The 47,794-nt window shown below is 63.8% G+C and carries 39 protein-coding genes, 1 tRNA gene, 1 pseudogene and 1 riboswitch; of the genes and pseudogenes, 25 read left to right on the forward strand and 16 right to left on the reverse strand.

Features of this window, described 5'->3' with window-relative positions:
• Nucleotides 1-565, forward strand: a pseudogene (locus ACX80A_RS13730) (IS982 family transposase); the annotation flags it as partial.
• A gap of 278 nt (nt 566-843) precedes the next feature.
• Here ACX80A_RS13730 and ACX80A_RS13735 read toward each other — a convergent pair.
• A tRNA-Leu gene (locus ACX80A_RS13735) sits at nt 844-926 on the reverse strand.
• Between the two features lie 152 nt (nt 927-1,078).
• On the opposite strand from ACX80A_RS13735, the gene ACX80A_RS13740 reads away from it, so the two are divergent.
• On the forward strand, nt 1,079-2,380 hold the full coding sequence (locus tag ACX80A_RS13740; RefSeq protein ID WP_459260317.1) for a M20/M25/M40 family metallo-hydrolase: 1,302 nt from the start codon (nt 1,079-1,081) through the stop codon (nt 2,378-2,380).
• Between the two features lie 14 nt (nt 2,381-2,394).
• On the opposite strand, the gene ACX80A_RS13745 is transcribed toward ACX80A_RS13740, so the two are convergent.
• Entirely contained in the window at nt 2,395-2,625 is a 231-nt protein-coding gene (locus ACX80A_RS13745; RefSeq protein WP_459260318.1) for a DUF5703 family protein, read from the reverse strand.
• Nucleotides 2,626-2,665: 40 nt separating this feature from the next.
• Here ACX80A_RS13745 and ACX80A_RS13750 point away from each other — a divergent pair, with 40 nt between their 5' ends.
• Nucleotides 2,666-2,890, forward strand: a complete 225-nt coding sequence (locus ACX80A_RS13750) for a hypothetical protein (RefSeq protein ID WP_459260319.1) — start codon at nt 2,666-2,668, stop codon at nt 2,888-2,890.
• Here ACX80A_RS13750 and ACX80A_RS13755 read toward each other — a convergent pair.
• Entirely contained in the window at nt 2,887-3,825 is a 939-nt protein-coding gene (locus ACX80A_RS13755; RefSeq protein ID WP_459260320.1) for an aldo/keto reductase, read from the reverse strand. The two genes, ACX80A_RS13750 and ACX80A_RS13755, sit on opposite strands and share 4 nt — an antisense overlap.
• Before the next feature lie 74 nt (nt 3,826-3,899).
• On the opposite strand from ACX80A_RS13755, the gene ACX80A_RS13760 reads away from it, so the two are divergent.
• Both ACX80A_RS13760 and mshC read left to right on the forward strand, forming a co-directional pair.
• On the forward strand, nt 3,900-4,724 hold the full coding sequence (locus tag ACX80A_RS13760; RefSeq protein ID WP_459260321.1) for an undecaprenyl-diphosphate phosphatase: 825 nt from the start codon (nt 3,900-3,902) through the stop codon (nt 4,722-4,724).
• 73 nt (nt 4,725-4,797) lie between these two features.
• The gene (gene mshC / locus ACX80A_RS13765) at nt 4,798-6,075 is read left to right on the forward strand and encodes a cysteine--1-D-myo-inosityl 2-amino-2-deoxy-alpha-D-glucopyranoside ligase (protein WP_459260353.1); all 1,278 of its coding nucleotides are present in this window, start codon (nt 4,798-4,800) and stop codon (nt 6,073-6,075) included.
• A gap of 16 nt (nt 6,076-6,091) precedes the next feature.
• Here mshC and ACX80A_RS13770 read toward each other — a convergent pair whose 3' ends face one another.
• On the reverse strand, nt 6,092-6,946 hold the full coding sequence (locus ACX80A_RS13770; RefSeq protein WP_459260354.1) for a PAC2 family protein: 855 nt from the start codon (nt 6,944-6,946) through the stop codon (nt 6,092-6,094).
• Between the two features lie 139 nt (nt 6,947-7,085).
• On the opposite strand from ACX80A_RS13770, the gene ACX80A_RS13775 reads away from it, so the two are divergent.
• From ACX80A_RS13775 to ACX80A_RS13860, 18 genes are all read left to right on the forward strand, one after another.
• On the forward strand, nt 7,086-7,844 hold the full coding sequence (locus ACX80A_RS13775; RefSeq protein WP_459260322.1) for an HAD family hydrolase: 759 nt from the start codon (nt 7,086-7,088) through the stop codon (nt 7,842-7,844).
• A complete protein-coding gene (locus tag ACX80A_RS13780) occupies nt 7,841-8,992 on the forward strand; it encodes a site-2 protease family protein (RefSeq protein ID WP_459260323.1) in 1,152 nt (383 codons plus the stop codon). Before ACX80A_RS13775 ends, ACX80A_RS13780 begins: the two co-directional genes overlap by 4 nt.
• Nucleotides 8,993-9,042: 50 nt before the next feature.
• Complete coding sequence (locus ACX80A_RS13785) at nt 9,043-10,134, forward strand: tRNA (adenine-N1)-methyltransferase (protein WP_459260324.1); 1,092 nt, start codon at nt 9,043-9,045, stop codon at nt 10,132-10,134.
• A gap of 123 nt (nt 10,135-10,257) precedes the next feature.
• On the forward strand, nt 10,258-12,027 hold the full coding sequence (arc, locus tag ACX80A_RS13790; protein WP_459260325.1) for a proteasome ATPase: 1,770 nt from the start codon (nt 10,258-10,260) through the stop codon (nt 12,025-12,027).
• Between the two features lie 65 nt (nt 12,028-12,092).
• The gene (gene dop, locus ACX80A_RS13795; protein WP_459260355.1) at nt 12,093-13,679 is read left to right on the forward strand and encodes a depupylase/deamidase Dop; all 1,587 of its coding nucleotides are present in this window, start codon (nt 12,093-12,095) and stop codon (nt 13,677-13,679) included.
• 50 nt (nt 13,680-13,729) lie between these two features.
• Nucleotides 13,730-13,945 carry a ubiquitin-like protein Pup gene (locus ACX80A_RS13800; protein WP_459260326.1) on the forward strand — a complete coding sequence of 72 codons (216 nt, stop codon included), beginning with the start codon at nt 13,730-13,732 and terminating at the stop codon, nt 13,943-13,945.
• Nucleotides 13,946-13,956: 11 nt separating this feature from the next.
• The gene (gene prcB, locus ACX80A_RS13805; RefSeq protein ID WP_459260356.1) at nt 13,957-14,775 is read left to right on the forward strand and encodes a proteasome subunit beta; all 819 of its coding nucleotides are present in this window, start codon (nt 13,957-13,959) and stop codon (nt 14,773-14,775) included.
• A 2-nt stretch (nt 14,776-14,777) separates the two neighbouring features.
• On the forward strand, nt 14,778-15,509 hold the full coding sequence (prcA, locus tag ACX80A_RS13810) for a proteasome subunit alpha (protein WP_459260327.1): 732 nt from the start codon (nt 14,778-14,780) through the stop codon (nt 15,507-15,509).
• Nucleotides 15,509-16,870: a Pup--protein ligase gene (gene pafA, locus ACX80A_RS13815; RefSeq protein ID WP_459260328.1), complete on the forward strand. Its 1,362-nt coding sequence runs from the start codon at nt 15,509-15,511 to the stop codon at nt 16,868-16,870. The genes prcA and pafA overlap by 1 nt, the downstream gene beginning before the upstream one ends.
• A 143-nt stretch (nt 16,871-17,013) precedes the next feature.
• A complete protein-coding gene (locus ACX80A_RS13820) occupies nt 17,014-17,943 on the forward strand; it encodes an FKBP-type peptidyl-prolyl cis-trans isomerase (RefSeq protein ID WP_459260329.1) in 930 nt (309 codons plus the stop codon).
• A 42-nt stretch (nt 17,944-17,985) separates the two neighbouring features.
• Nucleotides 17,986-18,372, forward strand: a complete 387-nt coding sequence (locus ACX80A_RS13825) for an FKBP-type peptidyl-prolyl cis-trans isomerase (protein WP_459260330.1) — start codon at nt 17,986-17,988, stop codon at nt 18,370-18,372.
• 77 nt (nt 18,373-18,449) lie between these two features.
• Entirely contained in the window at nt 18,450-20,417 is a 1,968-nt protein-coding gene (locus ACX80A_RS13830; RefSeq protein ID WP_459260331.1) for a helix-turn-helix transcriptional regulator, read from the forward strand.
• Nucleotides 20,418-20,470: 53 nt separating this feature from the next.
• Nucleotides 20,471-20,809 (forward strand): hypothetical protein, encoded by a 339-nt coding sequence (locus ACX80A_RS13835; protein ID WP_459260332.1) that lies wholly within the window; start codon nt 20,471-20,473, stop codon nt 20,807-20,809.
• Nucleotides 20,810-20,869: 60 nt separating this feature from the next.
• On the forward strand, nt 20,870-21,169 hold the full coding sequence (tatA, locus tag ACX80A_RS13840) for a Sec-independent protein translocase subunit TatA (RefSeq protein WP_459260333.1): 300 nt from the start codon (nt 20,870-20,872) through the stop codon (nt 21,167-21,169).
• 60 nt (nt 21,170-21,229) lie between these two features.
• The gene (tatC, locus tag ACX80A_RS13845; RefSeq protein ID WP_459260357.1) at nt 21,230-22,015 is read left to right on the forward strand and encodes a twin-arginine translocase subunit TatC; all 786 of its coding nucleotides are present in this window, start codon (nt 21,230-21,232) and stop codon (nt 22,013-22,015) included.
• Nucleotides 22,016-22,067: 52 nt separating this feature from the next.
• Nucleotides 22,068-24,890 carry a DEAD/DEAH box helicase gene (locus ACX80A_RS13850; protein ID WP_459260335.1) on the forward strand — a complete coding sequence of 941 codons (2,823 nt, stop codon included), beginning with the start codon at nt 22,068-22,070 and terminating at the stop codon, nt 24,888-24,890.
• A gap of 55 nt (nt 24,891-24,945) precedes the next feature.
• Complete coding sequence (locus tag ACX80A_RS13855; RefSeq protein ID WP_459260336.1) at nt 24,946-26,607, forward strand: amidohydrolase; 1,662 nt, start codon at nt 24,946-24,948, stop codon at nt 26,605-26,607.
• A 413-nt stretch (nt 26,608-27,020) separates the two neighbouring features.
• Nucleotides 27,021-27,764, forward strand: coding sequence for a polyprenol monophosphomannose synthase (locus ACX80A_RS13860; protein ID WP_459260337.1), 744 nt, complete (start codon nt 27,021-27,023; stop codon nt 27,762-27,764).
• A 103-nt stretch (nt 27,765-27,867) separates the two neighbouring features.
• Here the strand turns inward: ACX80A_RS13860 and ACX80A_RS13865 are convergent, their stop codons facing one another.
• The 4 genes from ACX80A_RS13865 to ACX80A_RS13880 form a co-directional block, all read right to left on the reverse strand.
• Complete coding sequence (locus ACX80A_RS13865) at nt 27,868-28,215, reverse strand: RNA polymerase-binding protein RbpA (RefSeq protein WP_196840475.1); 348 nt, start codon at nt 28,213-28,215, stop codon at nt 27,868-27,870.
• A gap of 178 nt (nt 28,216-28,393) precedes the next feature.
• Nucleotides 28,394-29,314, reverse strand: coding sequence for an SPFH domain-containing protein (locus ACX80A_RS13870; protein WP_459260338.1), 921 nt, complete (start codon nt 29,312-29,314; stop codon nt 28,394-28,396).
• A 26-nt stretch (nt 29,315-29,340) separates the two neighbouring features.
• Nucleotides 29,341-29,817, reverse strand: coding sequence for an NfeD family protein (locus ACX80A_RS13875; RefSeq protein WP_459260339.1), 477 nt, complete (start codon nt 29,815-29,817; stop codon nt 29,341-29,343).
• A gap of 106 nt (nt 29,818-29,923) precedes the next feature.
• A complete protein-coding gene (locus ACX80A_RS13880; protein WP_459260340.1) occupies nt 29,924-30,793 on the reverse strand; it encodes a putative RNA methyltransferase in 870 nt (289 codons plus the stop codon).
• A gap of 57 nt (nt 30,794-30,850) precedes the next feature.
• Between ACX80A_RS13880 and ACX80A_RS13885 the strand changes: the two genes are divergently transcribed.
• Nucleotides 30,851-32,908: a S9 family peptidase gene (locus ACX80A_RS13885; RefSeq protein ID WP_459260341.1), complete on the forward strand. Its 2,058-nt coding sequence runs from the start codon at nt 30,851-30,853 to the stop codon at nt 32,906-32,908.
• A 4-nt stretch (nt 32,909-32,912) separates the two neighbouring features.
• On the opposite strand, the gene ACX80A_RS13890 is transcribed toward ACX80A_RS13885, so the two are convergent.
• A complete protein-coding gene (locus ACX80A_RS13890; RefSeq protein ID WP_459260342.1) occupies nt 32,913-34,355 on the reverse strand; it encodes a sensor histidine kinase in 1,443 nt (480 codons plus the stop codon).
• A 233-nt stretch (nt 34,356-34,588) separates the two neighbouring features.
• Here ACX80A_RS13890 and ACX80A_RS13895 point away from each other — a divergent pair, with 233 nt between their 5' ends.
• Complete coding sequence (locus ACX80A_RS13895; protein ID WP_459260343.1) at nt 34,589-36,979, forward strand: ATP-binding cassette domain-containing protein; 2,391 nt, start codon at nt 34,589-34,591, stop codon at nt 36,977-36,979.
• 3 nt (nt 36,980-36,982) lie between these two features.
• On the opposite strand, the gene ACX80A_RS13900 is transcribed toward ACX80A_RS13895, so the two are convergent.
• The 7 genes from ACX80A_RS13900 to ACX80A_RS13930 form a co-directional block, all read right to left on the reverse strand.
• Nucleotides 36,983-38,380 (reverse strand): NtaA/DmoA family FMN-dependent monooxygenase, encoded by a 1,398-nt coding sequence (locus tag ACX80A_RS13900; RefSeq protein ID WP_459260345.1) that lies wholly within the window; start codon nt 38,378-38,380, stop codon nt 36,983-36,985.
• Nucleotides 38,380-39,666 carry an acyl-CoA dehydrogenase family protein gene (locus ACX80A_RS13905; RefSeq protein ID WP_459260347.1) on the reverse strand — a complete coding sequence of 429 codons (1,287 nt, stop codon included), beginning with the start codon at nt 39,664-39,666 and terminating at the stop codon, nt 38,380-38,382. The genes ACX80A_RS13900 and ACX80A_RS13905 overlap by 1 nt, the downstream gene beginning before the upstream one ends.
• 12 nt (nt 39,667-39,678) lie before the next feature.
• On the reverse strand, nt 39,679-41,397 hold the full coding sequence (locus tag ACX80A_RS13910) for a dipeptide ABC transporter ATP-binding protein (protein WP_459260348.1): 1,719 nt from the start codon (nt 41,395-41,397) through the stop codon (nt 39,679-39,681).
• Nucleotides 41,398-41,410: 13 nt separating this feature from the next.
• Entirely contained in the window at nt 41,411-42,343 is a 933-nt protein-coding gene (locus tag ACX80A_RS13915; protein ID WP_459260349.1) for an ABC transporter permease, read from the reverse strand.
• A gap of 27 nt (nt 42,344-42,370) precedes the next feature.
• Complete coding sequence (locus ACX80A_RS13920) at nt 42,371-43,354, reverse strand: ABC transporter permease (protein ID WP_459260350.1); 984 nt, start codon at nt 43,352-43,354, stop codon at nt 42,371-42,373.
• Nucleotides 43,336-45,072 (reverse strand): ABC transporter substrate-binding protein, encoded by a 1,737-nt coding sequence (locus ACX80A_RS13925; protein WP_459260351.1) that lies wholly within the window; start codon nt 45,070-45,072, stop codon nt 43,336-43,338. The genes ACX80A_RS13920 and ACX80A_RS13925 overlap by 19 nt, the downstream gene beginning before the upstream one ends.
• Nucleotides 45,073-45,168: 96 nt before the next feature.
• A riboswitch (SAM riboswitch) is annotated at nt 45,169-45,259 on the reverse strand.
• 637 nt (nt 45,260-45,896) lie between these two features.
• Nucleotides 45,897-47,390: a hypothetical protein gene (locus tag ACX80A_RS13930; RefSeq protein ID WP_459260352.1), complete on the reverse strand. Its 1,494-nt coding sequence runs from the start codon at nt 47,388-47,390 to the stop codon at nt 45,897-45,899.
• Nucleotides 47,391-47,794: the final 404 nt, after the last annotated feature.

The following is a 47,794-nucleotide window of genomic DNA, read 5'->3' on the forward strand; positions in this document are numbered from 1 at the left end:
CTTGTCGATTCCACGCCGCTGCCCTGCGCCATGTCGCGGGATACCGTGAAACGCAGCGATCTCAGCGGGCATGCCGGCTACGGCTATTGCGCTTCGCATTCGCGCTACTTCTGGGGCTTCCGGCTTTACCTGATCAGCACACCGGAAGGAATGCCCGTCATCTGGGCCTGGCGAACCCGAAAATTGGGGAACGCGAAGTCACCCAAGCGCTGCTGGAAAAGGACCACCATCTCGTCCAGGCCAGCCAGGTCATCCTGGGCGACAAAGGCTTCGCCGGTAAGGACTTCGAACGCTTCATTACCAAGGACCTCGGCGCCCACCTCATCAGGCCCGACCGTAAGGACGAAAAGCCACGCTTCGGCAAATTCGGTGGCATCCGGCAGTGGATCGAATCAGTCTTCGACACCCTCAAAGGCCAACTCACCCTCGAAGACCACGGCGGACGAACCTCGAAGGCGTCTACGCCCGGGTCGCCGCCAGACTACTGGCCCTCGCGGCCGGAATCTGGCACAACTGGCTGACCGGCACGCCCCGCAAGCGCTCCCTAATCGCCTACGACCACTAAATCCAATCGGAATTAATCATCTAGGACCCCAAGCATGAGCTGCGCGTCCTTCGCGTCGTCAAAGCATTGAGTCTTGCGTTTCCTGGTTTTTTTGTCGACCCAGCGAACCAGATAGGCGGTTGAGCCATCTTTCCGGGGCCGTTCTTCGATGTTCGGCATGCTGTTTACTATGCGACTCGACGACGGACAGGCAGCGGAAATCGGAGGCCGCGTGGTCGAAGAAAGGCTCCACGTGGTCGAGGGCATAAAAAAACCCCGGAGATCCGGGGTTTTTCTAGTGCGCGGAGGGGGACTTGAACCCCCACCCTCGTTAAAGGACTAGCACCTCAAGCTAGCGCGTCTGCCATTCCGCCACCCGCGCAGGTGATGTTTTCCGTAGCTCTAAACCTCGGAAGCAGCGAAAAAAACTCTAACACGATGGAGGCCCAAGAGTTTAATCCGCTCCCTCGCGGGGGCCCGAGACAAAGTGGTTAGGCTGGTGGAACAGACCATTTGGCTCAGGAGGCCCACACGATGACTATCAAGCCCGAAGACGAAGTTGTCCGCATCTGCCAGGAGCTCATCCGCATTGACACGTCCAACTATGGGGACAATGTGGGTCCGGGCGAACGAGCGGCGGCCGAGTACACGGCGGGCCTGATGGAGGAAGTTGGCCTGGGGTCACAAATTTTCGAGTCGGAGCCGGGACGCGCCTCCGTGATCGCCAGGATGCCGGGCTCCGATCCGTCGCTACCAGCCCTGGTGGTCCACGGCCATCTCGACGTCGTCCCCGCCCAGAAGGAGGACTGGACGGTTGACCCGTTTAGCGGCGAGGAAAAGGACGGCCTCATCTGGGGCCGCGGCGCAGTGGATATGAAGGACATGGACGCCATGATCCTCTCGGTGCTTCGCAGCATGCAACGCGACAAGCTCCAGCCCAAGCGGGACCTGATCTTCGGCTTTTTCGCCGATGAAGAGGCCGGCGGCAAGTACGGCGCATCTTGGCTGGTCGACACCCAGCCCGGCCTGTTCGAGGGTGCTACCGAAGCAATCTCCGAGGTCGGCGGGTTCTCCGCCACCATTGGCGGCCAGCGCACCTACCTGTTGCAGACCGCGGAGAAGGGCATTTCCTGGTTGCGCCTGGTGGCCCACGGCCGCGCAGGCCACGGGTCGCAGATCAACACCGACAACGCCGTCACCCGTCTCGCACGCGCCGTCACCAGGGTGGGGGAGTACCGGTGGCCGATCGAGCTCACCCCCACCACCCGTCAATTCCTCGACGGCGTGACCGAACTCACCGGTGTTGAGTTCGACGCCGACAACCCTGACGCCCTCCTCGCCGAGCTCGGCACGGTAGCCCGCTTCGTGGGTGCCACCCTGCAGAACACGTCCAACCCGACTGTGCTCAAGAGCGGTTACAAGCACAACGTCATCCCCGGCACCGCCGAGGCCCTGATCGATGTGCGCACCCTCCCCGGCCAGGAGGAGCAGGTGCTCGCCACCATCAAGGAGCTCGCGGGCGACGGCGTCGACGTCACCTACGACCACAAGGACGTCTCTCTCGAGGTGCCGTTCGCCGGCAACCTGGTCGATTCCATGATCGATGCCCTCCACAGCCAGGACCCCGGTGCGAAGGTCCTGCCGTACACGCTTTCGGGCGGCACGGACAACAAGTCACTCAGCCGCCTCGGTATCACCGGGTACGGCTTCGCCCCCCTCCAGCTGCCCGACGAACTGGACTTCACCGGTATGTTCCACGGCGTGGACGAGCGGGTCCCCACCGAGTCGCTGAAGTTCGGTTCGAAAGTCCTCCACCGCTTGCTCACCACCTACTAGAGGCACCGGCCGGTTCAGGCCGTCCGCTCGACCCGAAGGACCTTGCGGCGCATCCAGTACCGCCGGCCGCCGCCGAGGTAAATGCAGCTGCGCTCCAGTTCCCACTTACCGTATTCGGCGTGTTCCGTCAGTGCCTGACGGGCTGCACTGACCGGTTCGCCAGCGTTGACGGTCAGTACCAGATACTCGTATCGGCGTTCGACGTCACGCTTCGGAGCCGTCGCGCTCATAAATTGTTCTCGCATTTCCCTCCAATTTTGATCACTTTACCGATAACGTCTACCCATGAGTATTGATCCGCGTGTCGCGCTCCAATCCCTGGTCTCGGCGCTTGAGGAGCACCTGAATGCGGCCGCCTCCCGGCGGGGCGACGAGGATCCGGCGGTCGAGGCCGCCTATGTGGCTGTTGCTGACGCCTTCGATACCTATGAGGAAGTCCTCTACGACGCCCACGGCGAAGTGACGCCCCTGGTGATCTACGAGGACGGCGACGACGAGGACGAGTCCTAGGACTGAGCTGACACCTCGTCCAGTACCTCGGAAATCTGGGTAGGTAACGGATCCTGCGCTGCGGACAGCACATCCTTTAGTTGGTGGCTCGTCCGGGCTCCGGTCATGGCTGCTGCTACCGTAGGGCGATGCAGCACCCAGCGCAGCGCTACCTCCAGCGGGGCGAGATCCAGGCCCTTGGCCGCGGTGACCAGCGCCTCGGTAACCCGGTGTGGGCGACCCATCAGATACGGCTCGACGTACGGTGCCCACACATCGGAGGCGGCCCGGGAATCCGACGGGGTCTGTCCCCGGTACTTGCCGGTCAGCACTCCGCGTCCTAGTGGGGCCCAAGCCACCAATCCCACGCCGAGAGCCGCGGCAGCGGGGGTCGCCTCACGTTCAACGGTACGGTTCAATAACGAGTATTCGGCCTCGTGGGCAGTGATGGGGAACCCTGCTGTGGCTGACGCGAGTGCCAGTTCCCAGCCCGCATGATTGGACACGCCCACATAGCGGGCCCGGCCGGTCCGGTAGGCGAGTTCCAGCGCTCCAAGGGTCTCCTCCAGGGGCACAGCGGGGTGCCGGGCCGGTGCCAGCCACAGATCAACGTAGTCGGTGCCCAGCCGGGCCAGGGACGCATCGAGTGAGTCGAGGAGGCCCTTCCGGGACCCGTCAGCACGACGCACCCCCGCGTGTTGCCGTGCTGACCCGCCCTGGACGGCGAGAACCAGCTCGGAGCGGGCGACGCTGTCCCCGATGAGGTCCCCGAGCATCGCCTCGGCCTGCCCATCCGAGTAGCGCGCGGCAGTGCCCACCAGGGTGCCTCCCGCCTCGGTGAACAGCCGAAGCTGTTCCCGCGCGGTTTCTTCGTCCGCCTCCTGACCCCACGTCATTGTGCCCAATCCCACACGGGATACTGTCAGACCGCTGCTACCCACGTTTCGCCACTGCATACGGTAAGCCTAAAGCCTGGGACAGGACTGCTGCCTCCCGGTGCCGGGCGGGTACGTGCTCTAGGGTCTTAGATGTGAATTGGATCGAAGCTGCCATCCTGGGCCTGGTGCAGGGACTGACGGAATTCCTGCCCATCTCCTCCAGCGCCCACCTGAGGATTGTCGGCGAGTTCCTGCCGAACGCCCAGGACCCGGGCGCCGCCTTTACGGCGATCACCCAACTCGGTACGGAGACCGCAGTAGTCGTTTATTTCTGGCGTGACATCGTCAGGATCATCCGTGCCTGGGCCAAGTCACTGGTCGGAAGGGTCCCGACCAGCGACCCGGATGTGAAGATGGGCTGGCTCGTCATCCTCGGCAGCCTCCCGATCGGCATCCTCGGCCTGCTCTTCCAGGACCAGATCGAGAGCACACTGCGCAGCATGTGGCTGACGGCATCCATGCTGGTGATCTTCGGCCTGATCCTGGCGGTGGCCGACGCCGTCGGCAAGCAGAACCGTTCCCTCGATCAGTTGACGTACCGCCACGGCATCGTCTACGGCTTCGCCCAGGCGCTGGCGCTCATACCGGGCGTCTCCCGGTCTGGCGGCACCATCACCGCTGGCCTGTTCATGGGCTACAACCGGGAAGCCGCGGCACGTTACTCCTTCCTGCTCGCTATTCCAGCCGTCTTTGCCAGTGGCTTCTTCCAGCTGATCAAAAGTATCGACGAGCCGGGCCCCTATGGTCTGGCCGAGACGGCGCTGGCGACCGGGATTGCTTTCGTAGTGGGCTTCGTCATCATCGGATGGTTCCTGAAGTTCGTCTCGACCCGAAGCTACGGGCTCTTCGTCTGGTACCGGATCCTGCTGGGACTCGCCCTGTTCCTGCTCCTCGGATTCGGCGTTATCAACCCCTGATTGTCCAAGCATGGCGGCGTCCCGACCGGAGCACTGGTCGGGCCGCCGCCATGAAGAACGTATTGTAGAAGGCGTGATTGCGTGGAACTCCCGGCCCATTCCTGTCCTTCCCGGTGGAAGCGCCGATATCGGCCTGTATGACACTAAACAGCAGCAGTATGTCGCCCTGCCGACCGACCCACGCCAGGGTCTCTACGTTTGCGGCATCACACCGTACGACGCCACCCACATGGGCCACGCCGCGACCTACGTCGCCTTCGATCTCCTGAACCGACTGTGGCGCGACTCCGGCGCCGTCGTGAACTATGTCCAGAACGTCACTGACATTGACGACCCGCTCCTCGAACGGGCGGCCGCCACCGGGGTCGAGTGGACTGAGCTCGCCACGCAGCAGACAGAGCTGTTCCGCGAAGACATGTACGAACTCAACGTGATCCCGCCCGACCACTACATTGGTGCAGTCGAATCGATTGAATGGATCGTCCCGGTGATCAAGTCCCTGCTCGAGCGGGGCATCGCGTACCCGGTGCCCGGTGCCGGATCAGAGCCCGACGGCGACATTTACTTCTCGGTGGAAGCCGCGTCAGCCTCACTGACGGGGCCCGACGCCTGGTTCCTCGGCGCCGTGTCCCACCTCAGCCAGGACGACATGACCGGACTTTTCGCCGAACGCGGCGGCGATCCCGCCCGGCCTGGGAAGAGGCATCCCATGGATGCGCTGCTCTGGCGCGTGGCCCGGGCCGGTGAACCGGATTGGGAGGGGAACACCCTGGGACGCGGTCGTCCCGGTTGGCACATCGAATGCGCTGTCATCGCCCAACGCTTCCTTGACCAGCCGTTCACCGTGCAGGCCGGCGGATCGGATCTGGTGTTCCCACACCACGAGATGAGCGCTGCCCATGCCGAAGCGGCAACCGGAACCCCGCTGGCCCGGCATTACTCGCACGCCGGCATGGTTGGGCTGGACGGGGAGAAGATGAGTAAGTCGCGCGGAAACCTGGTGCTGGTGTCCACGTTGCGCCGGGACGGAGTCGATCCGGCGGCAATCCGGTTGGCCATCCTGAACCACCATTACCGCTCCGACTGGTCCTGGACGGACAAGGCCATCCCACAAGCCCAGGATCAGCTCTCCAGCTGGCGTCTAGCCCTAAGCTCCGCCACTGAGGACTCGGCTGCTGCGCTCACCGCTGAGCTGCGGGTGGCACTTGCCAACGATCTCGACGCGCCGGCCGCCGTCGCCGCCGTGGATCGCTGGGCCGCCGGTGCACCCACGTCCGGGGGCACCGCAAACGGGGCCGACGACGTGGTGAACGCGCTGGACGCCCTGCTCGGCATCAGGCTGATCAGGTAATTTAGCCGCCCCGGTGTCAGTCCTTGCGGCGCTTCTTCAGGTACCGCTCAAATTCCCTGGCAATTGATTCACCGCTGGCTTCGGGCAGCTCGGCGGTATCTTTGGCTTCTTCAAGCTGCCGCACGTAGGCCGCCACTTCGGGATCCTCAATAGCGAGTTCATCGACGCCGCGCTCCCACGCCTCGGCCTCTTCGACCAGGATGTGGGTGTCCACCGAAAGGTGAAGCATTTCCTCCAGGCGGTTCAGCAGGGCGAGCTGTGCCTTGGGCGAGGGGGACTGGCCCACATAATGCGGCACAGCTGCCCACAGGGACAACGTTGGGATGTCGGCCAGCAAACCCACCTCACTTAGCACCCCGACAATGCCGATCGGACCCTCGTAGGTGGACGGCTCGATGTCGAGGTTCTCCCTCACCAGCTCATCCTCGGAGGTGACGGTGACCGGGATGGGCCGGGTGTGTGGCACGTCGGCGAGCAGGGCCCCGACCAGGATGATGCAGTCGACGTTGAGCTCCTTGGCCGTGGCAATCAGTTCGGCCGTGTAGGCCCGCCATTTATAGGACGGTTCGACCCCGTGCACCAGAATAATGTCCACGTTGGTCTCCGGAACGGACGCCTTACTGATCCGGGTGGTGGGCCATTTGATCTTGCGCTGGCCGGCGGCGTCCCGGGTCACCACCGGTCGGGTGAACTGGAAGTCGTAAAATTCGTCGGCGTCGATCGTCGCCACCTTTTCGCTGCCCCAATACCTCCCCAGGAACTTCAAGGCGTCGCTGGCAGCCTCGCCGGCGTCGTTCCAGCCTTCGAAAGCGGCGAGCATGATCGTCACCCTACGCTCAGGCACATCACTATCCTGGAAAAGGCCACGGATGCCGGGCTGGACGCTTTCATCAAAGGTACTCACCACTTCACCCTAAACCTCCCCGCCAGCTGTTGGCAGCTATTGCTCACCGCTTCGCGCAAAGCCGAAGCAGCCACGAGCGTTGCTGGCCGCCCCGTAGACTGGGGCCATGGCTATTTCCGATCCCAGTACAGCTGCGCCACGTTCCGGACAGGCGCCCGACGCCGACGTCGGAGGATTGCAGGCTGTTCTCTGGGACATGGACGGGACGATCGTCGATACCGAGCCCTACTGGATCCAGGCGGAAAAGGATCTGGTTGCGCAGCACGGCGGCAGCTGGTCAACCGCCGACGCCGAAGCCCTGGTGGGCCAGGCTCTTTCCTTCTCGGCCGGTGTCCTGCAACGGGCCGGCGTTGAGCTGTCCATCCGGGACATCATCGATCATCTGACTACCGAGGTACAGACCCGCGTCGCCGAAACCGCCCCTTGGCGACCCGGCGCCCGCGAACTGCTTGCGGAACTTAAGGCGCAGGGCATTCCCTGCGCGATGGTCACCATGTCCGAGCAGTCCCTGGCCGCCGAAGTGGTGAGCCAACTGCCGCAGGGCACCTTCGCGCTTCTGGTCACGGGGGACATGGTCCAGCGGGGTAAGCCCGACCCTGAGGCCTACCAGCAGGCGTTCGACGCGTTGGGTGGGGCCTCCGGCAACCTGACCAAGGACCGGGTCGTGGCAATCGAGGATTCGCTTCCCGGTGCGACATCGGCGGAATCTGCCGGTTTGATCACCCTGGCGGTACCCCACATGATGGCCCTACCCACCGATCGTGGCTGGTACGAATGGCCCACCCTCGAACACCGTTCGGCGGCGGACCTGAACCAGCTCGTCCTCGACCGCCGCGCAGCCCCGGCAGAGCAGACCACCCGGTGACCACCCCCGAAGCCCAGGGGCTGCGCAAGCGGGAAGGCATCTCGCTGGGGCGACTGGCGGGGATCCCCATTGTTCTGGCCTGGTCCTGGTTCCTCATTGCCGGGTTCGTTGTTGTGGTCTTCGGGCCTCAGGTGGCCCGGGCGTTTCCCGGTATCGGAGCTGGCGCCTACGGGGTTGCCCTCGGCTATGCCTTGCTTCTCGCGGCGTCAGTGCTGGTCCACGAGCTGGCTCACGCCCTCTCCGCCCGCCGGTTTGGGTGGCCGACAGCCCGCATCGTCCTGAACCTCTGGGGCGGGCACACCCAGTTTGAAAACTTCAACGCCAGCCCCGGCCGCTCCCTGATGGTGGCGCTGGCCGGCCCGGCCGCCAACTTCCTGCTCGCCCTGGGCGGCTGGCTGACCATCCCACTCTTCGAGCCCCAATCGGTGGGACGCCTCCTCGCCGATATTTTCGTGTGGGCGAACCTGTTGGTCGCCGTGTTCAACGTGCTCCCTGGCCTGCCGCTCGACGGCGGGCGGATCGTCGAATCGGCCGTGTGGAAAGCCACCGGCAACCAGGACAAAGGTACCGTCGCGGCAGGCTGGGCCGGGCGCATCATCGTGATCCTGCTGGTCGTGGCAGTGCTCGGGCTGCCCCTGCTGTTCGGCGGTACTCCCGATCTGACCGTCGTGATCCTCGCCGCCGTGATGGGCGCGTTCCTCTGGATGGGGGCGACAGCAGCCATCCGAAACGCCCACATGCGGTTGCGACTCCCGGCGGTGAGCGCCGGGCGGCTCAAGCAGCCGGCACTGAGCATCGCCGCGGGGACCACGGTGCAAACGGTCAGAAGGCTCGCCCGGGACAACCCCGGGGCGGCGATTGTCCTCACCGGTCCAGGGGGTCTGCCCGAAGCCGTGGTGGATACCGGAGCGCTGCTCAGCGTTCCCGACGACGCAGCCGAACAGACCCTGATCAACGCTGTGGCCCGCGCGCTATCGCCGGGCGCCTACGTACTGGAATCGGCTGAAGGCCAGGAACTGGTCCAGTTCCTCGCGAAACTACCCGGTAGCGAATACGCGGTGATCGACCGTCTCGGTCGGGTCACCGGGCTGCTCCACCAGTCGACAGTCATTTCGGCCATTACCGGCAAACCCGCCACCAACCCGTAACCCCCACGGCACACCCGCTGCACTCCTGCCACCAGCTAAGGACTTTTCTGATGAACACCCCCGGCACCACCCCCGCGGAACACCCTCCCCACGGTGCCGCCGTCCGCCGGGGCCCGTTCCGTGCTGGTGAACGCGTGCAGCTGACCGATGAGAAGGGCCGCATGAACACCGTCACACTGACCCCCGGCGGAGCCTTCCACACGCACAAAGGATTCCTGCTGCATGACGGGTTAATCGGGTCTCTGGAAGGCACCGTGCTCACCAACACCAGTGGCCAGTTATATCAGGCGTTGCGCCCGCTCCTGTCAGACTTCGTGCTGTCCATGCCCCGCGGCGCTGCAGTGGTCTATCCCAAAGACGCCGGCCAGATCATCACCATGGCAGACATCTACCCTGGTGCCCGGGTAGTGGAGGCGGGAGTGGGCTCCGGCGCCCTGTCAATTTCCCTGCTGCGGGCCGTCGGGGATGCAGGCTATCTGCATTCCTTCGAGCGCCGTGCCGAGTTCGCCGATATTGCCCAGGGAAACGTCGAGACAATCTTCGGCGGACCGCACCCGGCCTGGAAGATCACCCTGGGCGACTTCCAGGAGCAGGTAGTCCAGCAGGAAGAGCCGGGCAGCGTTGACCGGGTGGTCCTGGACATGCTGGCGCCCTGGGAATGCCTGGACGCAGTAGCGACTGTGCTCGCACCTGGCGGCGTCTGGATCAACTATGTCGCGACGGTCACCCAGCTGTCCCGGACCGCCGAAGCGATCCGAGCTGACGGCCGGTTCACCGAACCCGATGCCTGGGAATCGATGGTGCGCGGTTGGCACCTTGAGGGCCTTGCCGTCCGCCCGGATCACCGCATGGTGGCCCACACCGGCTTCCTCCTGATCACGCGACGGCTGGCGCACGGTGTCACCGGGCTGTCGCCCAAGCGGCGCCCGTCCAAGACCGATTTCAGCGCGGAAGACCTCAACGCGTGGACCCCCCAGGCGGTGGGTGAGCGTGAAGTATCGGATAAGCGGCTGCGCCGGGTGGCACGCGATGCCAGCTCCACCATCCAGCGCGGCGCCCTGCCCGCTGAGGAGGCGCAGGCCCGCCGCGACCGGATCACTGACGCCGCCGAGGACACTACCCCGGACGCCGACAGGCGCTAAGCCGACGCGGGTTGAGGGCGGGTTCTCAATTGGGGGGGCCGGCGTGACTATCAAGAATTACGCGGCTCACTGCGCTATGGTCGAATGAGAGTACTAATCGAGCACTGAAGGTGGGCGATACACATGGCTGACTTCGAGAACGCAGACCCGCCAGAATTGTCCGCGGACGTCCCACCCGAAGCCGCAGCTGGGGCTGGCCAGCTAGCCGCAACGCAACGGCAGCTAAACATTCTGCGGGACCGCATGCGAAACATTGACCGGCAGCTGTCCGCGGCCGCGCAAAACAACACCAAACTGGTGGCCGCGCTCGAAACCGCGCGGGCCGAAATCGTCCGTCTCAAGGGCGCCCTGGAAAATGAGGGTGCCACCCCCTTCAGCTTCGGCACCATCATCGCGATCAATGTGCAGGGTCCCGCGGAGCAGGGCACGACGACGTCGGGCACCGCCCAGGATAGCGCCGACATTCTGCAGTCCGGCCGGAAACTGCGGGTAGCGATCAGCCCGCTGGTAAAGGTTGAGCAGTTGATGCCCGGGCAGGAGGTCCTCCTCAACGAGTCGCTGACCATTGTCGCGGGGCTGGCCTTCGAACGCGCCGGGGAACTGGTCACCGTCAAGGAACTGCTGGGCTCCGACCGCGCCCTGGTGATCGGGCGGGCCGACGAGGAACGCGTGGTCAGGCTGAATGGGCCACTCCAGTCGGAGCGGATCCGGGTTGGAGATGCGCTGTCCGTCGACAACCGGTCCGGTTACGCACTGGAGAAGATTCCCCGTAGCGAGGTGGAGAATCTCGTCCTCGAAGAAGTTCCCGACATCGCCTACGAGGATATTGGCGGGCTGGGCCCGCAGATCGAGCAGATCCGTGACGCCGTCGAACTGCCGTTCCTGCACCCTGACCTGTACCGGGAACACGGGTTGAAGGCGCCCAAGGGCATCCTGCTCTACGGCCCGCCGGGCTGTGGCAAGACCCTCATCGCCAAGGCCGTAGCCAACTCGCTGGCCGCCCGCGCCATCGAGCGCACCGGGTCCACCGAAACCCGCAGCTACTTCCTCAACATCAAGGGTCCCGAGCTGCTGGATAAGTACGTCGGGGAAACCGAACGCCACATCCGGCTGATCTTCGCCCGGGCCCGCGAAAAGGCCTCGGACGGCAGCCCCGTTGTCGTCTTCTTCGACGAAATGGATTCGCTGTTCAGGACACGCGGCACCGGGGTGTCGTCCGATGTGGAAACCACCATCGTTCCGCAGCTCCTCAGCGAGATCGACGGCGTCGAGAAGCTTGAAAACGTGATTGTGATCGGCGCCTCCAACCGGGAAGACATGATTGATCCCGCCATCCTCCGGCCTGGCCGCCTGGACGTCAAGATCAAGATCCACCGTCCCGACGCCGAGGGTGCAGCCGAAATTTTCGGGAAGTACATCACCGAGAACCTGCCCCTGCACGACGACGATCTGGGGGAGCACGGAGGCAACCGATCAGCCACCGTGCAGGGGATCATCCGGCGCACTGTCGAGAAAATGTATTCAACCGAGAAGTCCAACGAATATCTCGAGGTCACCTACGCCAACGGCGACACGGAGATGCTTTATTTCAAGGATTTCAACTCCGGCGCCGTAATCCAGAACGTCGTGGACCGGGCCAAGAAGTACGCCATCAAGGACCTCCTGCTGGATGGCCAGAAGGGCCTCAGGATCGAGCATTTCCTGCGCGCCGTCGTCGACGAATTCCGTGAGCATGAGGACCTGCCCAACACCACCAACCCCGATGACTGGGCCCGGATCTCCGGCAAAAAGGGGGAACGGATCACCTACATCCGGACCATTGTGCAGGGCAAGGCCGGCCAGGAACCCGGGAAGACCATCGAAACCACAGCCAATACCGGACAGTATCTGTGACACCAGCTGGACCAGCCACCGATCCGTCAGTCCTCGATCCTGAACAGTTTTCCGCCCACCGCGTGATGGGCACCGAAACCGAGTACGGCATCATTGCACCGTCGATCCCGGACGCCAACGCCACCGTCCTGTCCTCCCAGGTAGTGAACGCCTACGCCGCGACGCTGCGGGAGGGGCTGGGAAATCTCGCAGGCACCCGCTGGGATTACACGGATGAAGCCCCCCTGGCCGACGCGCGCGGCTGGCACCATGCCCGGCACGCCGCCGAGCCGGCCCAGCTGACCGATTCCCCGCCGGTGCTCACTGCCGAACAGATTGCCCTGGTCGATGCCACGCTCGACGACGGCGGCCCACTGGATCAGGCGGTGCTGATGAACCTGGTCCTGAACAACGGGGCCAGGCTCTACGTCGATCACGCGCACCCCGAATATTCGTCGCCGGAAGTGACCAACCCGCTCGACGCCGTGCTGTGGGACCGTGCCGGTGACGCCGTCGCTCTGGCCGCCATGCGACGGATCGCCGCGACGCCCGGCTTCGCACCGGTCCACCTCTACAAAAACAACACCGACAACAAGAGCGTCTCCTACGGTTCGCACGAGAACTATCTGGTCCCACGTAAGGTCCCCTTCAATCACCTGGCCTCGGTGCTGATCCCGTTCTTCGTGTCCCGCCAGACCATCTGCGGGTCTGGCCGGGTGGGCATCGGCGCCCTCAATCAGGTGCCTGGTTTCCAGCTCAGCCAGCGAGCCGACTTCTTCGAGAACGAGATCGGGCTCGAAACAACTGTCCGTCGCCCGATCATCAACACCCGTGACGAGCCGCACGCCGTCGCCGAAAAGTACCGGCGGCTCCACGTCATCATCGGTGACGCCAACCTGAGCGAACTTTCCAACTATCTGAAACTGGGCACCACCTCGCTGGTGCTCTCCCTGATTGATCGGGATAGCGCGCCAGTCCCCACGATCCAGGACCCGGTCCGTGAACTGCAGGCCGTCAGCCACGATCCAACCCTGAAGCACCGCATCAGACTTGCCGACGGCAGGCTGATGACAGCACTGGACCTGCAGGAGCTGTACCTCGAGGCGAGCCTCAGTGAAGCCGACCGCCAGGGTGGGATCGACGGGCAAAGCGCTGACCTGTTGCACCGGTGGGGAACTCTGATCGACACCTTGCGTCGGGACCCGTTCGACGCCGCACACCAGCTCGACTGGGTGGCCAAGCTGAAGGTACTCGAGGCCTACCGGAGCCGCGACGGACTGACCTGGGCTGATCCTCGCCTGGGCCTGGTGGATCTGCAGTACTCGGATCTGCGCCCGGAGAAAGGCATTTACCACCGGCTGTCGGCCCGCGGCCAGATGGACCGGCTGGTCACCGACGAGCAGGTCAACGCGGCGGTGTCGCGCCCGCCTGAAGACACCCGCGCCTACTTCCGCGGCCGTTGTATCAGCAGTTTCCCACGGGAAGTGGTGGGCGCCAGTTGGGACTCCATCATCTTTGAACTGCCCTCCCAGCGCCGGCTGCAACGGATCCAGACCCGCGAACCGTTGCGCGGAACCGCTGCACTCACCAAGGAACTGTTCGCGGTTTCCGCTGACGCCGAAGAATTTGTTGCCCGGCTTTTGAGCAGGCCACAATCCAGCATGGCACCATAGAGATCACTAGGTTTAGCGCATCACATCCTCAGCAATGAAAGGTGCCCGCCATGGCTACACAGGACCGCAGGAACACCGGGTCTCGCCCCGAGGAACAGGACGAGCAGCAGGACACGCCGGTCCCGGACGCCGGTGGGACTCCCGACGGCGGAGCGCCTGCCGCGCAAACCCAGGGCGTCGATGACCTGCTCGACGAAATCGATGGGGTCCTTGAGTCCAACGCCGAAGAGTTTGTTAGAGGGTTCGTCCAGAAGGGCGGCCAGTAACCTCAATGAAGTTGGAAGACGCCACCGCGTCGATCGGCCGGGCTGCCTCAACGTCGTTCAGTGGATACCTCGGATTAAACCACCCCGATCTCCTGCCCTCCAGCCGCTCGGCCGGGGGGTTGACGCCGGCCGGCGCCGCCACGATGGCACCCCATGCCACCACGATTGTGTCGATGACCTACGCCGGCGGTGTGTTGATGGCCGGCGACCGGCGTGCGACGATGGGCAACATCATCGCTAGCCGCCACATTGAGAAGGTATTTCCGGCAGACATGTTCTCGGTCCTCGGCATTGCTGGTAGCGCGGGAATAGCTCTCGACATCATGCGGCTGTTTCAGGTGGAGCTGGAGCATTACGAGAAAATTGAGGGCACTTTGATGAGCCTGGATGGTAAAGCCAACCGGCTGGCCGCAATGATCCGGGCCAACCTGCCGCTTGCCCTCCAGGGGTTGGCCGTCGTCCCCCTCTTTGCCGGGTTTGACACGGTCCAGCGGGTCGGCCGGCTGTTCTCCTACGATGTGACGGGTGGACGCTACGAGGAGCAGGAACACCACAGTGTCGGTTCCGGCGCCGCCTTCGCGCGGGGCGCCCTGAAGAAGCTGTGGAAACCGAATCTCGATGAGGACCGCGCGGTGCGGGTCGCCGTCGAGTCCCTCTACGACGCCGCCGATGACGACTCAGCAACGGGCGGCCCCGACGTCGTCCGCCAGCTGTGGCCGGTGGTCTACACCGCCAATAGCGCTGGAGCCCGCCGGATCCCCGAGCGGGAGCTGGCGCTGGCCGCCGCCCAGGTCATTGATTCGCGGTCAGTGGCGGGCCGGGAGGCATGAGCATGACCCAACAGTTTTACGTTTCTCCCGAACAGCTCACCAAGGATCGCGCCGATTTTGCCCGCAAGGGGATTGCCCGCGGGCGCTCGGTGGTGGTGCTCAGTTGCCGGGACGGGATAGCGCTGGTCGCAGAGAACCCTTCGCCGTCCCTGCATAAGGTCGGCGAGATCTACGACCGGATCGCCTTCGCTGCGGTAGGGAAGTACAACGAGTTCGAGAGCCTGCGCCAGGCCGGGGTCCGGTACGCCGATGTGCGCGGGTACTCCTACGACCGCGAGGACGTCACAGCACGCGGGCTGGCCAGTGTCTACGCCCAAAGCCTCGGCGCGGTGTTCACCGCCGACAGCAAGCCGTTTGAGGTGGAACTCGCCGTCGCGGAGGTCGCCCCCCGTGTGGACGCCGACCACCTGTACCGGCTTACCTTCGACGGTTCCATCGCCGACGAGCGCCGGTTCATTGTGATGGGTGGGCAGGCGGACGCCGTCGGCGATGCCCTGACCGGCCAGTGGGACGCCGAGCACAGCTTCGCTGAAGCGGTGCGGACCGCCGTCGACGCCCTCCGGCATGACGACGGCGCAGCTGGCGTCCCCCGGGCCCGGCTGAAGCCCAGCGCACTGGAGGTCGCCGTCCTGGATCGCGACCCCCTGACCACCAGGGGGGCGCGCCGTGCCTTCCGCCGGTTCCTGCCCGCCGAGGTGGGAGACATCCTCAACATCGGGAAGGGTGGTTCCTGATGGACCGCAGAATCTTCGGCATTGAGACGGAATTCGGAATTGCCTACTCCGGGCCCAACTCGCGTCCCCTGTCGCCCGAAGAGGTGGCCCGCTACTTGTTCCGGAAGGTGGTGAGCTGGGGGAGATCCTCCAATGTCTTCCTGACCAACGGCTCCCGGCTCTACCTTGACGTGGGTTCCCATCCCGAATATGCCACTGCAGAGTGCGACGACGTCGCCCAGCTCATTGCCCACGATCGCGCCGGCGAGCTGATCCTCGAGGACCTCGTCGCCGAAGCGCAGCGCCGCCTGGCCCACGAGGGGTACGACGGTCGGGTATATCTGTTCAAGAACAACACCGATTCGGCTGGTAACTCGTACGGCAGCCACGAAAATTACCTAATTCCCCGGAAGCTTGAGTTCAGCCGGCTAGCCGACATCCTGATCCCGTTCCTCGTCACCCGGCAGCTCCTGGTCGGTGCGGGAAAGGTCCTCAAAACCCAGACCGGTGCCGTTTACGCTTTCTCCCAGCGCGCAGACCACATTTGGGAAGGGGTATCCTCAGCTACCACACGATCCCGGCCGATCATCAACACCCGGGATGAACCGCACGCCGACGCCGAATATTACCGCAGGCTCCACGTCATCGCAGGCGATTCGAACATGTCCGAAACCACAGTCCTGCTCAAGGTGGGATCCGTTGACCTGATCCTGCGGATGATCGAGGCCGGGGTCATCATGAAAGACTTCCGGCTGGAGAACCCGATCCGCGCCATCCGGGAAATTTCCCACGACCTCACCGGCCGGCAGCAACTGAAACTGGCGAGCGGACGCACCATGTCGGCGCTGGACATGCAGCAGGAATACCTGTCGCGGGTCCGGCAGTTCGTCGACACGAACGGCGCCCACACCCCTCACGTGGAGCGGATCCTGGAGCTCTGGGGGAGGACGCTGCAGGCCATCGGCACCGGCGACCACTGGCTCATCGACCGCGACATTGACTGGGCGATCAAGAAGAAACTGATCGACCGGTACCGGGACCGCCACGGTCTGGACCTGGAGTCCGCGAGGGTGGCGCAGCTCGACCTGACCTATCACGATATTTCCCGCGAACGGGGCCTGTACTTCCTGCTCCAGCAGCGCGGCGAGACCGGGCGTGTGGTCGACGACGTCGACATCAAAAACGCTGTCGACATTCCGCCGCAAACCACCCGGGCACGTCTTAGGGGCGAGTTCGTCCGACGGGCGAAAGACGCCAACCGCGACTTCACCGTCGACTGGGTGCACCTCAAACTCAACGACCATGCCCAGCAAACCATCCTGTGCAAAGACCCGTTCCAGTCGGTCGACGAACGGGTCGAGGCGTTGCTGGCCCAGCTGTGAATCCCCGGGGAAACTGATCATCCGGAGAAACTTTGGTCCCCAAACCGTTAGGCTGGATAGGTTCAATCACCAGTTACGGGACGCTCGCCGCGGCCCGGACGGCACGCACCACCGATCACCTGCTCAACTGCGAAAGAAGCACCGTGCGAAAAGCTCTCACCCTTGCTCTGCCCCTCCTGCTAGTGCTGACAGCCTGCGGCGGTGACACTGGCGACGCCGAACGGAAGACCGCGGGCGACGCCGCAATCCTCGAATCGGTGCGCGTTGACGGCGGATCCGATGAGGAAGCCCCGGAGGTGACGTTCGAGTCGCCGCTGGAGGTCACCGGGCCCGCCGCAGCGACCATCACCACCGGTGAGGGCGAGCCAATCGCCAACGGCGACCGCGTCTCCTTCCACTTGGTGGGCCTGAACGCCGAGGACGGTGCCGTCCTCGGCGACACCTACTCCGCCGGGCAACCGCAGACCCTCGACCTGACCGAACAGCTACAGGAGGTCGACCCCGAGCTGTATGAAGTGCTCCTCGGCACGACCATCGGCTCGCAGATCGCCTACACCACCGTCCTCGAAGGCCAGGACCCCCAGCAGCTGATCGTCATGCGCGTACTCAGTGCCGAGGAGGCACCACCGGTGCCGGAGGTCCTGACCCCCGAAGAGGTCGAGAAGCTTGACGCCGACGGCCAGCTTCCCACCTTCACCTTCGACGACGACGACGCCCCGGTCATCGACATCCCTGACAACGAACCCTCGGACGACCTGGTCATCAAGGTCCTTGAGGCCGGCGACGGCGAAGTCCTCACCGAGGCAGACACCATCACCGCCAACTATGCCGGCTGGCGCTGGGAAGACGGGGAACAGTTCGACTCCAGCTACCCCGGCGGTGAGCCGGTGGAATTCCCGCTGACCGGCGTGATCGAAGGGTGGACAAAGGGCCTCGCCGGCCAGACCGTCGGCAGCAAGGTGCTGCTGGTCATCCCCGCCCCCATGGGCTACGGCGATCCGGCTCCCGAAGGACGCCCGTCCGGCACCCTGGCATTCTACGTAGAAATCGTCGAAAAGGTCGCCGCCGAATAGTCTTCGGCAGCCCCACCTTCCGCACCAACCCAGAGGAGAAACATGTCAACCGGAACTAACCGCACCAAGCCGGAAATTGAATTCCCCGGCACCAACGTACCCACCGAACTGGTCATCTCCGACCTGATCGAAGGGTCAGGCGACGAGGCGAAAGCCGGCGACACCGTCTCGGCCCACTACGTGGGCGTAGCCTTCTCCACCGGCGAAGAGTTCGACTCGTCCTGGAACCGCGGCGCACCGCTCGACTTCAAGGTCGGTATCGGCCAGGTCATCCAGGGCTGGGACCAGGGCCTGCTCGGCATGAAGGTCGGCGGACGACGCCGGCTGGAAATCCCTGCCAACCTCGCCTACGGTGACCGTGGCGCCGGTGGCGCCATCGCCCCCGGGGAGTCGCTCATCTTCGTGGTAGACCTGATGGGCCTGCGGTAGGCACCAAGCGCACGTAAGAGGTTGATGGCCGGGGCACAGTGTGCCCCGGCCATCGTCTTGCGGGTACTCTTTCCAACGTGTCAGCTAAACGAACCGAACGCCTTCTCACCCTGGTCATGCTGCTGCTGTCCACCCAGCGCGGCTACTCCAAGGAAGAACTCTTCGCCGAAATCGAGCTCTATGGCGGGGCCGCGACCCCGGCCGCCCGGGAGAAACTGTTCGACCGTGACAAGGCAGCGCTTCGCGAACAGGGCATCCCGGTCCAGTCCTTCAGCGACGACCCGGCCTTCGATCACGACAACTCGATCCGGCGGTACCGGATCACCGCCACCGAGTACCGGCTTCCTGCAGTAAATTTTACCGCCGAGGAGTCGGCGGCGCTGACCCTCGCTGCGGGAATGTGGGATGTCGCGACCCTCGACTCGGCGGCCGCCAGGGCGCTGCGGAAACTGCAGGACCGCGGTGCCGCCCGCGACGACGCGGTAGCCCTTCCCGTTGAACCGCGAATCCACACCACCGAACCCCACTGGGATGAGGTGTGGCGTGCCACCACCTCCCGCCGCCCCATCTCCTTCGGCTACCGGGCCGCGAGCACCGGGCGGGAAGAACAACGCAATCTCCAGCCATGGGGGATGGGGAGCCGCTATGGGCACTGGTATGTGGTGGGGCGTGACCTGGACCGCGGCGAGGAACGCTACTTCAGGCTCTCCCGGATCACCACGGCGCCCGTTCAACACGAGGGGACGTTCGAGGTTCCCGATGACTTCACCATGCTTGACTCCCTGGCCTCGCTGGGACGTGCCAGCGAACCGTTCAGCGCCGTCGTGGCAGTCCGCCCCGACACCTGCCATCTGCTGCGCACCCGCCGTGGAGCAGTTGCCGGCGGTTCCAACGACGGCTGGGATACGATCACCTTTTCATACGGCGACCTGGGGGAGGCGGCCGCCGACATCGCAGCGTTCGGCCCGCGCGCCCGGGCCTTAGCCCCTCCGGAACTGGTCGCCCGGGTGGGGGAGCAGCTCCGTGCTGCAGCAGCAGCAGCACAGGACGGACCGTTTTCCGACGTGGTGTTCACCGATCGCGCGGCACGTCCGGCCCGGCGGAAAACCTCATCCGACACCCACCTTCGGCGACTCCTCGACCTGGTGCCTTACCTCCTTGACCACCCGGGAGCGGACATGGACGAGACAGCCAACCGCTTCGGGGTCACCCGTGCGCAGCTGGCGTCCGACCTTGAACTGTTATTCGTCAGCGGCCCCCGCTTTTACCCGGAAGGCCTGATCGAGGTCAGCCTGGATGGTGACCTCATCTTCCTCAGCAACGCTGACCACCTCGCCGAACCGGTTCGGTTGAACCTCGATGAGGCCTGCACGCTCATTGTGGGCCTTGACACACTCCGCCGGTTACCGGGTCTGGACCCCGGTTCTGCTGCTACCACCGCCCACGCCAAACTCACCGAGGCGGCCGGCGATGCCGGGCGGGCGGGCAGCACCATCGCGACCACCCTCACCGAAGAGACTGTGGCCCCCACCCTCGAAACCATCCAGGCCGCACTGACCGCCCGGGTGCGCCTCAAGCTCACCTACCTCGTTCCCACCCGCGACGAGGTCACCCAGCGCACCGTTGAACCCATCAGGGCCTTCTCCAGAGACAGCACCTGGTATCTCGAGGCCTGGTGCACCAGCGCCCGGTCGGTGCGCAACTTCCGCCTCGACCGGATCCAGGTCGCCAGCCTCACAGCAGACCACGCCACGATACGACGGGCCGCCGCCGACGGTGACCTCCTGTTCCGCCCCACCGCGGGGGATGCACTGGTGACCCTCATCCTTCGGCCCCCCGCGCGCTGGGTTGCCGAGCACTACGACGCCGAGCGCACCCAGGAGCTGGCCGATGGGCAGCTCGCGGCGCAGATCAGGGTGGCGACCACCGCGTGGATCCCTGGTCTGATCGGCAGGCTCGGAGGGGACGCGGCCGTCGCGACGCCCGAGGATCTTCGACGCGACTGCGTGGCGTGGCTCGCTGCCGCCCGCCCGAACCACTCCTGACCTGACCGACCAGCGTGTCCCCACCGCAGTTCTGACTCCCCTAGACTTGAGCCATGCCTTGGTGGATGTGGATTGTGATCTGGGTGGCGCTGCTTGCGCTGACCCTCCTGGTACTCGCGGCGCTGGGCTACCACCTCTTCCGCAAGGTCAAGGCCCTCCTTAGGGACGTTGAGCACGCCACCGATGCGATCGACCGGTCCACCAGCCCCGCTGCCGGCCCCGAACAGCCGACCCGCGGCTCAACCGTCGCAGTGTTCAGGGACCCTGGCACCGTCAGGGACGAAGTTCACGAAGCCAAGGCACTCCGGGTTGCCTCCCGCCGAGAGCGTCGAATCCACCGCAGGGTGGAGCGCGGCCAACCGGTAAGCCTGAAAGACCTTCCCCATGTTTAAAACTCGGCCCACGCGGCGCCAACGTGCCAACCCGGCCGAGAACTATGAAAGGATTTCACCATGAGACCTGAAGGTTGGGCACTAGTTGCCATCATCGTCGTCGCACTGCTGCTCTTCGGAGCCCCCAAATTACCCGGATTGGCCCGCAGTGTCGGCCAATCCCTGCGGATCTTCAAGTCCGAAGTGAGGCAGATGAAGGACGACGATCCGGCCGAAACATCCGAGAAGGGTTCACCTGTTGAAGGGCGCATCGTTCCGCCCCCACACGGCGATACTGGATACCCCGACCAGTCAGGACCGGCCACCCCCGGGCAGCACAACCCGCCGGGATCAGCCGATCCGACGTCCCGCACGCCCTAGGCTGAGCAGGCGGTGCTGAAGGTGCGCGGCAGGGGTCGCAAATCCAACCCCGAGGGGCGGATGGCTCTCAAGGAGCACCTGAAAGAAGCCCGGAACCGGGTGATCAAAGCAGCCCTGGCACTGATCGTCGGGACGGTTGCTGGCTTCTTCATCTATAACCCGGTCCTGACGGCGCTTTCCCGCCCAATCCTCGAGCTGAATGCGCGGGAGGGCAGGGAAGCCGTCCTGAACTTCGACGGGGTTGCGTCTCCATTCGACCTGTTGGTGCAGGTATCGGTTTTCATCGGCATCATCCTGGCCAGCCCGGTCTGGCTCTATCAGCTGTGGGCGTTCATCACACCGGGGCTGAAAACCAAGGAACGCCGGGTGGCGTTGTCCTTCATCGCCGTGGCGGTTCCGTTGTTCCTGGCTGGAATCTACCTGGCGTGGCTGGTGTTGCCGAACGCGGTGCGGGTGCTCACCGACTTCACCCCCAGCGGATTCTCGAACATCATCCTCGTGACCGCCTACATCACCTTCGTGTTGCGTCTGATGCTGGCCTTCGGCATCGCCTTCCTGCTGCCTGTGGTGCTGTTCGGTCTGAACCTGGTGGGAATCCTCACCGGCAAGCAAATCCTCAAAGCCTGGCGGATTACGGTCTTTTTGATCTGCGTGTTCGCGGCCATGGCGGCACCGGGCGGCGATGCCCTGGGCATGCTCTACCTGGCCGCCCCCATGGTGGTGCTCTTCTTCATCGCCATCATGCTGTGTTTGCTCAACGACAAGCGGCGCGAACGCAAACGCGCCGCCCTCGACGCTGAGGTTGAGGCGGGGGCCGATAAGGCGTCCCCGATCGACGGACTCTGACCATCCCTCGCCCGGTGCAACCCGCCGGCCGGGACAGCTTAGGCTTGATCCTATGACCTCCCCCGCCGAGCGGTACCAGCTAGCACGGGCGCGCACCGCACACACAGCATCTTCACTGTTTCAGTTCGAAATGACCCTGGGTTTCGACCTGGACCCGTTTCAGCGGGATGCCTGCGTCTGCCTCGAAGCTGGGCGCGGAGTCCTCGTCGCTGCACCGACCGGGGCGGGAAAAACCGTGGTCGGTGAATTCGCCGTCTATCTTGCGCTGGAAAAGCGGCTGAAAGCGTTCTACACCACCCCGATCAAGGCGCTCAGCAACCAGAAATACTCGGAGCTCTGCGCCGTATACGGAGCGGACCGGGTGGGCCTGCTCACCGGTGACACCTCAATCAACCCCGACGCCGCCGTCGTCGTCATGACCACCGAAGTGTTGCGGAACATGCTGTACGCCAACTCGGACACCCTCGATGACCTGGGGTACGTCGTGATGGATGAGGTGCATTACCTCGCCGACCGGTTCCGCGGCGCCGTGTGGGAGGAAGTGATCATTCATTTGCCTTCCGAAGTCAGGCTGGTGTCCCTCAGTGCCACGGTCTCCAACGCGGAGGAATTCGGCGCCTGGCTCGACACCGTGCGGGGGGACACGGATGTGGTCGTCTCCGAGCACCGACCCGTCCCCCTCTGGCAGCACGTCATGGTGGGCCAGAAACTGATGGATCTCTTCGCTGGCGACGTGGCCTTTGACGAGGCGGCACCCGCCGGAGCCGATGTCGGAGCCCAGGACCGCTATGAGGTGAATCCCGAGCTCCTCGACCTGGCGAACTCGGAAACCCGGCTGAATCAGCGTTCCAGCTGGGGAGCCGGCGGGCCCCGGCGGGGGAGGGTACCGGCGAAGAAACCACCCCAGGCTGCGTCCCGGGTGCGGCGTGCCAGCCGGCCCCAGGTCATCAGCGCCCTCGACCGGGACGGCCTGCTCCCGGCAATCACCTTCATCTTCTCCCGTAACGGCTGCGAAGCGGCAGTCGGCCAGTGCCTCGACGCTGGCCTCTGGCTGACCACCGAGCCGGAACGCGAAATCATCGGCCGGCGCGTCGATGAGGCGGCCGTCGACCTGCCGCCCGAAGATCTCGCGGTCCTCGGATTCTGGGAGTGGCGGGAAGGACTGATCAGGGGTTTCTCAGCCCACCATGCAGGGATGCTCCCCACCTTCAAGGAGGTGGTGGAGAAACTCTTTGCCCTGGGTCTGGTGAAGGCGGTGTTTGCCACCGAGACCCTGGCCCTCGGCGTGAACATGCCAGCCCGGTCGGTGGTCCTGGAGAAACTGGACAAGTTCAACGGTGAAGCGCATGTCAATGTCACGGCGGGCGAGTACACCCAGTTGACAGGCCGCGCCGGCCGCCGGGGGATTGATGTGGAAGGCCACGCCGTCGTGCTGTGGCAGCCCGGTACCGACCCGGGCGCCGTGGCGGGACTAGCGTCCCGCCGCACTTACCCGCTGCATTCCAGCTTCCGCCCCACCTACAACATGAGCATCAACCTGGTGGCCCAGTTCGGCCAGGATCGGTCGCGGAAAATCCTTGAAACCTCGTTTGCCCAGTTTCAGGCGGACCGTTCTGTGGTGGGACTCGCGAAGCAGGTGAGGACCCGCGAGGAGTCGCTGAAGGGCTACGAACAGTCCATGACCTGCCACCTGGGCGACTTCGCCGGGTACTCGAAACTCCGCCGGGAACTGTCGGATCTCGAAGATAATGCGGCGAAAACCAATTCCCGCAGCAGACGGTCGGCGGCCGCCTCGTCGCTGGAACTGCTGCGTCCCGGCGACGTCGTTGACCTCCCGGCCGGACGCAGCCAGGGGTACGCGGTGGTCCTGAGCGCCGATACCGCACGGGAACCGCGTCCCACCGTGCTCACCGAGGATAAACAGATCCGGCGGGTCGGAGTGCAGGACCTCAGTGGGCCGCTGGAGGTGCTGTCCCACATCAGGATTCCCAAGAACTTCAACGCCCGCAGCCCCAAGGACCGGCGGGACCTGAGCTCGTCACTGCGGAACGCACTTCACGACAAACGCCCGCCGCGCAGGGGGTCGGCCACCCATGACGGCTTCCACACAGCGGTCACCGAGCGTCAGGAGGCGGCCATCGCCGAGCTCCGGCGAAAACTGCGAGCCCACCCCTGCCACGGCTGTAGCGACCGGGAGCAGCACGCCCGATGGGCCGAACGCTGGTGGAAGCTGCGCCGGGAAACAGACCGTCTCACCGGTCAGATCCGTGGCCGGACCAATACCATCGCGAAAACCTTTGACCGCGTGTCTGACGTCCTCCTCCACTACGGCTACCTGCAGGACACCGCCTCGGGCACTACGGTCACCGCCGCTGGCCGCAAACTGCGTCGGGTCTATGGCGAGAAGGATCTGTTGATTGCCCTGTCACTGGAACATGGTGCTTTCGACGGCCTTGACCCCGCGGACACTGCCGCGCTGGCGTCGGTGCTGGTCTATCAAGCCAAGCGGGAGGAACGTGCTCTGCGGCCGAAGCTGCCCAGCGCTGCGCTGGACTCCTCGATCGACGTCGTCGTCCGCCAATGGTCGGCACTGACCGATCTGGAGGAACAGTTCAAACTTCCGGTCACCGGGGAGCCAGAGCTGGGCCTGGTCTGGCCCATGCACAAGTGGGCCAGGGGCAAGGCGCTGCAGGCTGCGCTGAGCGGCACCGAACTGGCGGCAGGCGATTTTGTGCGGTGGACCAAACAGGTCATTGACCTGCTGGATCAAATCGCTAAGATCGACGATCTACCACCTGGCCAGCGCCGGTTATGCATTGATGCGATTGGTCTCATCCGTCGCGGCGTGGTGGCCTACTCAGCCATCGGCGATTAGTCCACTACTCTCACACCTTTTCTTCATACCTTTTTCCACACCGTCTGGAGCCCCCATGACCCCGCCTCGCCCCGTTCTCTACCGCAACGGTTCGGTCTACTGCGCCGCGGACCCGTTCGCCACGGCGATGCTGGTGGACGGCGATACTGTTGCGTGGATCGGCTCCGAGCATGCAGCAGAGTCGCTGGCCGACTCCACCATGACCGTCGTCGATCTGGCCGGTGCGCTCATCACCCCGGGGTTCGTGGATTCCCATGTCCACACCACCGAGACTGGGCTGGCGTTGGAATCCATCGATTTGTCAGACTGCACGAGCGTCACCGACCTGCTGGACCGGGTGGCCACCGCAGCAGACAACGGCGCTCACACGGTGTTGGGGCACAGCTGGGACGAGTCCCGCTGGTCGGAGCGGACGATCCCCACAGCTCAGCAGCTCGATGCGGCCGGGGGAGGGAAACCCGTCTATCTGGCGCGGGTTGATGTCCATTCGGCTGTCGTGTCAGGGTCCTTCGCCGCCAGGCTCGGGTTGACGGCGCTTGATGGCTGGGACAACGGCTTCGTGGTGCGGGACGCCCACGTCACGGCACGCCTCGCCTCGCGGACCCTCAACGATGCGGAACGATCCTCCTACCAGCGCGCCGCACTCCACCGGGCGGCAGCCAACGGCATCGTCGCCGTCACTGAAATGGGAGCACCGCATATTTCACCCGCTGCCGACCTGCAGTCGCTGCTCCGTCTGGGGGAGCAAACGCAGGGCGAGCACCTCCCGGAGATCCTGGCGTACTGGGGGCAGGCGGTCACCTCGGCGGCCGAGCTCAGTGAGGTGGTCGACCTCTTCGGCGGGCGCCTGGCCGGGTTGGGAGGAGACCTCAACGTTGACGGGTCAATCGGCTCCCGCACCGCCGCCCTTCGCCAGCCCTACTCCGACGATCACACCCATCAGGGCTCAGTCTTCCTCGCGGCCGACGACGTCGCCGCCCACCTCGGTGCTGCGACACGCATGGGTATGCAGGCCGGGTTCCATGTGATTGGCGACGCCGGCCTCGACGTGGTCCTGCAGGGCATGGCCGCGACCGCCGACGCGCACGGGATCGAGGCGGTCCGGAAGGCACGCCACCGGCTCGAACACGTAGAGTTCGCCGACACCGAGGCCATCGCCCAACTGGTGCACTTCGGGATTACCGTAAGCGCACAACCAGCCTTTGATGCGCACTGGGGTGCCACCGACGGCATGTACACCCAGCGGCTAGGCGCCGAGCGGGCTGCCGGACTGAATCCCTTCGCGGGCTTCCTGGCTGCAGGTGTCCCGCTGTGCTTTGGCTCGGACAGCCCGGTGACCTCCCTCGACCCATGGGCCACCCTCCGGGCCAGCGTGATGCACCACAACCCTGCCCACCGGATTTCCGCCCGGGCGGCCTTTATCGCCCACACCAGGGCTGGCTGGCGCGCCGTCGGCTCGGCTCACCCCCTGCTCGGTCAACTGGTTCCCGGGGCCCCCGCGTCGTACGCGGTCTGGGAGGTGGAGGAGCTAATGGTTCAGACTGCCGACAGCCGGGTGCAGTCCTGGAGTACCGATCCTCGGGCGGGCACTCCTCTCCTGCCGGCGCTCGACACCGGGTCGGATCCGGTCTGCCTGGAGACGGTCCACCGGGGCCGCCAGCTCTACCTGGCCGAGGGTTTCAGCGAAATCCCCTCAGCGCTGCGCCCAGCGTCCTGACCTGCATAAACAAGCGTTTGCGCAGGTCAGAGAGCTGTTGACACGTGCCGCACAGCACGTAAGCTTGCAAATCAACGGGTCGAGAAATCCAGCACCACCGATGACCCGACCGAGCCGATTCGGCGCAGTTTCAGGCAGCCACCGATTGTTGGGATGGGCCTCCCATGCGTCGCGGCATCGGTAACCTCAAAACGGGTAGGTTCGCGCGTCAGTAGAAAACAGCTGTGATTCGTCAGGATCCGTGCTGGCCCGAAGGCGCGTGAATCTACCCGGTTTTCTGACCACCGGCGTTGGACTTCAACAACGTACCCTTTTCGGTCCTGTCCGGGCATCCAATATACTGATCGTTTGGTTCCGGCCCACGGGACGCCTGCGCCCAGGGCGCATTTGCTACTTGATCAAAGGTTGCCTGAGTGCGAGTCGTCACCATCATTCCCACCTACAACGAGTTCGAGTCGCTACCTCTGACCGTCGCCCGGTTGCGCCGCGTGGTACCTCACTCGGATGTCCTCGTGGTGGACGACAACAGCCCGGACGGCACCGGGGATCTTGCCGATACCCTCGCTGGCGCCGACCCGCAGATCCACGTTCTGCACCGCACTGGCAAGGCGGGACTCGGGGCCGCCTACCTTGCCGGATTCGCGTGGGGTCTCGACGCCGGGTATGACGTCCTGGTGGAAATGGATGCTGACGGCTCCCACCGGCCGGAACAGCTGCAATCCCTGCTCGATCAGGTCGCCTCCGCGGACCTGGTCATCGGGTCCCGCTGGGTCCCCGGTGGCAGCGTGGTGAACTGGCCGCACCGCAGAAAGCTGCTGTCCCGGGCAGGAAGCACCTATTCGCGGCTCATGCTGGGTATCAGTGTCCGGGATATCACCGCCGGCTATCGTGCGTTCCGCCGGGAAACCCTCGAGAAGGTTGACCTGACCACCGTCGACTCGGTGGGATATGGCTTCCAGGTGGATATGACCTTCCGGGTGGCGTCCCTGGGCCTGACGATCGTCGAGGTTCCCATCACGTTCGTGGAGCGGGAATTCGGGGCGTCGAAGATGAGCGGTGGAATTGTGCTGGAGGCCATTGTCAACGTCACCCGCTGGGGGATCGCCGCCCGCTGGCGTGCACTGACCAGGCGCGCACTTCCCAACCGGGGCGCCTGAGAAAGACCTCAACGCGGGTCGTACAAGAACTACCTGCGGGCACAAAGAAGCCGGGCCGTTTACCTTTCGGCGCCCGACCCGGCTCGGTGCGTTGATGTTCCGGCTAGGCGGAACGACGCTCTCCGCGGCGTTCCCGCAGGATGGTCAACCGGTCCTGAAGAATCTGTTCCAGTTCGTCCATGCTGCGGCGCTCCAGCAGCATGTCCCAGTGGGTTCGCACGGGCTTGTCTCCCGACGTGTCGGGGCGTTCCCCATCCACCAGCAGTGCTTCCTTACCGGTCTTGGACACCCAGATCGGTGGAACGTCGGCTTCCGCAGCAAAAGTGACGAACACCCGCTCGCCGTCTCCGCAACGGTATTCAACCCGCTGCCGTGGAGCCGGCTCAACCCCGGACTCAGTCTCCATGCTTTGCGCTCCGAGGCGCATTCCGCGCAAGCTACGATCGCTCATGTATTCTCCTACTCAACAATTTGGCATCCGTAACGGCGGACGGTGGCGCGGTATTGGCTACCGCAACCTGCCATCTACATAACGCTGTGGAATTAGAGTCTGTTCCCAACCAGACCAGCGAAACTACGGCAAACACCCAATTATACGCCGGGACAGGGCGCAAACCGAAACCGGTTGGTCAGCTTTTCAGCTCGCTGTCCGGGGCGTCAGCCGTCGCGTTGCCCAGCACATTCCCGATTCCCTTGAGCGCCTCGCCCACCTCGCTGGGAATTATCCAGAGCTTGTTGGCCGATCCTTCGGCGAGCTTCGGGAGTGTCTGCAGGTACTGGTAGGCGAGGAGTTTCTGCGTCGGATTGCCTTTGTGGATGGCGTCGAAGACTTTCTGGATGGCCTGCGATTCGCCGTCGGCACGCAGGATGGCGGCCTTGGCGTCTCCCTCGGCCGCGAGGATCGCTGCCTGCCGCTGACCCTCTGCCGTGAGGATTTGCGACTGCTTGGTGCCCTCGGCGGTCAGGATGGCCGCGCGTCGATCCCGCTCGGCACGCATCTGCTTTTCCATTGAATCCTGGATTGACAGGGGCGGGTCGATGGCTTTGAGTTCCACCCGGGATACGCGGATGCCCCAGCGGCCGGTCGCCTCATCGAGCACACCACGCAACTGGCCGTTGATCTGGTCACGGGACGTCAGGGCTTCTTCAAGGTTCAGTCCACCGACCACGTTACGGAGGGTGGTGGTGGTGAGCTGTTCAACCGCCTGAATGTAATTGGCGATCTCGTAGGTTGCCGCCCTGGGGTCGGTCACCTGGAAGTAGACCACGGTGTCGATGGACACCACCAGGTTGTCTTCAGTTATGACCGGCTGGGGCGGGAAGGACACCACCTGTTCGCGCAGGTCGAGCAGGGGGAGCAGTCGGTCAACGAAGGGAATCAGGATGGTCAGGCCGGGCTGCAGGGTCCGCTGGTACTTCCCGAGCCGCTCGACGACGCCGGCCCGGGCCTGCGGAATGATTCGCACCGATTTCACGAGGACGATCAGGACGAAAATGATTAGGGCAATCAAGACGACGGTCAGTCCGATGGCCCCTGCGTCGGTAGGCATGGGTTCCCCTTTGGTTTGGTAGCACGTTAGTTGGAAGAGTCGGCGGCTTGCGGGCGGGCTGGTGCGCTGATCAGCGCCGTCGCGCCGTCAATCCGGGAGACCGCAACGCGTTCGCCTGCGGGAATCAGTGAGCCATCGAGGGTGCGGGCCGACCAGGTATCGCCGCCGATTTTCACGGTGCCGGATTCACCGGTCACCACGTCGAGGGTGAGAGCCGTCTCGCCGATCAACCGGTCGATGTTGCTGAGTTGCTCAGGCGACCCGCGTTTGAGGTGTTTCAACGCTATTGGGCGCACCACCAGCACCATGAGGAGCGATACCACGCAGAAGACAATCACCTGAAGGAAGAAGGCCGCCCCGAGGAAGGTGCTGATCATGGCCGCCAATGCGCCCATGGCCATCATGACGAAGAACAGGTCGAGGGTGAGCGTCTCCACAGCGGCCAGACCAAGGAACAGGATCAACCAGAGAATCCAGCCGTTCTCCATAAGCCACTCGAACATGTCTTCCCCTTGGGCTAGGGCGCCGGTGAGCGCGCGGAGTGCGTTCTTCTATCATGCCAAAACGACGGGGCGAAACCTAGGGATCGGGGGCCTTGGAGGGCGGTTGTTATCCATCCGCAAGCGTCGGCGATCCGGCGGAGCGCCGGAACACCTGAACGGTGAATCTGGCGCTGACCGCCGTTCGCTCGGGGAATTCGACCAACCCTGCCGCCAGGTCGGGCGCCACCAGGTGGTGGCCCGCTGGGCCCATCAGTGCAACGTTGTAGATATCGGTGGGGGATAGCTGCAACGTGTAGCCAACGGCGACCGCCTCGACTTCTTCGAACAGGCCGGCCAGAGAGGTGGCCACCCCATCGGCCTTGTCGGGTCGCACAGCGAGGAGCCCGGCGTCGTCGGCAATCTCGGCGAGATGCCCGGGCAGCGGGGTCACGACCAGCAGCACACCCTCTGGTGCCAGCACCCGCTGGAACTCGTCGGGGTTGCGGGGGGCGAAGATGTTGATCATTACGTCCACCGCGGCGTCACGCACCGGGAGGGTGCGCCACACATCCCACACCAGGCACACGCCGTCGCCGAGGATCGACGCGGCGCGGCGCAAGGCAAACTTTGAAATGTCGAGCGCAACGAGAGCCGCACCCGGGTGTCTGCGCTGCAGCTCGGCAACGTAGTAGCCGGTGCCAGCGCCCGCGTCGAGAATGACCCGGGGGTCGGGTACATGCCGTTGCGCGAGGTCGCCCACCGCAGTTTGCAGAGGGCCGTAATGGCCGGCGCCGAGGAAATCGGAGCGCGCCTGCACCATGACCGGTGTATCCGGCTGGAACGCTGTGCCCCGCCCGGTAAGCAGGTTGAAGTAGCCCTGCCGTGCTGCATCGAAGCGGTGGCCGGTGGTGCAGCCGAGGGTTCGTCCGGACCCCGAGGGTTCGAGCCGACCGGCGCACACGGGGCAGCGCAGCAGGTTCTCCGGGAGGCGGGGCATGGTTTCATCCTAGGGCCGGAATTGGGAACGCCCGGCGACTGATCTAGTCTCGGACGTGTGAAACCACATGAGCTGAATCACCTCCAGTCCGTAAGTTCACCATCGCTCTCACCCGATGCGCAGCGCTGCGTCGTCTCGGTGACCCGACCCGATTTCGACGCCGACACGTACGTCGGACAGCTGTGGGACCTCGCGGTACCCGGCGGCACAGCCCGGCGGCTGACGCGGGGTTTCCGTGACACCGCGCCCCAGTATTCGCCCGACGGTACCGCGATCGCTTTTCTGCGGTCCGCGCCGGGCGGCAAGCCTCAGCTGATGATCGTGGACAGCCGCGGCGGCGAACCGCAGGCGTTGACCGACCAGAAGCTGGGGGTCGGGACGTTCACCTGGTCACCCGACGCCTCCAGACTCGTTTTCACTTCCCGGGTTCCCGAGGATGGGCGCTATGGGACTGTCGACGGCGTCGGGCCGGGCCTTGAGGATCCACGCCTGATCACCACGTTCCAATACCGGCTGAACGGCCTGGGCTACTCACTGGACAAGCGAAATCAGATTTTCGTCCTGGACGTGCCGCCCCTCGACGCCGAGCCGTTTGTGGAGCCGGTGGGCCGGGCCAAGGAAGCCGCTGACAAGGCCGCCAAAACAGGGGACCCCTCGACCTTGTCGTCCGGAGCCGCGGCCAAGGGCCTGCCCGACGCTGTGCAGCTATCCATGGCGGACGCCGACCATAACGAGCCGATGTTCACCCGGGATGGGAAACGTATCCTGTTTACCGCCGCGCTGCATCCCGACGCCGACACCACCCTGCACACCGACATCTACTCGATGGCCCTTGACGGGTCCGACGTCGTCCGGCTCACCAACCGCGGCTCCGGCGCCAAGGTGGGCTGTAACCGACCGGTTGAAAGCCTCGACGGCAACTGGCTGTTCTTTCTCGGGAGCGACCTGTCCGAGGACGGGCTGGACTTCCTGGCCCGCAACACTGCCCTCTATGTCGCTCCCACCAACCCGCCCGACGAAGCGCGCGCCATCACCGACGCCGAGACGCTCGACCTCGGTGAGGTAGGCGACATTGTGCCACGCGGCACCGACTCGGTGCTGGTGTTCAACCGCACCCGTGGCAGGGGCACCCTGCTTGAGGTGTCAGCCAACGGGGCTGCGACCACCCTCGTCGACGACGAGCTGATCGTGACGGGCGCGGCGGCTGCGGGGGATGCCGTCGTGGCGGCGTACACCGGTCCGACCACGATGGGGGACCTGGCAGTAGTGTCCGGGGGGACCCTCACGCCGTTGACCGATCTGTCGGAAAACCTGCGCGCACAGACCACTGTGGTTCCCCCAGTGGAGGAGACGTTCACCGCCAGCGACGGGCACGGCGTCCATGGCTGGGTGCTTCAACCCGAGGGGGAGGGACCCCACCCGGTGCTGCTCAACATCCACGGTGGACCGTTCGCCCAGTACGGCTGGGGCTACTTCGATGAAGCCCAGGTTTACGTCGACGCCGGCTACGCCGTCGTCATGTGCAATCCCCGCGGTGCGGCCGGATACGGGCAGGAGCACGGCCGGGTGATCAAAGGAGCGATGGGAACCGTTGACCTCCTGGATGTCATCGGCTTCCTTGAGGGCGCGTTGGATAAGTACCCAACCCTCGACCGGGAACGGCTGGGAGTGATGGGCGGATCGTATGGCGGTTACCTGACCGCGTGGACCATCTCCCAGGACCACCGGTTTACTGCGGCAGTGGTGGAGCGTGGGTACCTGGACCCGCCGTCGTTCGTGGGCTCTTCGGACATCGGCTGGTTCTTCTCCGACGCGTACACCGGGTCCGACCCGGAGCAGGTGAAGGCGCAGAATCCCTTCGCCCACGTGGATCAGGTGCAGACACCCACCTTCGTGGTGCACTCGGAGGAGGACCTGCGCTGCCCGCTGGAGCAGGCCCAGCGCTATTACACGGCACTGAAGCTGCGCGGTGTACCCACCGAGCTGCTGGTGTTCCCTGGGGAGACCCACGAACTGTCCCGTGCCGGATCCCCGTGGCACCGCCGGCAGCGGTTCGAGCACATCCTCCGATGGTGGGCCACATATCTACCCACCGCCCAGAACCAGCCGTCGTAGCCGGCTAGCCGGAGGTCGACGGCGGCAGCGCAGCGTGGCGGGGGAGCACTATTTCGAAGCATGCACCCCATCCTGGCCGGGGGACCAGGGCTGCGCTGCCGCCGTGGGCTTCGGCGATCGCCGCGACGATGGACAGCCCGAGGCCAGCGCCGCCCGTTTTCGCCGTCTCCCGGCCCGAGCCACGGTTGAACCGGGTAAAGATCCCATCGGCGTCCTGGGGCGGGATTCCCGGGCCGGTGTCCAGCACCCACAAGCACACCCGATCGGGCTCGACGTCGGCGCCGAGCCTGATGGTGGCGCCGTCGGTGGTGAATTTCACCGCGTTGTCCGCCAGCTGGAGTAGTGCCTGCGTGACCCGGTGCCGGTCTGCAAGAATCATCACCGGTTCGGGGGTAGCAACCTGCCAGTCACGGTCGGCCAGCGCTGTCATCTTTCGGTAAACGCTCAGCACCAGCTCTCTCACATCAACCCGGTCCCGCTGCAGGAAATCAGGTCGCTCTGCGCGCGCCAGCACAAAGAGATCCGAGACAATCTGGTTCATCCGGTCCACCTCATCGGTAACCAGCGCAACGGTCGCAGCGCGTTCTGCCGGCGTTTCGTCGAGGTCGAGGAGCTCCATATGCCCCCTGATCACCGTGAGCGGAGTTCTCAGCTCATGGCTGGTGTCGTCGAGGAACTGCCGTTGGGTCGTGAAGGACTGCTCCAGCCGGGCCAGCATGTCGTTGAAGGCGTCGGCAATCTGGGATGCCTCGTCCTTTCCCGTCGTTCCGATGCGCCGGGAAAGGTCGGTGTCCGAGATGATCCTTGCCGTCTCGGCCAGTGACCTGAGCGGTCGGAGCACCCTCCCGGCGAGCGCCAGGCTGAGCAGGGACGCCAGGATGGTGGTGCCGAGCTGGACAATCAGCTGCGTCTGCACGGCCCGATCAATCTCGCTCTGTTCGTTGGCGGGGAAATTCGCCACCACGAACAGGCCATCGGCGGGGTCGCCGGTCACGGGTACGGCCACGTAACTGGTGTTGCCTGCCGGCGTGTCGAGGGTTCCCTTCTCCATCTCCTCAAGCCCCAGCCAGTAATCCACGGTGCTCCGGTACTCCTCGGGATCGGGTACCTGCTGGGCCCGCCGGGACTGGTACGGCTCACCGTCGATGAAAGCGAGCAGGGTCTCACCCTCATCAGCAATCTCACGGGAGAAGTACACGTCGAAGATCGCCGCAAGGTCTTCGCCAAACGGATCGCCGGTCCGCGGGTCGACTCCGCCGGCCAGGAGCATGAACTCTTCGGCCTCGCGGTCCAGACTGGTGCTGATCTCCTCGTCGAGACGTTCGAAAAGCACGAGTCGCAGCAACAGCACCGAGCCCACCGAGGACAGCACCAGCAGGACCACCACGACGGCGACGATGCGGACGCGGATGCTCGACGTCCAGCGCCACGGAGTAGTCCCTCTCATATGGCTACACTAAGCCCCGGAGCCGAGCTCTCCCTGACCAGCCCGGCTGCGGGGTACGCCCAGCCATTCGACGTCGTGGCGCCGACCAACGGGTTGAACTGATTTCTCCGGGCAGCGTTGCCAGGCGGCCCGGGTCTGCAGCAGAATCGGCAGTACTGTTGGATGCTGGTGAGCATGAGGCTAACAACGCCGTCCGGAACCGCCGCTGCGGCCGTCGGCAGGACGGAGACACCATGAGCACGTCGATGACGACCGAAGCGCATGAGCCAGGATTACACTCCGCGGATCAACACGATCTGATCCGTGTCGAGGGAGCCCGCGAAAACAACCTCAAGGACATCACCGTTGAGATCCCGAAGCGCCGGCTGACGGTGTTCACCGGTGTGTCCGGTTCAGGAAAGAGCTCACTGGTCTTCGCCACCATCGCTGCCGAGTCCCAGCGGATGATCAACGAGACCTATAGCGCGTTTGTGCAGGGGTTCATGCCGAGCCTGGCCCGGCCCGACGTCGACCATCTTGAAGGTCTGACGACGGCGATCATCGTCGACCAGGAGCGGATGGGCGCGAACCCCCGGTCCACCGTCGGCACCGCCACCGACGCCAACGCGATGCTGCGGATCCTCTTCAGTCAGCTCGGATCCCCCTTCGTGGGACCCCCGACCGCCTTCTCCTTCAACGTGCCCACCCGCAAGGCCAGCGGAGTAATGAGCACCGACAGGGGCGGACGGGTTGAGAAGAGCGTGGTCAGGGACGCCGTCTATCTGGGCGGTATGTGCCCGCGGTGCGAGGGAATGGGATCAGTCACCGACTTCGACCTCACAGCGCTGTTCGACGAGACCAAATCCTTGGCGGAGGGGGGCCTCACCGTGCCCGGTTACAGCATGGACGGTTGGTACGGCCGCATCTTCAGCGGTGCCGGTTTCGATCTTGACAAGCCGCTTGGGAAATTCAGCAAGAAGGAACTCGACAACCTGCTCCATCAGGAGCCCACCAAGGTCAAGGTGGAGGGCATCAACCTCACCTTTGAGGGCGTCATCCCGAAAATTCAGAAGTCAATGCTCTCCAAGGACGTCGAAGCGATGCAACCCCACATCAGGGCATTCGTTGAGCGAGCTATCACCTTTCAGTCGTGCCCTGAGTGTCGGGGAACCCGGCTCAGCCCGGAAGCCAGGTCATCGAGGATCGAGGGCAGGAACATTGCCGACCTCTGCAGCATGCAGATCGATGAGCTGGCCAGGTGGGTTCGTGGCCTCGACGAACCGTCGGTTGCGCCGCTTCTGATGGGGTTGCAGCACCTGCTGGACTCGTTTGCCGGGATCGGGTTGGGTTATCTGTCCCTCGACCGTCCGGCTGGCACGTTGTCCGGGGGAGAGGCGCAGCGGACCAAAATGATCCGGCACCTCGGGTCGTCCTTGACCGATGTCACCTACGTCTTCGACGAACCGACCATCGGTCTGCACCCCCACGACATTGAGCGGATGAATGGACTGCTCCTCCAGTTGCGCGACAAGGGGAACACCGTGCTCGTGGTTGAGCATAAACCGGAAACCATCGCCATCGCTGACCATGTGATAGATCTGGGCCCGGGTGCCGGCACCGAAGGTGGCAACGTTTGCTTCGAGGGGAATGTTGACGGGCTGCGCTCCAGCAACACGATGACCGGCCGGCACCTCGACGATCGGGCTGCCGTCAAGGACACGGTGCGGGCGCCGTCGGGCACGCTCAAGGTGCGCCACGCCTCGATGCACAATCTTCGGAACGTGGACGTTGATATCCCGTTGGGCGTCCTGTGCGTGATCACCGGAGTGGCAGGCTCGGGTAAGAGTTCGCTGATCCATGGGTCGGTGGCCGGCGGTGACGGAGTGGTGGTCATTGATCAGGGCGCCATCAAGGGCTCCCGTCGGAGTAACCCTGCTACCTATACGGGCCTGCTGGAGCCAATCCGGAAGTCTTTCGCGAAGGCGAACGGTGTGAAGCCGGCTCTGTTCAGCTCCAATTCGGAGGGCGCCTGTTCCACCTGCAACGGTGCAGGCATCATCTTCACCGAGCTGGGGGTGATGGCCACCGTCGAGTCCACCTGTGAAGACTGCGACGGGAGGAGATTCCAGGCGTCGGTGCTTGAGTACACGCTGGGCGGCCGCAATATTTCAGAGGTCCTGGCCATGTCGATGACTGAGGCCGAAACATTCTTCAGCGCGGGCGAGGCCCGCACACCGGCGGCACACAAGATCCTTGACCGGCTGATCGACGTCGGCCTCGGCTATCTGACGCTGGGACAGCCGCTCACCACCTTGTCCGGTGGTGAGCGGCAGCGCGTCAAGCTCGCCACGCAGATGGCTGACAAGGGAGACGTGTACGTGCTTGACGAGCCGACCACCGGTCTGCACCTGGCCGATGTGCAGAACCTGCTGGGTTTGCTGGACCGGCTGGTCGACTCGGGTAAGTCGGTGCTGGTGATCGAACACCATCAGGCCGTGATGGCTCACGCCGACTGGCTGATCGACCTTGGCCCGGGCGCGGGCACGGACGGCGGCGAGGTGGTCTTCGAGGGCACGCCGGCCGAGCTGGTTGCCGCCAGATCGACGTTGACCGGCGAGCATCTGGCGGCGTACGTCGGTCTCTGAGACCTAGCCCACCCGCAGGGGTTCCGAAGCGGCGAATGATCCTCGGTATCTGGAGGCTGGGTGACGGTCCGGAAGGTGAGCATCCTGGCCGAAGAGCTTCTCCCTGAGCGTCCCGGGCCGGTAGTCGGTCTGGGCCAAGCCCCGCTTGCGCAGTTCGGGAAGGACCCCGTCGATGAAATCCTGATACGACCCTGGGATGGTCTGGTTGATGATGTTCACGCCGTCGATTCCCGCCTCCTGCCAGGTTTCAAGCTGGTCCACAATCTGTTCCGGGGTGCCGGAAATCTGCTGGTTGTAGGCTCGATAACGGGCAACGTCGGCGATGGTTGGGTTCCCACCCGGAACCGAAGCGAACAGTGCCTCGAGGACGCCACGGGCCCCGTCGGTGCGGACGTCCCCGAGCGTGGTTTCGAGGGGGAGCCCACCCAGGTCAACGCCGATACCGCCCCCAATGTGCGCCACGATCATGTCCAGGTCCAGATAGCCGTCAAGCTCCGCCTGCTTGCGCGAAACCTCAGCTTCAGTGGAGCCGACCACGAACGACAGCCCAGCGAAGAACTTGATGTCATCGTCGCGTCGGCCCAATTCCCGTGCGAGGGCACGTACCGAAGCGGTCGTCTTCCGGGCATAGTCGACGTTCGGTGCAAAAAGGAACGCGGCCTCGGCATTCGCTGCAGCGAAGTGCTGCCCCCGGCCGGACGACCCGGCTTGAAAAAGCAAGGGCGTGCGCTGTGGTGAGGGTGCCACCAGGTGGGGGCCCTCCACTGAATAGCGTGCCCCCTGGTGGTTGATTTTGTGGACCTTCGACGGGTCCGCGTGGCGACCCGTCAGCTTGTTTTGCAGCAGTGCGTCGTCGTCCCAGGAGCCTTCCCACAGCTTGTAGCAGACGTCCAGGTACTCATCCGCCCAGTCATAGCGGCTGTCGTGTTTGATCAGCCCGTCGTGGCCGAAGTTCCTGAACGAGTTCTCCAGCACGCTGGTGACAACGTTCCAGGCGACCCGGCCGTCGCTGAGGTGATCCAGGGTGGACAGCTGGCGGGCAAATTGGAAAGGTTCTGCCTGGACCACGGAACTGGTCAGGGCCAGGCCGAGATGTTCGGTGGTTGCCGCCAACGCTGACTGCAGGACCAGTGGATCGTTGGCGGGTACCTGAAGCCCCCGCTCCACGTGGGAGGTCCAGTCGCCGCCGTGGTTGCCGTACAGCCCGACGACGTCTGCGAGGAACAGCGCATCGAATTTTGCGTCCTCCAGGGTCCTTGCAAGGTCCGTCCAGAGCCGCAAGTCATTGAAACGGTGCTGCTGGGCGTCCGGGTGACGCCATTGACCGCCCAGGATGTGGCTGGTGGTATTCATGGCAAAAGCGCTGAGGAGCAGACGGGGCCGCTCGGTGAAGACTGACATCAGGGGTTACCTCCGGTAGTGGTCTGTGGGTGGGTTGCGGCGTCGCCAATGCTGTTAAGCCCGGCAGGAGTGGTTCCGTTGATCAGGTAGTCACCAACCGAGCGCGCCTTGAAAAGCGCCGGGTTGTGGGTGGCGACGGTTCTCGCGTTACGCCAGTGGCGGTCCAGCGCCTGGCCTCGACTCACAGCCGACGCTCCAGTGACATCGAAGAGTTCGCTGGTAGCCGCGAGCACCAGCGGTGGAACACCGATGTGGGCCCGCTCGACCGCGAGTTCGGCGCGGAGGAAGCCTGCCTCGGCGGCCAGCGCCAGGTCGGGATTTGATGCGGCGTCGAGGTCCCGGGCCGCCGCAGTCACAATGGCTTCGGCGGCATAGACTTTCGATGCCAGGACACCCACGTGTTCCTGGATCTGGGGGTCATTCCGGAACAGGCCCCCAGATCCCGTGTTGAAGGTGCGCGTCCGCGTTCGCACCAGGTGCGCCGCGTCGCGGAGCGCTGCTCGTCCAATCCCCGCCAGGACCGCGAGGAGGAAAAGCTGGAAGAACGCTGGTTCAAGCGAGCTCGTCACTTTGCGCTGCAGGATATCCCCAGACTCGACCGGCACCCGGTCGAAGATGGCTGTTCCTGTGCCCGTGAGCGGCTGCCCAAAGCCATCCCAGTCATCCACGAGGGTGACCCGCGGATCGTCGGCCTTCACCAGACCGTATTGCCTCCCTTCAACACCCTCGGTGCTCGCCATCACCACCACCCAGTCAGCGAAGATGCTGCCGGTGGTGTAGAACTTCTCACCGGTGAGAAACCATTGCCCTTCCTCCTGGTGTAGCCGGGTCTGGGTGGTGCCCAGGGCATTTCCTGAGCGTTCAGTGGCGGCGTTGCCGAAGATTTGACCACCGGCGATCCGGGGGAACCAGCGGTCCTGGAAATCGGCGGACTGCAACGCGGCCGTCTCAACAAACGAAAAGTGGGATCGCAACAGATGCGAGACGTTCGAGTCCGCCTCGGCCAGTTCAATCACCAGCCGAAAGAGGTGTTCGTGGCTCACCGGGTCGCCGCCGAAGCGGGCGGGGACGCGTAGGGTGGTAAATCCTGCGTCCCTGAGCCACCCCACCTGGTCGAAGGGCAGGATCCGGTCTGTTTCACGGGCCAGTGCACCCTCCGCGATGCGGTGAAAAACGGGGCGGAAGCGGGCGGCGAGCTCCTCGTATCTGGCCTCTCCGGCAGCCGGACTGATCCCTGGTCCGCTGTGGTGTGGTGCGATGGGCTGGATGGTGGGCGTCGTCGTCATGGGCCTGTCCTTTTAGATAGCGGAAAATGCGGCAACGCCGCGGTGTGGAACGCTGAGGGCTCGGAGGCGGTGACCGGGGTTGGAATCGAGGAGCAGCTGGGTGTACTCGTGGGCGGGGGAGGTGAAGACGTCAGCCGTCGGGCCTGTTTCGACCAGCTTTCCCCGGCGCATGACGCCGACTGTCGTGGAGATCCGTTCAACGACGTGGAGGTCATGCGAGATGAAAAGGTAACTCAGTCCAAGGTTTTGCTGCAGGTGCGCAAGGAGGTCGAGGATCTGCGCCTGGGTCAGTACATCGAGCGCGGACAGGGCCTCGTCCAAGACCAGCGTCCTGGCGCCGAGCGCGAGTGCACGGGCAATGGCAACGCGCTGGCGCTGGCCACCCGACAGCTCCTGGGGCCGTTTACCGGCGAGGCCAGGCGCAAGATCGACCTGTTCGAGGAGGTTAGCGACGTGGCTGTGCCGCGAGGCCCGGGAGCCGACCCGGTAGTTCCGGAGCGGCTCGCCAATGATCGCCCGGATCGGTAGGCGAGGGTCGAGCGCTGAGTCGGGGTTCTGGTAGACCAGCTGCAAGTTCCGCCAAAGCTCCCTCTTCTGGGCACGCGAAGCCGACGTGACATCTTCTCCCTGAACGAGGATCTGACCAGCCCCAGGATCGAGGAGGCGGAGGATCATGCGGGCGGTGGTTGACTTACCTGAGCCCGACTCGCCCACCAGGGCGAATGTGGTTCCCTGGGCGATGCTGAATGACACCCCGTCGACCGCCCGGTGCCGCTCACCCGCCCTGCTGAAGTCCCGGGTAAGACCGCGAACCTCAACTGCCGGTGGTGCAGCTGGCTCGTGCAGGGAGACTGCGCCTGCCTGCGCGGGACAGCGGTGTGGAGAGGCCTCGTCGAGCAGCCTTGCCGTGTATTCGTCTTCGGGAGCATCAAGAATGTCGGTCACCGAACGGTTCTCTACGATGCGACCCCGCCGCATGACCGCAATACGCGCTGCGTGGTCGGTTGCCACCGCGAGGTCGTGGGTCACAAAGACCACGGCAGTACCAAATTCGGTTGCCAGTCGTTCGAAGATCTGAAGGATCTTTGCCTGGACGGTCACATCGAGGGCAGAGGTTGGCTCGTCGGCGATAAGCAGTTCAGGTTGCAAGCTGAAGGCAATCGCGATGAGCACACGTTGCTTAAGACCGCCTGAGAGTTCATGGGGATACTGCTTCAGTCGTTCCTCTGGACGATCGATACCCACCAGGTCGAGCAACCGGAGGACCTCCGCCCGAACTGATTGACGGGTGCGCCGCTGGCCGTCGCGGTGCAGGTGGAAGACCTCCGCCAGTTGGGAGCCGACGGTTTTGACCGGATCGAGCGAAGCACCGGGATCCTGCGGTACCAGGGAAATCCGCCGGCCTCGGATCCGCTCAAGTTCCCTTTCCCGGGCCTCGGTCAGAATGGTTCCCCTTAGCGAGATGGACCCCGCGGTGCGCTGTGCTGTTGCCGGAAGCAGTCCGATAATCGACTTGACCAGAGTGGATTTTCCAGACCCTGATTCGCCAACCAGTGCAACGATCTCACCCCGATAGATGGTGAAATCGACGTCGTCGACGGCGGTCTTCGCACTGTCACCGCGTCCATACTCGATCGTTAGGCCGCGCACGGTCAGAAGAGATTCGTCTGCGCGACGCGGGGTCCGTCCGGGGGCCGCAGCCGGGGCGATGGGTGCTTCGTTGCTGTTCACTTGGTGCTCCTGACTAGATTCGGAAGGTGTTGAGGAGCTGCCGTCCGAGGGCGGCTAGCAGGATGACTGTGAGCACGATGACGAGGCCTGGCAGGGTAGTGAGCCACCACGCGGTGCCAAGGTATTGCCGCCCCTCGGCGATCAGGAGTCCCCATTCGGGGGTTGGCGGGGGAGCACCAAACCCGAGGAATCCCAGTCCGGAGATGGCCAGAATGGCGGCGCCCAGGTCGACTGCGAGCAGCGCCAGGACAGGTCCGCTGGCATTCGGCAGGAGGTGGCGAACAACAACGGACCAGTAGGTACCGCCATTGAGGAACGACGCCTCGATGAAGTCCAGGTTCCGCACCCGCAACACCTCTGACCGGACGACCCGTGCGAAGGACGCGACCGACGCGATGCCGATGCCGACACCCAGCGAGATGGGGCCGGGGGAGAACGCAGTGACGATAACCAGCGAGATCAGGAATCCAGGCACGGCCAGCAACACGTCCACGAGTCGCATGGCGGTGGCATCGGCGGCGCGTCCCGCGGTGGCTGCGATCACCCCAACGAGAGTCCCCACGACCAGACCGATGAGGACGGCCAGCCCTGCGGTCAGAAGGGTTTGCCGTGTCCCAAACACCACCCTCGTGAAGACGTCCCGGCCAAGATGATCCGTACCGAAGAGGTGCCTGACATCCGGTGCCTGGAAGTTATCGCGGGGCACACCGTCAAGCGGCGAGTAGGTGGTGAACCATTCAGGAGCGAGCGCCCAGGCAGCGACGACCCCCAAAGGCAGCGCCATCAACCACAGGGCGGGATTCTGAAAGCGGCGACGGGAGCCCGGTCCGGCCCGCCCAGTGGTGGGCACGACGCCGGGTCCGATCGTCGTCACTGGGCCGACGGACGGTACTGGACCGACGCTGGCAGGATAAACCTGGTGGTTGGAATCATTGAAGGCTGACATGAAAAAACCTCAATCGGAAGTAGGTCATCAAGCGGCTAGGGCCCGAGGGGCCCCTTGGCCGTTGCTTTTGAGGATGCGGGGATCAAGCAACGGGTACATCAGATCGACGGCCAGATTGACGACGACGAAAACCGTCGCCGTCAGGAGAACGAGCCCCTGCACAAGCGGCACATCCTGGGTAGTAACAGCCGTCAGCACCACCGAGCCCAGACCCGATCGGGCGAAGACGGTTTCAGTGATGACTGATCCCGCGAAGAGGCTACCCACCGTGATGCCCGTAATGGTCAGGGCCGGGCCGGCCGCGTTCTTCAGGGCATGCCGGAAGAAGATCCAGGTCCGTGAAGCCCCTTTCGCCCGAAGAACGTCGATGAAGGGCTGCTCGTAAACCTGATTCACGCACTTCAACAAGACCTGGGCGACGGGAGCCGAGACCACTGTCGCAAGCACCAGTACGGGGACCGCGAGAGACAGGAAGGAACCGTCCGGGAACAACGACATCACGCCCCAACGAATCGACAGCAGATCCAGCAGAACCAGTCCGAGCCAGAACGCGGGAATGGCTGCGAACAGGGGAGGCAGATTCACGAGCACTCGACGAAGCGCGCCTGACCGGGTCAGGGTGGCGCTGGCGACGATGAGGACGGCGATCAGCACTGCGAGGATAAAGGCCGACCCTGCAAGTGCCACGGTGGACCCGGCGACACCGCTGATCCGGTCCAGGACCGACTCACCGGATGCCAGCGAGTAGCCGAAGTCTCCCGAGAGGAGACCCACTAGTTGACTCAGGTATTGCACCGGCAACGGCTGGTCATAGCCGTACTGGCTTTTCATGGTGTCGATTGCTGCCTGATCGACCGCAGAGTCTGAGGTCAGGAAGATCGTCACCGGATCGCTGGGCAGAAGTTGCACCGCGAGGAAGACGAGAGTGTAGGCAAGCCAGACCACGAGAAGCGCCTGACCAATCCGTTGCACGAGGTAGCGGGCCATCGGTGCTAGCCACCCGTTTTCCATGCGCCTTGGAACACCGGGGCAGTGCCAGACGTAAACTCCACATGGGTGTCACTGTGGGCGCCGTAAACCTGGACCTCGTCCCACAGCACCAGCGAGTACGCCTTGTCGACCACCAGCGCGTATTGCTCTTCCGCCAGCAGCTCATCCCGCTCCGGGCCTGGCGCTGCAGCGCGTTCAGCAGCAAAGATCGCGTTCAGGTCTTCGTCGCTCGTGTGCGTCATCGTGTTGTTGGCTGGCTCGAAGATCGGGCCAAGACCGCCGTAGATGAACTGCCGGGTTCCGAAGAACTCGACCGATGGGTCTGGCATTGCCGTCGCCAGGAAAGTATTGTCACCAGCCCGGTTGTTGAGCTTGACGCCCAACTCCCGCCACTGCTGTTCGATCAGTTCGAAGGCGGGCTTGATGACCACCGAATTGTTGGAACTCGTCACGGTGACTTCAAGTTCAACTCCGCCCTTCGTGCGGATCCCGTCCGGTCCGACCTGCCAGCCGGCGTCGTCAAGCAGTCGATTGGCCTCGTCCGGTTGATACTCGAGCTCCTCGGACAAATCGGTGAATCCGGGCGCCTGGCGGTTCAGCACGGAGGCAGCGAGGTCGTAGCTGTCAGACAGAACGGTTTCCTTGAGACTTTGCCGGTCAATGCCAATCTGCAGGGCCCGGCGAACGTTCTCGTCGGCAAGCTTTCCGCTCCCGATGCGCACCGCCGCCATGTTGGCGGTCAGGTCCACCCCTTCCGCAGGCAGAACCTGGTTGCCGGTGGCCGCGAGCGTCTCCTCGTCGAGCGGCTGCAGGCCGCGTACCAGGTCCACCTGCCCCGATTGAACTGCCCCCGCGCGGTGGGCCACTTCGGGCAGATACTTGATGACCACCTTGTCCAGGTAGGCATCTCCCTGATTCGCGGCAGTCTCAGGAGCCCAAGCGTAGTCCGCCCGCTTGGCGAGGACTACTTCTTCGTCGGGTTTCTCCGACTCGAAGGTGAAGGGTCCGGACCCCGAAATTTGTGCGATGGCCGATTGTCCGGCGGCATCCAGTTCCAGTGTGGCGGGGGACACGAGCCCTGCCGTGACCGACGAGGTTGCGCGCAGGAAGTTTGCGTTGGGGGACGACAACGTGACGCGTACCTGGTCCTCGCCGATCACCTCGGCCGACTTGTAGCCGGCGAAATCCACGTTCGGCTGAATCTGGGCTGCCTCAATCCCGAGGCCCAGAGCATCGAAGTTGAGCTTCACGGCCTCAGCGTCCAGGGGGGCACCATCGCTGAAGGTGACACCGGGTCGGATGGTGAAGGTGAACTCGGTGGCGTCATCATTACCGGAGAATTCAGAGGCGATCCAGGGAACCAACTCACCCTGCTCGGGGTCGAAGTAGGTGAGTCGATCCAGCACACTATGGAGGACGTTCGATTTCTCATAGAACCGTGCGGATTGGGTCTGCCAGTTGTTGATCGGCGTCACCTCTGCGTACACCAGGGTTCCACCCTCAACGGGGTCACCGGTCGCGACGTCCGGGCCCGCGGCGGTGTTCGCAGCCGAACCGCAGGCGGTCAGGGCCAGCGCGGCGATGCTGAGCAGGGCTGTCACCCTAAATGGTCGCCGCGCGGTGACCCTCGTGAGCTGACTGTTCAGCCGAACGTGGTGGTCGCGTGAAGCGGGGTGGTCGCGTGAAGCGGGGTGGTCGCGTGAAGCGGGGTGGTCGCGTGAAGCGGGGTGGGAAATCATGCCGATCCTTTCAATAGTGATCGAGGTTCCCTATCCGCTCACGCTGAAGCATCGGACCGCCAGAAAGGAGGTCGATACCAACGGGGGACAAGGCTATCTCCATCGGTCCTGGCAGTAGCACCGGCCCCCGAAGGGGTGGTTGCTGCGGCTTCAACGAGCCAGGTCTCTCAGCCGCTCTGGATGGTGGTTCAGTCCCGGGGAGCGATACCCGGTGGACTACGGCGATCTAATCGCATATCGATTGGCCGATCAAGAAAATCGTGACTGACACGACTTTCGGCGAAACATTGGCCGTCGAATTGACCGACAGTTTTCTTTCAGCTTTTAGATTGCACCTCAATCACTCTGGCTTGAGGTGAGGCAGGCTGCCCGGCAGCTGCCGAGCTCGCTGATGGCGCGCCGGTACTGGCGGATGAGTAAAGACGCAGCAAGGTGCGTCTTTGATGGTCCTCTCGAACATTCGTTCAAACCGTTAGCGCGACATGTTGAGTTGGGACGAGTTGTTTCGGAGTCATTGACGATTGGTGAGTGACTGTTCAACATAGTGGGTGCATGCACAAATCTGACGAGCGGCGCTGTTCGTCCACCGTGCTGACAACCGCACCAGAGGACTTTGTCTCTATCAAATCAGGAACTTGAGGTTGTGACATATATTCGCCCAATGCCGCAACATGTTCACAGAAGTGGCGCACTGCTGGGAGGCCCGGACGGGCGTTCGTACTGGTCTCGAAAACTGAGGTTCCCGGTGCCCAGCTGCGATGAGTACTTTTAGCCGGAAAGAGCTCTGCCGTTCGTCGGTAGCGGCCTCCTGAGAGCCGCTTCATTCAGTGGGAGGTCGCCTTTGAAGCTGATGGCTTGTTGTCATTGCGGGCGTCGATGACGAAGACGTTTGGTGACTCATGAAGATTGAGTTCACGAAGTACGGTTTGTACTCGGACAATTTCTTCCGCCGTATAGCAAAGGATCAGCTTGAACGACTTGTTCGTGTTGTTCGCCGCCTCATAAATTGGGACTTGGTGCTCAAGGTTTCGCTTCAACTGTGAGTTCTTGCCCAGCTTCATCTCCACGAGGGTTTTATCGCCTGATCCCTTACTGACAGCATAATCCACGGGCCCTCTGCCATTGTTTGGTTCTCGGTTAACATCGAAGGCTGATCCGTGCCACAGACAGTAGAAGATTAGCTGCGCGTCTTTCTCTGTTCCCGCAACTCGCCCTTCCTTGTTTAGGAGCTGGTACCCTTCTTGGTCTTCAATGAAACGTTTGAAGGCTAGGATCCTTGCTCGAGTTTCTTGGAAACTGTTCCAAGGTAGATCATTGAAGTCGCTGGTCGTTGCGAGTTCCTTCGATACTTCTTTCACAGAGTCGATAAGGAGCTGCTTCATCTCACGAACACGCTCTGTGCTAAGCCGTTCCGCTTGGTCCCCTTCATCCTCCTTCAAGCGAATGTAGTGATCTATAAGTTCCGGGAAGGTGCGGATCGTCCGCTGGACTGCGCGGCTGACGTCTTCGCGTTTTGGCTTCAGTCCTAGTTGTTTTGTGAAGTAGGAATTGACTCTAGCCCGCTGCTGGTCGTCTGGTATGGCATCCGGCAACCGATCAAAACCAGAGATCAGATCATGATTGCTGATCCAGGTATCTTCCTTCGTCAATATATCGATGGGTGTGAGTATGAAGAACTCTGAACCCCTTGCGGGGAGATAGAACTTCAAGTGTTGCCATACCTCGGTCTCATAATTGAATCGAGCACGGGGTACATTAAAAACTTTGCAGTGCTTGGGGTCAAGTTGGGCCCGAGCGAAGGTCTGTGTGTACTCCAGAAGGAACTCTTTAATTAGATTCGTCGTGAAGTCGCTGATGTTGTCCTTGCCAACCCCTTCCTGCAGAAGACAGACCTTTTCTAGGTGGCTGCTCCTTGTGACCTTCTCATCGCCAAAATCTTGAAATATATCGTTCAACGATGCTTTCAATCCCCTAGCGAACTTGATGCCCAACCCACTTCCCCGGTTGCCGCCAAGGCACACTCCGAGCCAGTTTTCTTTGACCTCTTGGAACATGAACAGTTCTTTGATGGTTCCGAGGTCAAGCTCTTCAGATGCCCGCTCGCGCAAGTAGCCAAGGTATCGAAGGATGCCCTCATGAAGGGATTGGTAATCCGCCTTATTGCTATGGAATAACAGGAATGGGTCGATGAAAACGGGTAGATCCGAGATCACATTTATATCCAAGGCCCCGTAATCCTCAAGGCGCTCAACGTCGACTTCGAAATGTTCAGAAAAAAATAGTCGAATGTCGGGTTGGACGTTAGGCATAATTTTCACTTTCCCCGAGTGTTTTCTCTGAAGTCTAGGCCCTTTTGTGGAGCTGGGCCTTAGTGCGTCGGCGTGCGGCACGATGCGGTGGGCCGCGCTTCTGGTGGCCTTGCAGGCTTTCGAGGCCTACCGGACTGTCGGTGACGGTTGGCTGGATGAGCCGGAGAGAAGAAAGGGGCCGGTAGAGTCGTCGGGTGAGCGAAGCGCCTAGCCAACATGTATTTATCTCCTATGTCAGAGAAGACAGCGATCGAGTTGACTTGCTCTGCGATGTATTGCGCGCATCCGACATCCCCTACTAGCCCGGATTTTTCATCGGGCCTCTGATCGGCCGGGTTTTTGAGTTTGCCGCTGCTGATCGGGTGGAGGCCGCTTTTGGGCGTGACGGTGTGTCCCTTGGGCCGCCGGGTGAG

The sequence above is a fragment of the Arthrobacter sp. TMN-50 genome (assembly GCF_054511125.1).

Coding starts and splice junctions, on each gene's coding strand:
- ACX80A_RS13745 (WP_459260318.1), bottom strand. CDS start 2,625: ATGCGAGAACAATTTATGAGCGCGACGGCTCCGAAGCGTGACGTCGAA.
- ACX80A_RS13755 (WP_459260320.1), bottom strand. CDS start 3,825: ATGCAGTGGCGAAACGTGGGTAGCAGCGGTCTGACAGTATCCCGTGTG.
- ACX80A_RS13890 (WP_459260342.1), bottom strand. CDS start 34,355: ATGAGAGGGACTACTCCGTGGCGCTGGACGTCGAGCATCCGCGTCCGC.
- dop (WP_459260355.1), top strand. CDS start 12,093: ATGGGCACCGAAACCGAGTACGGCATCATTGCACCGTCGATCCCGGAC.
- ACX80A_RS13825 (WP_459260330.1), top strand. CDS start 17,986: ATGTCAACCGGAACTAACCGCACCAAGCCGGAAATTGAATTCCCCGGC.
- ACX80A_RS13740 (WP_459260317.1), top strand. CDS start 1,079: ATGACTATCAAGCCCGAAGACGAAGTTGTCCGCATCTGCCAGGAGCTC.
- ACX80A_RS13800 (WP_459260326.1), top strand. CDS start 13,730: ATGGCTACACAGGACCGCAGGAACACCGGGTCTCGCCCCGAGGAACAG.
- ACX80A_RS13775 (WP_459260322.1), top strand. CDS start 7,086: ATGGCTATTTCCGATCCCAGTACAGCTGCGCCACGTTCCGGACAGGCG.
- ACX80A_RS13855 (WP_459260336.1), top strand. CDS start 24,946: ATGACCCCGCCTCGCCCCGTTCTCTACCGCAACGGTTCGGTCTACTGC.
- tatC (WP_459260357.1), top strand. CDS start 21,230: ATGGCTCTCAAGGAGCACCTGAAAGAAGCCCGGAACCGGGTGATCAAA.
- arc (WP_459260325.1), top strand. CDS start 10,258: ATGGCTGACTTCGAGAACGCAGACCCGCCAGAATTGTCCGCGGACGTC.
- tatA (WP_459260333.1), top strand. CDS start 20,870: ATGAGACCTGAAGGTTGGGCACTAGTTGCCATCATCGTCGTCGCACTG.
- ACX80A_RS13750 (WP_459260319.1), top strand. CDS start 2,666: ATGAGTATTGATCCGCGTGTCGCGCTCCAATCCCTGGTCTCGGCGCTT.
- ACX80A_RS13905 (WP_459260347.1), bottom strand. CDS start 39,666: ATGACGACGACGCCCACCATCCAGCCCATCGCACCACACCACAGCGGA.
- ACX80A_RS13915 (WP_459260349.1), bottom strand. CDS start 42,343: ATGTCAGCCTTCAATGATTCCAACCACCAGGTTTATCCTGCCAGCGTC.
- ACX80A_RS13835 (WP_459260332.1), top strand. CDS start 20,471: ATGCCTTGGTGGATGTGGATTGTGATCTGGGTGGCGCTGCTTGCGCTG.
- ACX80A_RS13920 (WP_459260350.1), bottom strand. CDS start 43,354: ATGGAAAACGGGTGGCTAGCACCGATGGCCCGCTACCTCGTGCAACGG.
- ACX80A_RS13875 (WP_459260339.1), bottom strand. CDS start 29,817: ATGTTCGAGTGGCTTATGGAGAACGGCTGGATTCTCTGGTTGATCCTG.
- ACX80A_RS13880 (WP_459260340.1), bottom strand. CDS start 30,793: ATGCCCCGCCTCCCGGAGAACCTGCTGCGCTGCCCCGTGTGCGCCGGT.
- ACX80A_RS13900 (WP_459260345.1), bottom strand. CDS start 38,380: ATGTCAGTCTTCACCGAGCGGCCCCGTCTGCTCCTCAGCGCTTTTGCC.
- ACX80A_RS13870 (WP_459260338.1), bottom strand. CDS start 29,314: ATGCCTACCGACGCAGGGGCCATCGGACTGACCGTCGTCTTGATTGCC.
- ACX80A_RS13850 (WP_459260335.1), top strand. CDS start 22,068: ATGACCTCCCCCGCCGAGCGGTACCAGCTAGCACGGGCGCGCACCGCA.
- pafA (WP_459260328.1), top strand. CDS start 15,509: ATGGACCGCAGAATCTTCGGCATTGAGACGGAATTCGGAATTGCCTAC.
- prcA (WP_459260327.1), top strand. CDS start 14,778: ATGACCCAACAGTTTTACGTTTCTCCCGAACAGCTCACCAAGGATCGC.
- ACX80A_RS13785 (WP_459260324.1), top strand. CDS start 9,043: ATGAACACCCCCGGCACCACCCCCGCGGAACACCCTCCCCACGGTGCC.
- ACX80A_RS13925 (WP_459260351.1), bottom strand. CDS start 45,072: ATGATTTCCCACCCCGCTTCACGCGACCACCCCGCTTCACGCGACCAC.
- ACX80A_RS13895 (WP_459260343.1), top strand. CDS start 34,589: ATGAGCACGTCGATGACGACCGAAGCGCATGAGCCAGGATTACACTCC.
- ACX80A_RS13865 (WP_196840475.1), bottom strand. CDS start 28,215: ATGAGCGATCGTAGCTTGCGCGGAATGCGCCTCGGAGCGCAAAGCATG.